The sequence below is a fragment of the Gilvimarinus sp. 1_MG-2023 genome (assembly GCF_030548285.1).
Genome location: NZ_JAUOSC010000003.1, coordinates 173015 through 230685 on the forward strand (window position 1 = coordinate 173015; position 57671 = coordinate 230685).

Annotated in this window: 61 protein-coding genes (2 of these 61 running past the window's edge); 24 read left to right on the top strand and 37 right to left on the bottom strand. The window is 51.4% G+C overall.

What is annotated here, in order from left to right; genetic code table 11:
* The 5 genes in view from mrdA to Q4563_RS06275 are tightly spaced (at most 28 nt apart) and all read right to left on the bottom strand, a layout consistent with a single transcriptional unit that may run on beyond the window.
* On the bottom strand, positions 1–1465 hold the 5' portion of the coding sequence (gene mrdA, locus Q4563_RS06255) for a penicillin-binding protein 2 (protein WP_303603986.1). It extends 377 nt beyond the left edge of the window; the window shows 1465 of its 1842 coding nt (coding positions 1–1465); the start codon lies at positions 1463–1465; the stop codon falls past the left edge of the window.
* 28 nt (positions 1466–1493) lie between these two features.
* A complete protein-coding gene (gene rlmH / locus Q4563_RS06260; RefSeq protein WP_303603987.1) occupies positions 1494–1964 on the bottom strand; it encodes a 23S rRNA (pseudouridine(1915)-N(3))-methyltransferase RlmH in 471 nt (156 codons plus the stop codon).
* A gap of 15 nt (positions 1965–1979) precedes the next feature.
* Positions 1980–2321: a ribosome silencing factor gene (gene rsfS / locus Q4563_RS06265; protein ID WP_215977933.1), complete on the bottom strand. Its 342-nt coding sequence runs from the start codon at positions 2319–2321 to the stop codon at positions 1980–1982.
* A 10-nt stretch (positions 2322–2331) separates the two neighbouring features.
* Positions 2332–2985: a nicotinate-nucleotide adenylyltransferase gene (gene nadD, locus Q4563_RS06270; protein WP_215977934.1), complete on the bottom strand. Its 654-nt coding sequence runs from the start codon at positions 2983–2985 to the stop codon at positions 2332–2334.
* Positions 2985–4274, bottom strand: coding sequence for a glutamate-5-semialdehyde dehydrogenase (locus tag Q4563_RS06275; protein WP_303603988.1), 1290 nt, complete (start codon positions 4272–4274; stop codon positions 2985–2987). Before Q4563_RS06275 ends, nadD begins: the two co-directional genes overlap by 1 nt.
* A 202-nt stretch (positions 4275–4476) precedes the next feature.
* On the opposite strand from Q4563_RS06275, the gene Q4563_RS06280 reads away from it, so the two are divergent.
* The 4 genes from Q4563_RS06280 to Q4563_RS06295 are packed head-to-tail and all read left to right on the top strand — an operon-like array spanning position 4477 to position 7360.
* A complete protein-coding gene (locus Q4563_RS06280) occupies positions 4477–4983 on the top strand; it encodes a hypothetical protein (RefSeq protein WP_303603989.1) in 507 nt (168 codons plus the stop codon).
* 39 nt (positions 4984–5022) lie between these two features.
* The gene (locus Q4563_RS06285; protein ID WP_215977936.1) at positions 5023–5307 is read left to right on the top strand and encodes a PepSY domain-containing protein; all 285 of its coding nucleotides are present in this window, start codon (positions 5023–5025) and stop codon (positions 5305–5307) included.
* A 5-nt stretch (positions 5308–5312) separates the two neighbouring features.
* Positions 5313–5993, top strand: coding sequence for a response regulator transcription factor (locus Q4563_RS06290; RefSeq protein WP_215977937.1), 681 nt, complete (start codon positions 5313–5315; stop codon positions 5991–5993).
* Entirely contained in the window at positions 5993–7360 is a 1368-nt protein-coding gene (locus Q4563_RS06295) for an ATP-binding protein (RefSeq protein WP_215977938.1), read from the top strand. Before Q4563_RS06290 ends, Q4563_RS06295 begins: the two co-directional genes overlap by 1 nt.
* Positions 7361–7381: 21 nt before the next feature.
* Here Q4563_RS06295 and Q4563_RS06300 read toward each other — a convergent pair whose 3' ends face one another.
* The 15 genes from Q4563_RS06300 to Q4563_RS06370 form a co-directional block, all read right to left on the bottom strand.
* Complete coding sequence (locus Q4563_RS06300; protein ID WP_215977939.1) at positions 7382–7936, bottom strand: thioredoxin family protein; 555 nt, start codon at positions 7934–7936, stop codon at positions 7382–7384.
* Between the two features lie 122 nt (positions 7937–8058).
* The gene (gene phoU / locus Q4563_RS06305) at positions 8059–8805 is read right to left on the bottom strand and encodes a phosphate signaling complex protein PhoU (RefSeq protein ID WP_215977940.1); all 747 of its coding nucleotides are present in this window, start codon (positions 8803–8805) and stop codon (positions 8059–8061) included.
* Between the two features lie 64 nt (positions 8806–8869).
* Complete coding sequence (gene pstB, locus Q4563_RS06310) at positions 8870–9760, bottom strand: phosphate ABC transporter ATP-binding protein PstB (RefSeq protein WP_442903729.1); 891 nt, start codon at positions 9758–9760, stop codon at positions 8870–8872.
* Positions 9761–9776: 16 nt separating this feature from the next.
* On the bottom strand, positions 9777–11444 hold the full coding sequence (gene pstA, locus Q4563_RS06315; RefSeq protein WP_303603990.1) for a phosphate ABC transporter permease PstA: 1668 nt from the start codon (positions 11442–11444) through the stop codon (positions 9777–9779).
* 17 nt (positions 11445–11461) lie between these two features.
* Entirely contained in the window at positions 11462–13666 is a 2205-nt protein-coding gene (locus tag Q4563_RS06320) for an ABC transporter permease subunit (RefSeq protein WP_303603991.1), read from the bottom strand.
* 233 nt (positions 13667–13899) lie between these two features.
* Entirely contained in the window at positions 13900–14868 is a 969-nt protein-coding gene (locus Q4563_RS06325; RefSeq protein ID WP_303603992.1) for a PstS family phosphate ABC transporter substrate-binding protein, read from the bottom strand.
* A gap of 193 nt (positions 14869–15061) precedes the next feature.
* Positions 15062–15679 carry a Yip1 family protein gene (locus tag Q4563_RS06330; RefSeq protein WP_215977944.1) on the bottom strand — a complete coding sequence of 206 codons (618 nt, stop codon included), beginning with the start codon at positions 15677–15679 and terminating at the stop codon, positions 15062–15064.
* 167 nt (positions 15680–15846) lie between these two features.
* Positions 15847–16245: a ClpXP protease specificity-enhancing factor gene (locus tag Q4563_RS06335; protein ID WP_215977945.1), complete on the bottom strand. Its 399-nt coding sequence runs from the start codon at positions 16243–16245 to the stop codon at positions 15847–15849.
* 44 nt (positions 16246–16289) lie between these two features.
* On the bottom strand, positions 16290–16928 hold the full coding sequence (locus Q4563_RS06340) for a glutathione S-transferase N-terminal domain-containing protein (protein WP_215977946.1): 639 nt from the start codon (positions 16926–16928) through the stop codon (positions 16290–16292).
* 58 nt (positions 16929–16986) lie between these two features.
* Complete coding sequence (locus Q4563_RS06345) at positions 16987–19044, bottom strand: ubiquinol-cytochrome c reductase (RefSeq protein ID WP_303603993.1); 2058 nt, start codon at positions 19042–19044, stop codon at positions 16987–16989.
* 2 nt (positions 19045–19046) lie between these two features.
* Positions 19047–19640 carry a ubiquinol-cytochrome c reductase iron-sulfur subunit gene (petA, locus tag Q4563_RS06350; protein ID WP_215977948.1) on the bottom strand — a complete coding sequence of 198 codons (594 nt, stop codon included), beginning with the start codon at positions 19638–19640 and terminating at the stop codon, positions 19047–19049.
* A 309-nt stretch (positions 19641–19949) separates the two neighbouring features.
* Positions 19950–20342, bottom strand: coding sequence for a 30S ribosomal protein S9 (gene rpsI, locus Q4563_RS06355; RefSeq protein ID WP_215977949.1), 393 nt, complete (start codon positions 20340–20342; stop codon positions 19950–19952).
* Between the two features lie 14 nt (positions 20343–20356).
* Positions 20357–20785 (bottom strand): 50S ribosomal protein L13, encoded by a 429-nt coding sequence (gene rplM / locus Q4563_RS06360; protein WP_215977950.1) that lies wholly within the window; start codon positions 20783–20785, stop codon positions 20357–20359.
* 122 nt (positions 20786–20907) lie between these two features.
* Positions 20908–22014 (bottom strand): cell division protein ZapE, encoded by a 1107-nt coding sequence (zapE, locus tag Q4563_RS06365; RefSeq protein WP_303603994.1) that lies wholly within the window; start codon positions 22012–22014, stop codon positions 20908–20910.
* Positions 22011–22679 carry an alpha/beta hydrolase gene (locus tag Q4563_RS06370; protein WP_303603995.1) on the bottom strand — a complete coding sequence of 223 codons (669 nt, stop codon included), beginning with the start codon at positions 22677–22679 and terminating at the stop codon, positions 22011–22013. Before Q4563_RS06370 ends, zapE begins: the two co-directional genes overlap by 4 nt.
* A gap of 169 nt (positions 22680–22848) precedes the next feature.
* On the opposite strand from Q4563_RS06370, the gene Q4563_RS06375 reads away from it, so the two are divergent.
* Together Q4563_RS06375 and Q4563_RS06380 are read left to right on the top strand one after the other, a co-directional pair.
* Positions 22849–23337 (top strand): YhcB family protein, encoded by a 489-nt coding sequence (locus Q4563_RS06375; protein ID WP_215977953.1) that lies wholly within the window; start codon positions 22849–22851, stop codon positions 23335–23337.
* 18 nt (positions 23338–23355) lie between these two features.
* Entirely contained in the window at positions 23356–24498 is a 1143-nt protein-coding gene (locus Q4563_RS06380; protein WP_303603996.1) for a trypsin-like peptidase domain-containing protein, read from the top strand.
* A 31-nt stretch (positions 24499–24529) separates the two neighbouring features.
* On the opposite strand, the gene Q4563_RS06385 is transcribed toward Q4563_RS06380, so the two are convergent.
* From Q4563_RS06385 to Q4563_RS06410, 6 genes are all read right to left on the bottom strand, one after another.
* Positions 24530–25111: a DUF6151 family protein gene (locus Q4563_RS06385; RefSeq protein ID WP_303603997.1), complete on the bottom strand. Its 582-nt coding sequence runs from the start codon at positions 25109–25111 to the stop codon at positions 24530–24532.
* Between the two features lie 94 nt (positions 25112–25205).
* On the bottom strand, positions 25206–26498 hold the full coding sequence (gene hisD / locus Q4563_RS06390) for a histidinol dehydrogenase (RefSeq protein ID WP_303603998.1): 1293 nt from the start codon (positions 26496–26498) through the stop codon (positions 25206–25208).
* Positions 26499–26538: 40 nt separating this feature from the next.
* Positions 26539–27174: an ATP phosphoribosyltransferase gene (gene hisG / locus Q4563_RS06395; protein WP_215975859.1), complete on the bottom strand. Its 636-nt coding sequence runs from the start codon at positions 27172–27174 to the stop codon at positions 26539–26541.
* A 28-nt stretch (positions 27175–27202) separates the two neighbouring features.
* Positions 27203–28465 (bottom strand): UDP-N-acetylglucosamine 1-carboxyvinyltransferase, encoded by a 1263-nt coding sequence (gene murA, locus Q4563_RS06400; protein ID WP_215975858.1) that lies wholly within the window; start codon positions 28463–28465, stop codon positions 27203–27205.
* A 5-nt stretch (positions 28466–28470) separates the two neighbouring features.
* Positions 28471–28701 (bottom strand): BolA family protein, encoded by a 231-nt coding sequence (locus tag Q4563_RS06405; RefSeq protein ID WP_215975857.1) that lies wholly within the window; start codon positions 28699–28701, stop codon positions 28471–28473.
* 112 nt (positions 28702–28813) lie between these two features.
* Positions 28814–29434 (bottom strand): MlaC/ttg2D family ABC transporter substrate-binding protein, encoded by a 621-nt coding sequence (locus Q4563_RS06410; protein WP_303603999.1) that lies wholly within the window; start codon positions 29432–29434, stop codon positions 28814–28816.
* Positions 29435–29614: 180 nt separating this feature from the next.
* On the opposite strand from Q4563_RS06410, the gene Q4563_RS06415 reads away from it, so the two are divergent.
* The 12 genes from Q4563_RS06415 to yjgA all read left to right on the top strand — a co-directional run bounded on the left by Q4563_RS06415 (position 29615) and on the right by yjgA (position 38126).
* Positions 29615–30577 (top strand): calcium/sodium antiporter, encoded by a 963-nt coding sequence (locus Q4563_RS06415; RefSeq protein WP_215975855.1) that lies wholly within the window; start codon positions 29615–29617, stop codon positions 30575–30577.
* Between the two features lie 45 nt (positions 30578–30622).
* Positions 30623–31588, top strand: a complete 966-nt coding sequence (locus Q4563_RS06420; protein ID WP_303604000.1) for a KpsF/GutQ family sugar-phosphate isomerase — start codon at positions 30623–30625, stop codon at positions 31586–31588.
* Between the two features lie 25 nt (positions 31589–31613).
* On the top strand, positions 31614–32156 hold the full coding sequence (locus tag Q4563_RS06425) for a KdsC family phosphatase (RefSeq protein WP_215975853.1): 543 nt from the start codon (positions 31614–31616) through the stop codon (positions 32154–32156).
* A complete protein-coding gene (lptC, locus tag Q4563_RS06430) occupies positions 32156–32734 on the top strand; it encodes an LPS export ABC transporter periplasmic protein LptC (protein WP_215975852.1) in 579 nt (192 codons plus the stop codon). Before Q4563_RS06425 ends, lptC begins: the two co-directional genes overlap by 1 nt.
* Positions 32721–33248, top strand: coding sequence for a lipopolysaccharide transport periplasmic protein LptA (lptA, locus tag Q4563_RS06435; protein WP_215975851.1), 528 nt, complete (start codon positions 32721–32723; stop codon positions 33246–33248). Before lptC ends, lptA begins: the two co-directional genes overlap by 14 nt.
* A 1-nt stretch (position 33249) precedes the next feature.
* A complete protein-coding gene (gene lptB, locus Q4563_RS06440; RefSeq protein ID WP_215975850.1) occupies positions 33250–33975 on the top strand; it encodes an LPS export ABC transporter ATP-binding protein in 726 nt (241 codons plus the stop codon).
* Between the two features lie 130 nt (positions 33976–34105).
* A complete protein-coding gene (locus Q4563_RS06445) occupies positions 34106–35611 on the top strand; it encodes an RNA polymerase factor sigma-54 (RefSeq protein ID WP_215975849.1) in 1506 nt (501 codons plus the stop codon).
* An 80-nt stretch (positions 35612–35691) separates the two neighbouring features.
* Positions 35692–35982 (top strand): ribosome hibernation-promoting factor, HPF/YfiA family, encoded by a 291-nt coding sequence (hpf, locus tag Q4563_RS06450; protein WP_215975848.1) that lies wholly within the window; start codon positions 35692–35694, stop codon positions 35980–35982.
* Between the two features lie 5 nt (positions 35983–35987).
* A complete protein-coding gene (gene ptsN / locus Q4563_RS06455) occupies positions 35988–36446 on the top strand; it encodes a PTS IIA-like nitrogen regulatory protein PtsN (protein ID WP_215975847.1) in 459 nt (152 codons plus the stop codon).
* Positions 36447–36451: 5 nt separating this feature from the next.
* Positions 36452–37318 (top strand): RNase adapter RapZ, encoded by an 867-nt coding sequence (gene rapZ / locus Q4563_RS06460; protein WP_215975846.1) that lies wholly within the window; start codon positions 36452–36454, stop codon positions 37316–37318.
* A gap of 8 nt (positions 37319–37326) precedes the next feature.
* Complete coding sequence (locus Q4563_RS06465) at positions 37327–37608, top strand: HPr family phosphocarrier protein (protein ID WP_215975845.1); 282 nt, start codon at positions 37327–37329, stop codon at positions 37606–37608.
* A complete protein-coding gene (gene yjgA, locus Q4563_RS06470; protein ID WP_303604001.1) occupies positions 37605–38126 on the top strand; it encodes a ribosome biogenesis factor YjgA in 522 nt (173 codons plus the stop codon). The genes Q4563_RS06465 and yjgA overlap by 4 nt, the downstream gene beginning before the upstream one ends.
* Positions 38127–38147: 21 nt before the next feature.
* Here the strand turns inward: yjgA and Q4563_RS06475 are convergent, their stop codons facing one another.
* The 6 genes from Q4563_RS06475 to Q4563_RS06500 form a co-directional block, all read right to left on the bottom strand.
* Positions 38148–42062 (bottom strand): YhdP family protein, encoded by a 3915-nt coding sequence (locus Q4563_RS06475; protein ID WP_303604002.1) that lies wholly within the window; start codon positions 42060–42062, stop codon positions 38148–38150.
* A 66-nt stretch (positions 42063–42128) separates the two neighbouring features.
* The gene (rng, locus tag Q4563_RS06480; protein WP_303604003.1) at positions 42129–43595 is read right to left on the bottom strand and encodes a ribonuclease G; all 1467 of its coding nucleotides are present in this window, start codon (positions 43593–43595) and stop codon (positions 42129–42131) included.
* On the bottom strand, positions 43592–44230 hold the full coding sequence (locus Q4563_RS06485) for a Maf family protein (protein WP_215975841.1): 639 nt from the start codon (positions 44228–44230) through the stop codon (positions 43592–43594). The genes rng and Q4563_RS06485 overlap by 4 nt, the downstream gene beginning before the upstream one ends.
* A 9-nt stretch (positions 44231–44239) precedes the next feature.
* Positions 44240–44737, bottom strand: a complete 498-nt coding sequence (mreD, locus tag Q4563_RS06490; protein WP_215975840.1) for a rod shape-determining protein MreD — start codon at positions 44735–44737, stop codon at positions 44240–44242.
* Between the two features lie 5 nt (positions 44738–44742).
* Complete coding sequence (mreC, locus tag Q4563_RS06495; protein ID WP_303604045.1) at positions 44743–45567, bottom strand: rod shape-determining protein MreC; 825 nt, start codon at positions 45565–45567, stop codon at positions 44743–44745.
* A 65-nt stretch (positions 45568–45632) separates the two neighbouring features.
* Positions 45633–46667, bottom strand: a complete 1035-nt coding sequence (locus tag Q4563_RS06500) for a rod shape-determining protein (protein WP_215975839.1) — start codon at positions 46665–46667, stop codon at positions 45633–45635.
* A gap of 364 nt (positions 46668–47031) precedes the next feature.
* On the opposite strand from Q4563_RS06500, the gene gatC reads away from it, so the two are divergent.
* The 5 genes from gatC (at position 47032) to cysZ (ending at position 51349) form a co-directional block, all read left to right on the top strand.
* Entirely contained in the window at positions 47032–47319 is a 288-nt protein-coding gene (gene gatC, locus Q4563_RS06505) for an Asp-tRNA(Asn)/Glu-tRNA(Gln) amidotransferase subunit GatC (protein WP_215975838.1), read from the top strand.
* 65 nt (positions 47320–47384) lie between these two features.
* The gene (gene gatA / locus Q4563_RS06510) at positions 47385–48839 is read left to right on the top strand and encodes an Asp-tRNA(Asn)/Glu-tRNA(Gln) amidotransferase subunit GatA (RefSeq protein WP_303604004.1); all 1455 of its coding nucleotides are present in this window, start codon (positions 47385–47387) and stop codon (positions 48837–48839) included.
* Between the two features lie 12 nt (positions 48840–48851).
* On the top strand, positions 48852–50300 hold the full coding sequence (gene gatB, locus Q4563_RS06515; protein ID WP_303604005.1) for an Asp-tRNA(Asn)/Glu-tRNA(Gln) amidotransferase subunit GatB: 1449 nt from the start codon (positions 48852–48854) through the stop codon (positions 50298–50300).
* Positions 50297–50593 (top strand): PA4642 family protein, encoded by a 297-nt coding sequence (locus Q4563_RS06520; RefSeq protein WP_215975835.1) that lies wholly within the window; start codon positions 50297–50299, stop codon positions 50591–50593. Before gatB ends, Q4563_RS06520 begins: the two co-directional genes overlap by 4 nt.
* Positions 50594–51349: a sulfate transporter CysZ gene (gene cysZ / locus Q4563_RS06525; protein WP_303604006.1), complete on the top strand. Its 756-nt coding sequence runs from the start codon at positions 50594–50596 to the stop codon at positions 51347–51349. It begins immediately after the preceding gene.
* Here cysZ and Q4563_RS06530 read toward each other — a convergent pair.
* From Q4563_RS06530 to Q4563_RS06545, 4 genes are all read right to left on the bottom strand, one after another.
* A complete protein-coding gene (locus Q4563_RS06530) occupies positions 51346–51828 on the bottom strand; it encodes a YajQ family cyclic di-GMP-binding protein (RefSeq protein ID WP_215975833.1) in 483 nt (160 codons plus the stop codon). The two genes, cysZ and Q4563_RS06530, sit on opposite strands and share 4 nt — an antisense overlap.
* A gap of 61 nt (positions 51829–51889) precedes the next feature.
* Positions 51890–52792 (bottom strand): regulatory signaling modulator protein AmpE, encoded by a 903-nt coding sequence (gene ampE / locus Q4563_RS06535; RefSeq protein ID WP_303604007.1) that lies wholly within the window; start codon positions 52790–52792, stop codon positions 51890–51892.
* Between the two features lie 33 nt (positions 52793–52825).
* Complete coding sequence (gene ampD / locus Q4563_RS06540) at positions 52826–53374, bottom strand: 1,6-anhydro-N-acetylmuramyl-L-alanine amidase AmpD (protein ID WP_215975831.1); 549 nt, start codon at positions 53372–53374, stop codon at positions 52826–52828.
* Positions 53375–53535: 161 nt separating this feature from the next.
* A complete protein-coding gene (locus tag Q4563_RS06545; protein WP_303604008.1) occupies positions 53536–55878 on the bottom strand; it encodes a DUF1631 domain-containing protein in 2343 nt (780 codons plus the stop codon).
* Between the two features lie 264 nt (positions 55879–56142).
* Here Q4563_RS06545 and nadC point away from each other — a divergent pair, with 264 nt between their 5' ends.
* On the top strand, positions 56143–57012 hold the full coding sequence (gene nadC, locus Q4563_RS06550) for a carboxylating nicotinate-nucleotide diphosphorylase (RefSeq protein ID WP_303604009.1): 870 nt from the start codon (positions 56143–56145) through the stop codon (positions 57010–57012).
* On the opposite strand, the gene Q4563_RS06555 is transcribed toward nadC, so the two are convergent.
* On the bottom strand, positions 57007–57671 hold the 3' portion of the coding sequence (locus Q4563_RS06555; RefSeq protein ID WP_303604010.1) for a hypothetical protein. 43 nt of this gene lie beyond the right edge of the window; the window shows 665 of its 708 coding nt (coding positions 44–708); its start codon lies off the right edge, out of view — the gene reads right to left on this strand; the stop codon is at positions 57007–57009. The two genes, nadC and Q4563_RS06555, sit on opposite strands and share 6 nt — an antisense overlap.

Consider the following 57671-nt stretch of genomic DNA (forward strand, 5'->3'; position numbering starts at 1 on the left):
CCACCTGACTCACCACTTGTGGACGAAAATGTTTGCCTTGATTCGCCAAGGTGGCCGTCATTACCGCCAGCTGCACGGGCGTCGTCAACACATCTCCTTGGCCAATAGAAACATTCAGGCTGTCACCTGGGTACCAACCCACGCCGCGAGCACCGCGCTTCCACTGTTTGGAGGGCCATAACCCGCGGCGCTCACTGGGGATATCAATCCCGGTTTTTTCCCCCAAACCAAATTGATCGCCAAAATTATGCATTCGATCGATGCCGAGGTTATGCCCTAGATCATAAAAGTACGTATCACAGGATTCGACAATCGCCTGTGTGATATCTACCTCACTGCCGTGCCCCTGACGTTTCCAGTCTCGGTACAAGCGGTTATCATTTTTGAGTCGATAGTAACCAGGATCATAAATCGTATCTTGCGGGGTAATCACTTCATGATGTAAACCCGCCAAGCCAATGACAGGTTTAATTGTGGAGCCTGCCGGATATTGCCCCTGTAAAAACCGGTTGAACAATGGCAAATCTCGCGATTGGTTTAATAAACGGTAATCTTTATAGCTAATACCGGTTACAAATAAATTGGCATCAAAACTCGGGGCGCTAATAGCGGCCAGTACACCACCGCTGTTCACATCAATGGCGACCACCGCCCCGCGCCGCCCGTCCAATGCTTGGTACGCTTCGCGTTGCAGAGCCGTATCCATATGCAACACGATATCTTGCCCGGGTTTAGGGGCTCGACTGTCCAATACACGAAGCACACGCCCCCGAGCGTTAGTTTCGACGTTTTGGTAACCTACCTGCCCAAGCAGTTGTTGCTCGTACTCGCGCTCAAGACCAATTTTACCAATGGAATGGGTGCCGATATATTGTTGATATACCTCTTCGCTGAAGCCGGCCAACTCTCTTTCATTAATTCGTCCCACATACCCCAAGGTATGTGCAAATAATTCGCCGTGGGTATAGTTGCGTACCAACTGAGCATGCACCTCGACCCCATCAAGCCGATACTCATTGACCGCCAACCGAGCAATTTCTTCTTCTGTTAAGTTATAGCGCAAAGGCACAGGGTCAAATGGGCGGCGCTTTTGCCGCAGCTGATCGTTAAACTTTTCAATATCATTGGCAGAGACATTAACCAGCCCCCCCACCACTTCAAGCGTTGCTTCCAAGTCGGATACCCGCTCGTAAACGATAGATAGGGTATAGCTGGCGCGGTTTTCGGCTAACAGTTCACCGTTGCGATCGTAGACAAGACCGCGAGTTGGGGGGATAGGCAATACATGTACGCGGTTGCGATCCGACTGGGTAACGTAATCTTGGTGATGAGTCACTTGCAGCGAATAGAAACGCGTCACCAGCAAGCCGGTTAACAATATAATGAACACAGCGGTAAAGACCGTACGAGCAATAAAAACTCTCGCTTCACGATGGTGGTCTTTAAAATGACGTGCGTCAGACATGCAATTCCAGCAGGTTCATTATAGGGTTTTATTTATGGTAGGGATGGTTATGTAAAACCGTCCAAGCTCGATACAGCTGTTCCATCAACAATACCCGCACCAAAGGGTGTGGCAAGGTTAACGCTGACAGTGACCATTTTTCATCGGCCAGTGCTAAAGCCTTGGCCGAAAGGCCGTCGGGCCCACCCACCAATAAACTGATCCCTTGCCCATCCATGCGCCAAGTGGCCAGTTTCTCTGCCAGTTTTTCAGTACTAAAACTGCGGCCCTGGACATCGAGGGCGATGACGCGATCGCCTTTACCGATGGCGGCAATCATAGCCTCCCCTTCACTTTCCATTGCCCGGGGAATATCCGCGTTTTTGCCTCGTTTAGCCAGTGGCAACTCAACCAGCTCAACACTCATATCACCGCGCGGCAAACGCTTAGCGTATTCCCCATAGCCCTCTACTACCCAGCTGGGCATGCGGGTTCCCACGGCAATCAATTTGATGCGCACGGAGCTAATCCTTATTTAGTCAGCAGAGCGACCGGCAGGTTCCACCGACCAAAGTTTTTCCAGGTCATAAAACTCTCGGGTATCGGGCTTCATCACATGCAGTACGATATCTCCAAAATCTACCAACACCCATTCACCACCTTCCAAGCCTTCCACCCCCAGAGGCTGAAAACCCGCTTGTTTGGCATCTTCTACGGCACTGGAAGCCAGTGATTTAACATGGCGATTAGAGGTGCCCGAGGCAATCATTAATACATCCGTCACGTCACTTTTACCGCGCACATCGACTTGGGTTAAATCTTTCGCTTTTAAATCGTCCAATGCACTGTGCAGAACGTTAATTAATTTGTCAGTCATACCTTACCTTTTACGAAGAATGAGCGTCGGCCGAATACAGGCCGTGCTCGGAAATATAGTGCCGAACGGCATCGGGAATTAAATACTGTGTTGAGCGCCCCTGGGCTGTGAGCTCACGCACTTCTGTGGCACTGATATCCAGTAGGCGCGCCGATAAATGCACTACACTACCCGCCGGTTTTTCTGCCAAAACGCCCACCTCTGCTCGGTGAACCCGGTCGTATTCGGCCAGCTCCGCGTCAGGTTTAAACGAATAACCTGGCCGCGCCACCACTAACAGGTGTGCCTGAGTCAAAAGTTCGCGCCAACGGTGCCAGCGAGGCAAACCCAAATAGGCATCAATCCCCATCACCATAGTCAGCGATGCATCGTCACCAAGTTCGCGCCGCAGCTGAGTCAGGGTATCGATCGAATAAGTGGCACTACCGCGCTCCAACTCACATCGGTCCAACTGCAGAACATCGCACCCGGCAATAGCCTGGGCCACCATTTGCGCCCGCCGGTCACTGCTAACGGTGGGTTGCTGGCGATGCTGCGGTAAATGGCAGGGCACTAAACGCAATTGCTCAAAGCCCACCGATTCCACCAAATCCAAGGCCAGCCGCAAATGACCGTGATGAATCGGGTTAAAAGTACCGCCTAGTAATGCGATTTTACGCCGCATTAGGTGCGAATATGGCCATCGCCCAGCACGAGCCATTTCTGCGAGGTTAACCCCTCCAGCCCCACGGGGCCACGCGCGTGAATTTTATCGGTGGAAATGCCAATTTCAGCCCCCAGACCATACTCAAAGCCATCGGCAAAGCGCGTTGAGGCGTTAATCATCACCGAGCTAGAGTCGACCTCGGTAATAAAACGGCGGCCGCGAGTGTAGTCTTCCGTCACAATTGATTCTGTATGTTGCGAGCTGTACTGTGCGATATGGTCCATCGCTTCGTCCAGCGAGGCCACCACACGGATCGCCAATACAGGCGCCAAATATTCGGTTGCCCAATCTTCTTCACTCGCCGCTTTAGCGTCAATCAAGGCGCAGGTTTTCGCACAACCGCGCAGCTCCACCCCCTTTTCCAGATAGGCGGTAGCAAGTCTGGGTAAGATCGCAGGCGCGACAGACTCATCCACCAGTAAGGTTTCCATGGCATTACAAACACCATAGCGATGAGTCTTCGAATTCAAGGCAATGCTGTAGGCTTTGTCCAGGTCGGCCTTGGCATCGATATAAACGTGGCAGATGCCATCCAAATGTTTAATGACGGGCACGCGAGCATCGCTGGCGATACGCTCGATCAAGCCTTTACCACCGCGCGGTACAATCACATCGATATAGTCGGGCATGGTGATCATTTCACCTACCGCGGCGCGATCCGTGGTTTGCACGACTTGCACGCACCCCAGCGGCAGACCTGCCTCAGCCAGGCCTTTTTCAATACACTGAGCAATGGCTTTATTGGAGTGAATCGCCTCTTTACCACCGCGCAAAATAGCCGCATTGCCGGACTTCAAACATAAACTGGCCGCATCGATGGTGACGTTGGGACGAGATTCATAAATAATCCCGACCACCCCGAGAGGCACTCGCATTTTGCCCACCTGGATACCACTGGGGCGAAAACTCATATCGGTGATTTCACCACAGGGGTCAGGCAAGGCTGCGACCTGAAGCAAGCCTTCAATCATGCCATCAATGGTTTTTGGCGTCAGCGCCAAACGATCCAGTAAGGCAGCATCCAGGCCATTATTGCGACCGGCGGCCAAATCTTTGGCATTTTCTTGTGTTAACAGCTCGCGATTGGCATCGAGGGCACGGGCCATCGCCTGTAGCGCTTCATTTTTCACCCCAGTGCTGCTTGCCGCCAGTACACGCGAAGCCGCTCGCGCCTCGACACCCAGTCGAGCCATGTATTCTTTGACAGAAACCTTATCCAACATCATCCAACCTGTAGCCGTTTTCATATAATGGTGGCAATTATACCTGCTTAAGGCCCTTTCATACTATTTGAGTATGCCCTCAAAACGACTTATTACCCCAACTGCGACACCGATGTCGCCTCTTCGTGACGTTTACTGCATTCTCAGTTCGAATTGATGCTTCAGTTTCCGTTCAGACTACTTACGTCAGACTGAGCCTGAACTGGTTAATATCTGGAGAATGACAATGAAATATCTTCCATCCTTTACCGTATTTTTGGCAGTCTCGACCCTAACCTTGAGTGGCCATACCCAAGCCCACCAGCCACGCGCAGATTACGGACTGGTGATACATAGTGAGCCTGTGTATGAGACCCGTGTGAGCCGTCAACCGGTGCAGCACTGCACATCCTCAAAAGGCTCGCGGGCACACACCGTCATCGGTGGTGCTATCGGCAGCATAGTTGGCCTGCATCAACAACGCGACCACAAAGGTGCACTGATTGGCGGTCTGATCGGGGCTGGAATCGGCCACAGTATTGATCGCCACTCAACCTCGAAGCTGCGCCACTGTAGCACCCAATTCCAAACCCAACGCCAAACGGTTGTGACCGGCTATCGAGTCACCTATCGCTACCATGGAGACACCTATAGCATGGTGACACCTCACAAGCCGGGTCACCGAATTGAGCTGCACGGTCGCCAAACCCCCAAACATGCATCGCACCACAGACCGCAAAGGCACCATCGATAGTGCTACAATAACACCACCAAAGCAGCTGAAATCGCAACCATGAAACCACTGTTACTTAGCGCTATTTTCTCTTGCCTGTTATGCATCAACGGGGCGGCCTGGGCCAGCCCAGTTACTAACACGCCCTATTTAACAGCGGCCAAGTGCGCTATTAGCGCCGCCCAAGCAAGCCAAATTGCCCGCAAGAAATACGGCGGCAAGGTGATTGATGTCAAGGCCATCAACCTGAAAGGTCGGCGCGCTTATCGGGTGAAGATTTTGCAAAAATCGGGACGAATACACTCGGTTATCATCGACGCGGCTAATGGCCGCCCAATGGGGTAACCCCTATGCGACTGCTCGTAGTCGAAGACGAAGTAACTTTAAACAACACCATCGTAGAGAAATGCCAACAAGCGGGCTTTGCCTGTGACAGTGCCACCGATGGCCGGGAAGGCCTATTTTTAGCCAGTGAAAACCCCTATGATCTGGCCATTATTGACCTCGGTCTACCCGAAATTGACGGTATAAGCCTGATTCGCCGGCTGCGCGAGCAAAACATCCTCTACCCAGTATTCATTCTCACCGCACGCGACGCCTGGCAAGATAAGGTTGAGGGGCTCGAGGCCGGCGCTGACGACTATTTAACCAAACCCTTTCACCCCGAGGAATTGATGGCGCGGGTGCAAGCGCTACTGCGCCGCGCTCACGGCTTGGCCAAAAACGTCGCTCACTTTGGTCCTTTAGCGCTAGACACCCAGGCCAAGACCGTTCGCCTGGATGGCAATATCATCGAGCTGACCAGCTACGAGTACAATACTCTGGCCTACCTAGCGCTCAACACCGGCAAAGCCATTTCCAAAACTGAACTGACAGAGCATTTATACGATCAGGATTTTGATCGCGACAGCAATGTTATTGAGGTGTTTATCGGCCGGCTGCGCAAAAAACTCGACCCCGATGGCAGCCTCAATATGATTAGCACTCAGCGCGGGCTGGGTTATCGTTTTAACCTGGAGCAAAACGGCTAGTGGCTCAAACCACGCTAAAAGCCCGCTTGCTGGTCGGCTCGTTGATAGTATTGCCGCTGGTATTGATTTTAGCGGGCCTCGCGCAAGACCGAGCCTATCGCAGCAGCTTATCAGCCGCCGAGCAAGTCCGCTTAGAGCGCTATTTTTATTTGCTATTCTCTTTGGCGGAAATGGATGGAGATTCACTGAATCTGCCCAGTGTACTGATTGAACCCGATCTGGAACAAACCAACTCCGGCGTCTATGCTTTTGTGTATAACGCACAGGGTGATTTAATCTGGCAGTCTAGCTCTAGCCGCTTGATTGAGCCGACCCCCGGAGCCGGTGTTTTTGGCGCTCAACCATCTCCGGGCGAGCTTGTTCTCTCGCACTTGCCGACCGACGCTGAAGATAGCTTCTACGCCAGCTTTGATGTTTTGTGGGAAACGGACCGAGGTGTTACAAATCCATACCGTTTTGCTCTGGTACACAGCGGCGAAAGCTACTACAGTGCCCTTAAGGCCTTCCGCCAGCAGCAGTGGCGCGGTCTTTTACTCGCCACTGCATCGGTGATATTCATACAGGCTTTACTGCTTGTCTGGGCGCTGCGACCACTCAGTTATTTAGCCCGTGCGCTGGGCCAAATGCACCGGGGCGAAACCGCTCAATTACGCGGTGAATACCCAGGTGAAATACAAGAAGTAGTCACCCGGCTTAACCGGGTTCTGCAAAGCGAAAGTCATTTGCGCCAACGCTACCGAGACAGTTTGAGCGATTTGGCTCACAGCCTTAAAACGCCGCTGGCAGTGTTAAAATCCGCACCGATACCCGACGGGGCCGGCGTGTATGGACGCCAGGTGCTTGAACAAATCGAAAGGATGGATCAAGTCGTGAAATATCAATTGCAACGCGCCGCTAATCAACACGGCTCAGGGACTCGCAGCCGTATTTTACTTACCGAGGCGGCAGAGCGTATTACCGCATCATTAAAAAAAATCTACCGCGATAAAAACATCAACTTCACGATTGATGTCCCCGCGAGGTTGGCGTTTGTCGGTGATGAACAAGACTTATTGGAAATACTCGGCAACTTGCTCGATAACGCCTGCAAATACGGCCAGGGACAAGTCACCTTAAGCGCTCAGCTACAACAAGAGCAATTGCAGATTACGGTGGACGACGACGGCGACGGTATTGCCGAAACCTTGCGCGACAATTCTCTGGAGCGGGGCCAGCGCTTGGACACCTCCAAACCCGGCCAGGGTATAGGGCTGGCTATTTGTGCCGATATCGCCGCGGGTTATCACGGCCAATTAAAAATATCTCGCTCGCCTTTGGGGGGAGCGCGCTTTACCGTCAAGCTACCCGGGAGCGAAGTGAAAGATTAACACTAAGAGATGGATACTCATTTAGAGCTTCCACTTGATACCACACCCCAGGCTAGGTACTTGCCGATCACTGACTTTCTCTTGAGCGGCAAGTGCCCGGGCTGCAGCCAAAACATCCACGCCATTGACCGGGGTGTCATTACCCGGCCGGGCAGCATCAATCTGCCCACGGTAGGCCAGATTTAAATTGCCATCAAACAAAAAGAAGTCGGGTGTGCAGGCGGCATCAAACGCTTGCGCCACGGTCTGGGCCTCATCGTACAAATAGGGGAATGGGAAATTGTGGTGGGCCGCAAAAGCCACCATTTTGTCGGGGCCATCCTCGGGGTGCTGCACCGCGTCATTGGAACTTATCGCCACCGTACCGATCTCCAGTGCTGATAATTCTCGCGCTAAGGTAGGTAGATAATCGGCAATATGCAAAACAAAGGGACAGTGATTGCAAATAAACATCACCAACAAACCATTGTTCTTGACGCTATCTCGCAATGGGTATGAGTCTCCGGCGCCGTCGGGCAGCAGCACCTCTGGTAGAGCTGTACCCAGCGGCAGCATGTTGGACGGTGTACGAGCCATATGACCTCCTCGATTATAGTGTCAGCTCATTTAACCGCCTCAGCGCACAAATGTAAATGCACCCAAACACGCAAAAGGCCGGCAAAGCCGGCCCTATGTATGCAAACCCCTACCGCAAGAGGCTAGGATTTATCTGAGTTCTTTTGCTCCTGCTGCTCCTGCTGTACTTGCTCTTCAATCTCTTCATAACTGCCGTGACGCACATCTTCACCCATAACCAGGTAAACCACATACTGAGCAATATTGCGCGCGTGATCGCCAATACGCTCCAACGAGCGCAGAGACCACATGATATTGAGCACACGAGTAATACTGCGCGGGTCTTCGATCATATAGGTGATCATTTCGCGCATGGCGGTACTGTATTCCATGTCTACCGTTTTGTCGGTTTGCACCACCTTAAGCGCCACATCCAGATCCAGACGCGCGAAGGCATCGAGCGAGTCGTGCAACATACGCGATACATGCTGGCCGATATGGCGCATCTCTACGTAGCCACGCGGTGCCGCGCCATCGCGCCCCAGTGCCATAGCCTGGCGGGCTATCTTGGCTGCTTCATCACCGATACGCTCTAAATCTGTGATCGCCTTAGTCACCGTGATTACCAACCGCAAATCGCCCGCAGCCGGCTGACGTTTGGCCAGGATACGCGCACACTCTTCGTCAATAGACACTTCCATCGAGTTTACTTTGCGGTCACCGCGCACAACTTGCTCAGCCTTCTCGATATCCACTTCGATCATAGCCGTAATCGCGTCGTTTACCTGACGCTCGGCCATGCCGCCCATTTCCGACAGATGAGTTTTGATGTCATCCAGCTCAATGTTAAACTGTTGAGAAATATGATGAGTATGACTGGTAATTTCCATAGCGACCTTCGCTTGTTTCAAAGGGTCATAATGACCGGGTGTTCATTCCTGTCAAGGCAAGCAATTAGCCGTAACGCCCTGTAATATAATCTTCTGTTTTCTTCTTGCTCGGGTTGGTAAACAGGGTGTCTGTATCACCAAACTCAATCAGATCCCCCATATACATAAAGGCCGTGTAGTCCGATACCCGCGCAGCTTGCTGCATGTTGTGCGTCACAATCACGATGGTGTACTTATCTTTTAACTCGTAAATCAACTCTTCAATCTTAAGGGTTGAAATTGGGTCCAATGCCGAGGCCGGCTCATCCAACAGAATGACTTCGGGCTCGATGGCGATTGCGCGGGCAATCACCAAACGCTGCTGTTGACCGCCGGACAAACCAAATGCATTGTCGTGCAAACGATCTTTAACCTCATCCCACAAGGCCGCGCCGCGCAGAGAGTTTTCAACGACGGTGTCGAGCACTCGCTTTGATTTTACCCCCTGCAATCGCAACCCATAGGCCACATTTTCATAAATAGATTTGGGGAAGGGGTTGGGCTTTTGAAACACCATTCCCACCTGGCGGCGCAACTCGGCAACATCCACACCCGGCGCGTAAATATCACTGCCATCGAGCACTATTTCACCCTCGATACGGCAGCTATCCACCAAATCATTCATTCGGTTGAAACAGCGCAGCAAAGTAGACTTACCACAGCCCGACGGACCAATAAAAGCCGTAACCTTCTTCTCAGGAATCTGTAAGCTAATATTTTTCAATGCTTTATCAGAGCCGTAGTACAAGTTGAGGTCTTTCACCTCGAGCTTCACTGTTTCATTATCCATAGGGTAAGTATCTGTAGTTGCAAAAGTCTGTTGGCTGCCTAGTTGTTCACCGGCGGCCTGCTCAGTGGCTTGACCGCTATCGGTACTTATGTCGCTGCGTTCGACAACATCTGTGGTTTCTAACATGATTTAGTCCCCGTGATCAATCGGATGCACTGCGATATTTTTCCCGCAAGCTGTTGCGGATGCGAATCGCGGTCAGGTTTAACACAATAATTAACAACACCAGAGTCAGTGCCGTGGCATATACCAGCGGGCGCGCGGCCTCAACGTTGGGGCTTTGAAAACCCACATCGTAAATATGAAAACCCAGATGCATAATTTTCTGGTCGAGGTGAAGATATGGGTAATTGCCATCAATCGGAAGCGATGGAGCCAACTTGACCACACCTACCAACATCAATGGCGCCACCTCACCCGCTGCGCGGGCAATCGCGAGAATTAAGCCGGTCATCATAGCCGGTGTCGCCAGGGGCACTACCACTTTCCACAGAGTTTCCGCCTTAGTCGCACCCAGCGCTAAAGAGCCTTGACGGATAGTGGTCGGTATACGGGACAAACCCTCTTCGGTGGAGACAATAACCACCGGCAGGGTCAGCAGGGCCAGGGTTAATGAGGCCCAAAACAAGCCGGGGGTACCAAACGTCGGCGCCGGTAGAGACTCGGGATAGAACAACTCATCCAAACTGCCACCGAGAAAGTACACAAAAAAGCCCAAACCAAACACACCGTACACAATGGACGGGACACCGGCGAGGTTGTACACCGAAATTCGTATCAGGCGAAGAATAGGCCCTTGTTTCGCGTATTCACGCAGGTAAATCGCCGCCAGAACACCAAAGGGCGTCACAATGATGGACATCACCATTACCATGGTGACAGTACCAAAGATCGCGGGGAAGATACCCCCTTCGGTATTCGCTTCGCGCGGCTCGTCGGTTAAGAACTCCCAAAAACGCTCCACGTATTGGCCCATTTTGCCAAACACACCCATGGCGTTAGGCCGGGTCACACGCACAATGTTTTGCAGTGCAATACTGGTCTCTTTGCCACTGGCTATGGTGGCCAAAAGGCTGTCTCGCTCGAGCAATTTGTACAAAGCATCGCGCTCTGCCTTCACTTCCAGATACTGAGCATCCAACTCCGCCCGTTGAGCGCTAAACTCTGCCTCGGCTTCGGCCATGGTGGCCGAATCTGCGTTTTGTAGCTCCAGACGGCGCTTGTCCAAACGCATACGCTCTAGCTTATGGTTGATTCGCCCAATATCGACTTTTTCAATATGGTTGATGTCAGAGTGAAGATCGACACTACGCTCCACTCGCTGGGAAAGCTCCTGCCAAAAGTTTTCATCATCGATAGTGGCAATCACTTTACCGTTTTCTGTCAATGCCTGAGGAAAACCGTAAAAGTTGCCCCACTCCCGACGTTCAATTGATACTGCGTTCTCGGGGTAATTCAGCTCGCCCATACCTGTTTCAAGGTACCAATTAAAATCGCGCGGGCTGACATCGCGATTACCCTCTTTAATCAAAAAGCGGGTAATCAATTCAACATCGCTCGCGACTTCATAACCGCCATCGCGCGCAACAGCCGCCGGAATGACCTCCGAGCGCACCCGCTCACCCAGGATGGTTTTCTCTTGGCCCGCTTTATTAATAATGGTGGTTTGCATAATATCGGCCGGCCAAAAATGACCGAAACCGCGAATGGCAATCAACCCGAGCAGGCCGACCACCATCACAATACACAAAGCCACCGCACCGCCATTAAGCCAAATCCAGGGGGCACCACTTTTCATCCAATTTTTCATTTCGTGATCGCCTCTACTTACAGGTTGCTATAGCGCTTGCGTAAGCGCTGGCGAATAATTTCGGCACAGGTGTTAACAACAAAGGTCAACGCCAAGAGCACCAGCGAGGCCAAAAACAGCACCCTAAAGTGTGTACTGTCAACGGCAGTTTCTGGCAGCTCTACGGCGACATTAGCCGACAGAGTGCGCATCCCTTCAAAGATATTGAAGTTAACCACCGGGCTGTTACCCGTCGCCATCAGTACAATCATGGTTTCACCCACGGCGCGACCAAAACCCATCATAACGGCGGAAAAAATACCCGGGCTCGCGGTCGGTAAAACAACCCCAATAACGGTTTGCCAACGGGTCGCGCCCAGCGCCAGTGAACCTTGAGTGAGGTGACGCGGCACGTTAAAAACGGCATCCTCAGCGATTGAGAAAATGGTTGGAATAACAGCAAAGCCCATGGCAATCCCCACCACCAGAGCGTTGCGCTGGTCGTAGTTGATGCCGTTGTTGGTAAACCACTGGCGCATACTGCCGTCGAAGAACCACACCTCGATGTGCGGCGATATGGCCACGCAGAACCAACCGGTAAGCAAAATGGGAACAATCAAGATGGCTGCTTCCCAACCGTCGGAGACGCGGTGACGAATCGATTGGGGCAAATGCGACCAACCGTAGCCAACCATCACCATCATCAGCGGCATTAGGATCAGCACACTGAACACAGCCGGTAAATGATTTTCCAAAAATGGCGCCAACCACAGACCGGCCAAGAAACCCAAAATAACCGTAGGCAGGGCTTCCATAATTTCAATGGTCGGTTTAACCAAGCCACGCATTTTCGGCGTCATAAAATATGCGGTGTATAGTGCACCCATAATGCCTAGCGGAATGGCGAACAGCATGGCAAACAGTGCGGCTTTTAATGTGCCAATGGACAAGGGCACCAAACTCATTTTGGGTTCGAACTCATCGCCACCCGACGATGCCTGCCAAACATACTCGGGCTCGGACCGACCCTCGTACCACACTTTTTGCCAGAGCGAACTGAAAGATATTTCTGGGTGCTCGTTCCACAGCTCGGTCACTTGAACCAACCCCGCTTGATCGAGAATCAGCATTTTGCCGTTAATAGGCGAAATCGCTAACTGCTCAATCGGCGCATCGGCCACCTGTTCAACTAACAGGGTGCGCGCAGCCGTGCCGTGGTAAATACCCAGGTAGCCCTCACTGTCACCCACCAAAAACCCGCGGCGTGTATATTCCGGCGCTATGGTAGTGATCGCGCCGGGCAAGCTGTCAAAGTCGCGAGTAGGTAGTAAGTGATAAATATTGTTCGGGTTGCGCACCAAAAGCCACTGACTGACACTGCCCTCTTCGGTGCCAATCACGACCGAACCTGTGCCCACCAAAAACTCCATTGCCGTTATCTGACCACGCTCGGTTGCCACCGACCCGGTAAGCGTCGCTACAGCAGGCTTTTCCACAGAAAACAAATGTACTTGCGCGCTGTCATCGGCCACCAACAGATGGCGCGCAGTCTTATCGACCTGAATTATTTGGGCCTGAGCACCATTGGGGAGTCTGGGCAGCGTATAGACTTTACCGCTAGTACTTACTTTGCCTGTGATCATATTCGTTCGGCTGGTGTAGACCCCCAGTTGAATACGATTATCTGCCGTAATACCGGCCAGCACATGTCCGCGTCCGGTGGCTTGCACGGCCACAGCGCGCAAACTCTGCCCTTGCGGGTCCAGTGCGATAGGCGCCTCTCCTAGAGGGAACACCACTTCTGGGGTAATTTTGCGCTGATCGTTGGGATAGGACAGTGAGTAGTCAATGCGCGTTACGAGCATTTCACCGCTGGATAAGCCGTAAGCCGCCAGGCGTTCATTGGGTGTACTGGTACCCACACTGGTAACCTTCGCACCCGCCGGCAGAGGTAACTGCGTGCGGGACATGGTCTTACCTTGGTCGGCGGCAAAAAACTCGACGCTGCCAGCGCTGGTTAGAGAGGCGCCAATCTGCTCGTAGCGCTCCAACACCATATGGCGATTGTCGGCGCTGCTCACCTGACTGACCGGATAACTCTCAATCACGTTCACATCGGCGTCTTTCATCAGGGGAAAGACTTCGGAAAATAAGTAGAAAAAGATTAGGCCGAGAGCACCTACAACCGCCAAGCCCGCTGTCGTGATGCCCCATTTGGATATACTATCCTTAAGGCGCCTCACGTTTCGCAGCCTAGCCCTTTCACTGGCACTTGGCATCAGACTCTCTGTCCCGTTCACAGCGGGAGATGTCTCGCTCATAGTCTGGTTCCTGATTATGTTGACCGGATGTTTAGACGTGGTACGCCGCGTTTACTTTGCCATCGGCGGCGATCGTAGCAACGATTTATGACATTTTTGTTACAAAGTAATAATGCGCCCGGAGGCGCATTATTAGACGTCTGGCAAGCTGTAAATTACAGGCCTAACTCTTTGTGAACACGCTCTGCAACAGCGGCTGGTAATGGGATATAACCGTCGCGTACAACAACCTCTTGCCCTTGCTTAGAAGTCACCATTTTCAGGAACTCCGCTTGCATAGGGTCGAGATCGCGGTTGGGGTGCTTGTTAATGTAAACGTAGAGGAAGCGCGCCATTGGGTAGCTGCCATCGGCCGAGTGCTCGGCGTCCGCTGGCGCATAAGGCATGCCTTCTTCGGCGGCCAGAGGCAAGGCACGTACACTAGAAGTCACATAACCAATACCCGAGTAACCAATGCCGTTAATCGATTCACTCACGCCCTGAACGACAGAGGCCGAGCCCGGTTGCTCGTTGATGCTGGCCTTAAAGTCTCCACCACACAGGGCGATATCTTTAAAGTAGCCGTAAGTACCTGACACCGCGTTGCGGCTGTAAATTGTAAAATCGCGGTTCTCCCAATTGCCTTCCAGGCCAACCTGCCCCCAGCGGGTAATATCCTCATTGTGACCACAGCTGCGCGTCGCAGAAAAAATGGCATCCACCTGAGCCATGGTCAACCCTTCAATCGGGTTGTCTTTGTTTACGTAAACCGCAACCACATCGATTGCAACGGGCACAGCGGTGGGCTTGTAACCGAAGTGCGCCTCAAAGGACTGAATCTCTGAGCTTTTCATTTCGCGGCTCATCGGGCCAAAGTTGGCAGTGCCTTCGGTCAGTGCGGGGGGAGCGGTCGATGAACCAGCACCTTGAATTTGAATATTGACGTTAGGGTAAAATTTGGCGAACTCTTCCGCCCACAGGGTCATCAGGTTATTCAGGGTATCGGAACCGATACTGCTGATGTTGCCCGAGATACCGGAGGTGGTTTGGTAATCTTCTAAGTTGGGGTCTACATCGGCAAACACTGGCGCACAGGTCAGCGAAGCGGCTACCGTCAAGCTCTTGATGAATGTTTTTACGTTCATGGATGATTCCTCGGTTGAGTCCACTTGGTCATTGGGCGCACTCTATCGAGGGTTTATGACAGTTATGTGACAGCCGGTAAAGAAACTGTCACATTCCGGTAACCCTAACCAGCAGTTACTATTGCAGGGTCAACAAAAAAGCGGCCGGAGCCGCTTTTAAGTCGCATATAGAATTTGTCGTTCTAAAAATGCATCAACTTACATAGATTGGTCCCATGCCTGAAGCCCAGACAATAACGGTGGCTACCATCACCACGATAGCCAGCACCAAGCCAACGGTAATAACAGAGCTGGCGTAGATAAAGCCGCGCTCCTGGGGGATATTCATCAAGATAGGAATACCCTCATAAATCAAATAAATGGAGTAACATGCTGCCGCAATGAAAACGCCCGCTACCAGCCACAGTTCCGGCCATAGCAGAACCACGCCCGCCAGCATCATCGGAGCGGCGGAATACACTGCCAGTGCGGTGCCCTCATAGTGACGCTTATTGGGCTCATCCGATACGCCAAAGCTCTGACTCATCCAGTTGATGTACTCTCCCAGAATATAGACGGCAGCCAATTGGGCAAGATACGCAAAGCCACACAGGATCAGCGCACTGTCAGAGGTCAGCTTGACCACACCGCCATTGCCAATACTCCACCCCTGTTGAGTCACACCAAAATAGGCGCAAATAACCGGTATTAGAGCTAACAGAGGTACGTGGGTCCAATAGACACGAAAGAAGCTCTGCTCTTCACTGCGAATACGTTGCCACTCGCGGTCAGGGTTGGTGAAAATACCCAAGGTGTGTTGGAACATTGCCATAATTACTACTCCTACTTCGGTCGTTCTTATTATTCGAAACACTGTCTGTAGGTCAAAGATAACAAGGGCTGTGCAACAGCAACAAATAAGAAATCGCTATATAACTGTCGCTTTTAAATAGAGAAAAATATATATCACAAACAAAAAAGGCGCCTAAGCGCCTTTTGTTACTTCACTACCCGTAAGCTGGGTCGTTTCGCATCACTATCACCTTCCGGCTGGGTAGGTTCAGGTGGTGTGGGTGGTTCGGGCTCGGCCTCAAAAACTATTCCTTGGCCATTTTCTCGGGCATAAATTCCCAAAACCGCGTAAATAGGAATAAATAAATCGCGAGGCACACCGCCAAAGCGCGCCGAGAACGACACACTCTCCAAACCTAAATCCAAATCCACTACCGAGGTAGGCGATATATTGAGTACAATTTGCCCATCTTTATTCACATGCTCCAGAGGCACCTCCACCCCGGTGGCTTTGGCATTGACCAAAACATAGGGTGTACAACTGTTATCCACGATCCACTCGTAAAGTGCACGAAGCATATACGGGCGTCTGGAACTCATGGACATATCAATACCTCTGTTTACAAAGGGCAGGGTTAGCTGCCACGAATTTAAGCCGCTGCGCGCATCTCTCGCTCGGCTTCGGTTAGGCTCTGCTGGAAAGAGTCGCGACTGAACAAGCGCTCCATATACTGCGTTAAAGGCTGACTTTGGCGGGTATTCGGTATAGCGACCCCGAGCATTTCCAAGCGCCACAAGATAGGCCCCAAACAGCAGTCGACAATAGTGAATTCGTCACTCATAAAGAATGGCATTTCACTAAAGATCGGCGCAATACTTAACAGGCTATCCAGCAGGTCCTTACGAACTTTGTCGGAGTTAGTACCGTTAGGGTCTTGCAATATTGCATCGACTTTGGGCGCCCAATCGCGCTCTAACCGATACATCCAAAGACGGCTCTGCGCCCGTGCAACCGGATAAACAGGTAGCAATGGCGGGTGCGGAAAGCGCTCGTCCAAGTATTCCATGATAACTTTCGACTCATAGAGCGATAAGTCTCGATCCACCAATGTAGGCAGTGAATTATAGGGGTTTAAATCCGCCAACTCACGGGGCTTACTATCGGTATCCACTTCCACTGTATCTACTGAAACACCTTTTTCAGCCAGTACAATGCGTACTCGATGACTGTAATGATCACTTGGGCCAGAAAATAAAGTCATGGATGAGCGCTTAGTCACAACACCCATTAGGTCACCTCAACAATTAAATGTAAAACGAAGGGCGAGCTTAAACTCGCCCATGTAATCAATGAATACCTTTCCAGTATTCACGATTGAGCAGGTAGGTAAATATAAACAATACACAAATAAACAGCAGTACAAACACGCCAATACGTTTGCGATCTAACTGCGATGGCTCGGCCACATACTCAAGAAAGTTGACCAGATCAAACATAGCCCGATCAAACTCTTCACCAGTCATACTGCCTTTGGTCTCACCTTCAACCAGTGCACCGCAGTGTTCTTCTATGACAGGATTACCTAGGTCATCGCGCTCGGTATGACCGTGTGAATCCAATTTAGGACCGGCGCCACACTCCAATAGCCCTTGCAGCTCCATCATTACATGGGGCATACCCACGTTAGCAAAGACTCGGTTATTAACACCCAGTGGGCGCTCCTCATCTTTATAGAAGTTGCGCAGATAGGTATACAGCCACTCAGGTGAACGAGCGCGAGCCACCAAGGTTAAGTCCGGTGGGGCTGCACCAAACCACTGCTTTCCCAAGTCGGCGCTCATGGCATTTTTCATCAAATCACCCACACGCTTATCATCGGCGCCAAACACCATGTTATCCATCATCAAGTCGTGTGGAATATCCAGATCATCGGCCACTCGCTGATAGCGAGAGAACTTGGCCGAGTGACACCCCATACAATAGTTGACGAAATACTTGGCACCGCGCTGTAGCGATGCCTTGTTTTCCAAATCGGGCTCCATGGTATCGCACGGGACAGCACCGCAGGCAAAGCTGCCTTCGGCACCAACCGCTTTAATGGGTACAACAACCAGGAAGACAAACAGGGCAAAACCACCGAGCACCAAGTGCAGAGGTAAACCTTTCATCTGCACACGCTTAGGCTCCGGCAAGGTTTTTTCCCGTCGGGTCCAAAATGGCATACCGATAAAATAGGCGAAGTACAGGAAGGTACACGCCTGTGCTAAGTAAGTACGGCCTGGAGTCGGTGATTTCACACCAAGGTAACCCAGAATCACAAAAGCGGCCGCAAACACAATCAGCGCAATACGGCTAAAGTTGCCTTTGTAGCGCATTGACTTAACCGGGCTGCGATCCAGCCATGGCAGCACAAATAAGATCGCGATAGCAGCACCCATGGCAACCAGACCGAGGAACTTGGCATCCAAAGGACCAATCGGAAAGTTAATCGCCCGCAAAATTGCGTAGAAAGGCGTGAAGTACCACACCGGAGCAATATGCGCAGGAGTCTTTAAGTTGTTCGCTTCTTCAAAGTTGGCGTATTCCAGGAAGAACCCGCCCATCTCTGGCATAAAGAACATGACAAAGCAGAACACAAACAGGAAGACCGAAACGCCCACAAGATCGTGCACAGTGTAGAAGGGGTGGAAAGCCACGCCGTCTTTAGGAATGCCGTTTTCGTCTTTGTTTTTCTTAATTTCGATGCCGTCGGGGTTGTTAGAGCCCACTTCGTGCAGAGCCAGCAAGTGCAGTACCACTAAGCCCAATAGCACAATCGGCAAGGCCACTACGTGCAAGGCGAAGAATCGGTTCAGGGTAATGCCCGAGATCAGGTAGTCACCGCGAATCCACTCCACCAGAGACTCACCCACAACCGGGATAGCCCCCACCAGAGATACGATTACTTGCGCACCCCAATAGGACATCTGCCCCCAGGGGAGAACGTAACCCATAAACGCTTCGGCCATCAGCACCAGGTAGATGGTCATACCAAAAATCCAAACGAGCTCGCGTGGCGCTTTGTAAGAGCCGTACATCAAACCGCGGAACATGTGCAGGTAGACCACAACAAAGAAGGCAGAGGCGCCCGTGGAGTGCATATAGCGCAGAATCCAGCCGTAATCGACATCGCGCATAATGTACTCGACCGAGGCAAAGGCTTCTTCGGCACTCGGGGTGTAGTTCATGGTCAGCCAGATACCGGTGATCAGCTGATTAACCAGCACCAGAATCGACAGCACACCAAAGAAATACCAAAAGTTAAAGTTTTTCGGCGCATAGTATTTACCCATATGGGTATCCCAAGCGCGCTGCACGGGCAGACGGGCGTCAACCCAAGTCCACAATCCTTTCATCCAATTCATGTTTAGGCCTCCTGATCCACGCCAATCGTTACCCAATCATCGCCATCGTAGGCGTGGGGGGGAACTTCCAGATTAATCGGAGCAGGTACACCTTTGAACACACGACCCGCCAAGTCGAATTTAGAACCGTGACACGGGCAGAAGAAGCCACCCTGCCACTTGTCGCCACCCAAATCTTGAGCGCCAACATCGGGGCGGAACATCGGAGCACACCCCAAATGGGTACAGAGCCCCAATAGAATCAATAACTCGGGCTTAATCGACCGGGTCTCATTCTGAGCGTATTCGGGCTGCTGAGGCTCTTCAGAGCTGGGGTCACTGACGAGATCGGCTGTTTTTTCTAAGCCAGTCAGGGCCTCTTGGGTGCGGCGCACGATGTACACCGGCTTGCCACGCCACTCTACAGTGATCATGGCACCGGGTTCTATTTTACTGATATTCACTTTGACCGGTGCCCCGGCCGCTTTGGCTTTTGCGCTCGGATTCCAAGATCCGACAAAAGGAACCGCTGCGCCTACTGCACCAATAGCACCCACAACTGTGGTGGCACCGGTAAGTACGCGACGGCGTGTTTTGTTGACAACGTCATTACTCATGACGACTTCTCCCCTAACAGCATCGACGGCTAAAATTCACTGATTTTCAAATATTTAGATAGATTTTATTGTCTTTAAAAATTTGCCAATATTAATGAAATTACTCAGCCGTTACAAGGTAAAGCCTACCACCCCGCGCCACATAAGGGCTGCAAAGACGTGGCACGCATTTCAATCAGCCTCAAATCAACCCAATCTCACCCCTGCAGGCATTTATTTAGGTTAAACCCAAAACAAAAAAGCGCCCAGGGTTTCCCCTGAGCGCTTTTTTTTGATCGAACACGCTGTAACAGCTGTCGAAGAGCCAAATTAACGCTTGGAAAATTGTGGCTTCTTACGTGCTTTACGCAGACCGATTTTCTTACGTTCAACTTCACGAGAATCGCGAGTCACGTAACCGGCGCCGCGCAGAGGCTGACGTAAAGTCTCGTCATACTCCATTAGCGCGCGAGTCAAACCGTGGCGAATCGCACCGGCCTGACCAAAGCTACCGCCGCCAGCGACGGTGGCTTTAACGTCAAATTTCTCGAGCAGCTCGACCTTCTCCAGCGGCTGACGCACGACCATGCGTGCAACATCGCGACCGAAGTACTGATCAAGCGAACGACCATTGATGGTGATTGTACCGTTACCTGGAGTAATGAACACTCGAGCGGTCGAGGTCTTACGACGGCCGGTACCGTAATATTGAGTAACTGCCATAATCAGCTTTCCGTTTAGATGTTGAGTTCTTGCGGCTGCTGAGCAGTGTGCGGATGCTCACTACCTGCGTACACTTTTAGCTTGTTGAACATAGCTCGACCAAGAGGACCGCGCGGCAGCATGCCTTTTACAGCACTCTGAATAACACGCTCTGGGGCCTTATCGATCAGCTTTTCAAAGCTTATTGACTTGATGCCACCAATATAGCCGGTGTGACGATAATACATCTTGTCAGTCGCTTTTTTACCGGTCACAGCTACTTTCTCTGCGTTAATAACTACAATGTAGTCACCGGTGTCAACATGCGGGGTGTACTCAGGTTTGTGCTTTCCGCGCAGACGAGTAGCAATCTCAGACGCCATGCGGCCAAGAGTTTTACCTTCTGCATCAATCACGAACCAATCGCGTACGACTGATTCTGCTTTAGCACTATATGTCTTCATGTTATACCTGCCTACTAGGTGGTGCTTCCCACAAAAGAGCGCGAATACTACATAAGGAGCTGCAGCTTTTCAAGCACTTTTTAGGAATTATTTACAGCCCACACCAAGCCGCATCATTAAGCTTACGGGCGGTGTGGGCGGGCCAGATAGTCGTGGCTGCGCATCTCCAACAGCCGGCTCTGGGTGCGCTCAATCTCGAAGGTTAAACGCCCGCCAGCGTACAGCTCGGTCAAGGGTACCGCCACTGACAGTACCAGCTTTACATTGCGATCGTAAAATTCATCAACCAAGTTAATAAACCGGCGCGTCTGATCGTCGCGCTCGCGCCCCAGCTGCGGCACATCGGAGACGATTACCGCGTGAAACTCACGAGCCAGCTCAATGTAATCGTTTTGCGAACGCGGCCCATCGCACAATTGCCCGAAGTTAAACCAGGCGACATCGTCTGCCACCCGCTCCGCCAGCAAGTGGCGCCCTTCCACCTCTAGGCGCTGCCGATAACGAACTTCGGCCCCCGGCGGACACAGGCGCGCAAACGCGCCATCCAGCCCGACCTCGGCATTCGCATCCAGCGGCGTGTAATAAAGCTCAGCCTGCTCTAGCGCTCTGAGCCGATAGTCCACCCCGCCATCCACATTCACCACTTGCGTATGCCGCTCCAGCAAAGCAATGGCCGGCAAAAATCGGGCGCGCTGCAACCCATCTTTATAGAGGCCCTCCGGCTCAATATTCGAAGTTGCCACCAAGGTCACGCCGCGACGAAAAAGCCCATCCAGCAGTCCGGCTAACATCATGGCATCGGTGATGTCACTGACAAAAAACTCATCAAAACAAATCACCTTCGCCTCGGCGGCTATATTCTCCGCCACCTGCTCCAATGGATTTTTTTGCCCTGCCAACGATTTTAACTCGCGATGAATCCGACGCATAAACCGATGAAAATGAACACGCATTTTCTGCTCAAAGGGCAAGCTCTCGTAAAAGTTGTCCATCAAGTAGGTTTTGCCTCGGCCGACTCCACCCCAAAAATACAGCCCTTTTTCAGGCTCCAATTTGGCTTTACCCGTTAATTTTGCCCAAAAACCAGGACCTACCCGCGGCCTCTGTAAACGCTCGTACAGTCGCTGCAAGTGAAGCACGGCCTGCTCTTGTGCAGCATCATACTGAAAGCCCTCAGACTTCAGGTCGTGTTGATAGCGCCCTACAGGGCTTAACTGATTGTGACTCACAATAACGCCTCGCTCGGCAATTGCTCTAATAGCGCCTCGGTCATCGATTGCTTCAATTCGGTCAAACGCCCGTGAAAAAAATGGCCGGCCTCATCAAAGCAGCGGTAAACCACACTGCCCGCCAACTGCCCCGCCCAGGCCTCCACTGTCGGCTCATCGACGCGCTCATCCCGATCCCCCTGCAACACCGTAACCGGCGCGGCAAATCGGCCACCCTGTTCAAACGCATAGCGCGGCACAGGCGGCGCAACCAGCGTCAGGTGCCGACAGGGCAACCGGTAACTGGCCTGAGCGGCGACCGACGCGCCAAAAGAAAAACCGGCCAACAATAAAGGCGCCTTAGGGCGCTCTTGCAGCAAAGCACTGGCCACCACGACGGCGTCATCCACCTCGCCACGGGCGTGGTCATGCTCACCGCCGCTGCGCCCCACACCGCGAAAATTAAAACGCAGAACACCCACCCCTAAATCGCGATAGGTTCTGGCCAGCGTGGTTACCACCTTGTTGTTCATGGTGCCACCATGTAAAGGGTGCGGGTGGCATACCACAGCCAGCGCACCACTTTGATAGTAAGGGCCCGTCTCGCGCCCCAGCGAACCGGCCACCTCTAGCGAGCCTGCGGGGCCAGCTATTAATGTTGATGATTGAGTCAGTAATTCAGACATGAAAGACCACTTTAAAGCGACTACCCTGTAAAAGAATTGGTCCAGCTGCGACTCTGGCCTCTCTTTACAAGTGAAAACGCCGTATAATACCGTTTCATTAGGAGGTTGAACACGCACGAATGAAATTGCGGCGTGTTACAACGTTAGGCATTCAGTCAGGAGATGTTTTGTGTACTCATTGATCACCCTTATAGTCACCGCATTAATAGCCACCTTTGTGGGCTGCCTTGTGGGTTATCTACTGTCGCGCAACAGCAACGGCAGCAATCGCTCCAGCGATTTGCAAAATCGCCTACAAGAGGCCGAGCAGGCACTGGACAGCTACCAACACGATGTAACCGATCACTTCGCCCGCACCACTGAGCTGGTCAACAGCCTCAATGCCAGCTACCGAGACATGCACGAGCATTTAGCGTCCAGCGCCCTCAAACTCAGCACTCCTGAAATCGGTCGCCAATTGCTGGACGAGTCCCAGCACCACCTGCCCGGCCACAAAGGCCACGATTTAGAACACACAGATGTTGAAGCGCCCCGCGACTGGGCCCCCAAACGCGCCGGTAGCAAAGGCACACTGAGTGAAGATTACGGCATGGAAGAACCCGCCCCAGCAACCGGTGACAACCTCCCTGAGGATGGCGTAACCGATGCCCATAAATAGCGGGCAGGCCAACTCCCTATGACTGCTCGCGCCCTGCAATTTGTTTTTTGGCCCGCCTTGGCGGGCCTGTGTATCGCACTGGTTATTTTTATTGCGTTTCCAGGTTTGATGCCCTGGCAGCCGCCCAACCCCGCAAGTCAAAAAGCTGAGCCTACACAAGCAACCTCTTACGCCGATGCAGTAGATCGCGCCGCCAGCTCGGTGGTCAACATCTATTCGCGCAAAGTGATTGCCACCCGCCGCCATCCATTGGCCGACCACCCCTTGTTTGAGCAGCTGTACCGCAACCCCAAACAACAAAAGCGCGTGCAATCGGCACTAGGCTCCGGCGTTATCGTCAGTGCTGAGGGTTATTTGCTCACCAACAATCACGTTATCGACGGTGCCGATGAAATATTAGTACTGCTACACGATGGTCGTCGGGCAGGTGCTACCTTTATCGGCAACGACCCGGAAAGCGACCTCGCGGTGCTAAAAATTGAACTGGACAACCTCACCCCCATCTCCATTGGTGACCCAACCAAAACCCGCGTGGGTGATGTGGTACTCGCCATTGGTAACCCCTTCGGTGTCGGCCAAACCGTCACCCAAGGCATTGTCAGTGCCTTAAGTCGTTACGGGCTTGGGCTTAGCACCTACGAGAATTACATTCAGACCGATGCGGCGATTAATCCCGGCAACTCCGGCGGCGCTCTTATCGACACCCAAGGCAATTTACTGGGCATTAACGCCGCCATTATTTTCGACACAGTCGGCATTGGCTTTGCGGTACCCGCCGACGACGCTTTCGACTCACTGAAAGACATTATTAAATACGGGCGTGCTGTGCGCGGCTGGCTCGGATTAACCGTTGAACGATTAACCCCGGCACTGGTGCACGAACTAAAACTCGGCAGCACTGCCGGGGTACTGGTGACCGAGACCCCCATCAACGACCCGGCTTATGTAGCTGGCATTCGCCCCGGGGATGTGCTCACTCACATTGATGGCCAACCGATAGGCACTGAACGACAGGGACTAAATGAGGTGGCGGATATCGACCCCGGCACCAAGGTCACTGTGCAAGTATTGCGACCTCGTCAAGACAATGAACCAGAACAATTAGTGTTTGAGGTAATGGTGGCAGAACGCACGTTAGGCCCAGATGTGAGCCGAACTTAAGTATTAAGAATTAATACTAAAATGTTGACGCTTACACGCCAGCGCGCAGCACCTTAGCCACTGGCCGGCCATCGGCAAAAAATGGAGAGGGTTTGGCTTTACCCGACAGCGCACCTTTAAGCATAAACCAAAGAATTCTAGGCATAAAACTGACCGGAAACCGCGGATGTACATCGACAGGCATTGCCTCGCCCACCGCGTACTTACCAAACGCTTTCAGGCAGATCGGGCCAAGCGCTCTGCGCTTTTCGTCTTCACCGGCAAACTGCATTAATTTTACCGACACTCCCACAAACGGCACCGACGCCTTACCCATGGTGTTAGCTAAAGGCGCGTTGCAACAGGATGCATACCAGCGATAGATACCCTTGGGCTCAAGCTGCACACAACTAATGTGCTCATGGCCTTGGGTAATTTTGAGAAAGGCAGGATAGGTTTGGAATAATTCCGAGCCACCGTGCTCATCGAGAATGCGCTCTTTATTACCCAAAACCTCGGCGTACTTCTGACAATCGCAACACAGACAGTGAACATGAAAACTGGAACTCGGCACCACCTGCAACGAGCCGCGCAACTGCCCACAAAAACATTTAAGCTCCACCGTACTCGCCATACAAACACCCATCAACCGCCACGGTTTTCATTAAAATAAATGCTATGACTATAGCGTTCAGCGTTCAGACAAGTCTAAACCACCCACCCAGCATTTACCGCTTGCGATACTCCGCCGATAGGGCGTGTGCCTCAAGGTCTTCACTGCGCGCCAAAATAGAGGCCGTTTGCGCTAGGGTCGAAGCGCCCTGAGGCGAGGCAAAGATAATTGAACTGCGCTTTTGGAAATCGTACACCCCCAAAGGTGACGAGAAGCGCGCGGTACCTGAAGTCGGCAAAACGTGATTGGGGCCGGCGCAGTAATCACCCAATGCTTCGGGGGTGTGGCGACCCATAAAGATCGCACCGGCGTGGCGAATACTGGGCAGCAATGCCTCGGGGTCTTCCACCGACACCTCAAGGTGTTCGGGGGCAATTCGGTTAGACAGCGCAATCGCTTCATCCATATCCGCCACTTTAATCAGCGCGCCGCGACCGGCGAGCGATTCGGCAATAATCGCCTGGCGCGACATAGCGGGCAGTAAACGTTGCATTGCCGCTTCGACTTTATCGAGGAAATTGGCATCGGGGCTGACCAAAATAGATTGCGCCTGCTCGTCGTGCTCGGCCTGACTAAACAAGTCCATGGCAATCCAGTCCGGGTCGGTTTGCCCGTCACACAGCACTAAGATTTCGGACGGGCCGGCAATCATATCGATCGCCACCTGGCCAAACACAGCGCGTTTAGCGGTGGCGACAAAGATATTACCGGGGCCGACAATTTTATCGACCTTGGTGATGGTCTCGGTGCCATAGGCCAACGCTGCCACCGCTTGCGCACCTCCGATAGTAATCACCCGATCCACACCGGCAATTTTAGCTGCCGCTAGTACCATATCGTTCAGTTCACCGTCGGGCGCGGGCACCACCATGGTCAACTCATCCACCCCGGCAACTTTGGCCGGAATAGCGTTCATTAATACCGAAGACGGGTAGGAGGCTTTGCCACCGGGAACATACAGTCCCACTCGCTCCATCGGAGTAATTTTTTGCCCCAACACCGTGCCATCCGCCTCGGTGTACTGCCACGATTCTTGCCGCTGGTGTTCGTGGTAAGCGCGCACTCGGCGGGCAGCCTCCTCTAAGGCCTGTCGCTGTTCCGGGGCAATGGCGGCCAAGGCGCTGTTCAACGTATCGGCCGCTACCACAAACTCTGCCATGGAGCCGGCATTGCGGCGGTCAAAGCGATTGGTGTATTCCACCACAGCCGCATCGCCGCGCGCTTTGACCTCGGCAATAATATCGTCAACAACCTGAGCCACGTTATGATCAGACACCGAATCCCACGCCAGCAAGGCGTCCAGCTTGGCACTGAAATCGGGAGTTTGGCTATCGAGTCGGGTGATCATAAGTTAACGCTCTTGTAAAAGGTCTATGGCTGGCGCAATCTCAGTCGCGCTGTACGGCAGTCGCAATGCCATCAATAATGGCCTGAATACCTACGTGCTTCATTTTCATCGAGGCTTTATTGACGATCAAGCGTGAACTGATGTCGGCAATGTGCTCGCGCGACTCCAGACCATTGGCTTTGAGGGTGTTCCCGGTATCGACAATATCGACGATTTCATCGGCCAAGTTCATAATCGGCGCCAGCTCCATACCGCCGTAGAGTTTGATGATATCACTCTGGCGACCCTGCGCGGCGTAGTATTGCTTGGCAATATTGACATACTTTGTGGCGACGCGAATGCGCCCACTTTTGCGCGGCACACCTTTAATGGCCGCGGTCATCAGCTGGCATTTGGCGATGTGTAAATCAAGCGGCTCATACAAGCCCTCGGCACCATTTTCCATTAGGGTGTCTTTGCCCGAAATACCCATATCCGCCGCACCAAACTGCACATAAGTGGGCACATCGGCGCCGCGCAACACTAACAGCTGCACGTCATCGCGATTGGTGGGAAATACCAGCTTGCGGCTTTTATCGATATCCTCTTGCGGGGTAATACCGGCCGCTGCAAACAGAGGTAAAGTCTCTTTTAAAATACGCCCTTTGGTCAGGGCGATGGTAATCATTTGGCTCATGTCAGACTCATTGTTGCCTGTCGCAACATCAGTTGGGCACGCGGCGAATATTCGCCCCGAGCGCTTGCAGTTTCTCTTCGATGCATTCGTAACCGCGATCGATATGATAAATGCGATCCACTAAGGTGGTGCCATCGGCCACCATGCCCGCAATCACTAAGCTGGCTGAGGCACGCAAGTCCGTCGCCATAACCGGCGCGCCTTTTAGTGACTCGACGCCCTCGATTATGGCGGTATTACCCTGCAGGTTGATTTTGGCACCCATACGGTTTAGTTCGTGCACCTGAATCAATCGATTTTCAAAAATCGTTTCGATCACCGAGCTTGAACCTTCGGCTACCGCATTCATGGCGGTGAACTGGGCCTGCATATCGGTTGGGAAAGCCGGATAAGGCGCTGTTTTCAAGTTAACCGCTTTAGGGCGATTACCCTTCATATCAATACTGATCCAGTCCAGACCAGTTTCGATATGCGCGCCGGCCTCTTCTAGTTTCAGCAGCACGCCTTCGAGTATATCCTCGCGCGTGTCTTTTAATCGTACTTTGCCACGGCTGGCAGCGGCCGCCACCAAATAGGTTCCAGTCTCAATGCGGTCAGGCATAATCTTATAATGACAGCCGGCAAGTGATTTCACCCCGTCAATAATCATGGTTTGAGTGCCAATACCTTCGATATTGGCCCCCATAGCCACCAGACAGTTGGCCAGGTCGACTACTTCCGGCTCGCGAGCGGCGTTTTCCAGTACGGTGCGGCCCTCGGCCAACACAGCGGCCATCAGCAGGTTTTCGGTGCCGCCCACGGTTACAGTATCCATCAGGATATGAGCGCCTTTTAAGCGACCGTCACTGCGGGCACGGATATAACCCTCGTCCACTTCAATAACCGCTCCCATCGCCTCCAGACCGCGCAGGTGAATATCCACCGGACGCGAGCCAATGGCGCAACCGCCGGGAAAGGAGACGTTGGCGACGCCGTAGCGGGACAACATTGGCCCCAACACCAAAATCGAGGCGCGCATGGTTTTCACCAGCTCGTAGGGCGCGGTAAAGTCATTGATGCTGTTGGCATCAATCTCAACCGACATGCGCTCATCCACCGTGACACCCACTCCCATACAGCGCAGCAGAGCCAACATGGTGGTAATGTCATTCAGATGCGGCAAGTTCGAGATATGCATCGGGCTGTCGGCCAACAAACTGGCCGCAAGAATGGGCAGGGCCGAATTTTTCGAACCCGAGATGCGAATTTCACCGTTCAGCGGGCCGCTGCGGTTAATTAATAGTTTATCCATGATTGCTATTGTGCCTGCTCTGGGGTCAAGGTCTGCATGTGCACGGCGTGAATTTCTCCACTGGCAATCATGTCATTCAATACAGCGTATACCATCTGTTGTTTTTTTACCGGACTCTGGCCGGCAAACGCTGGGCTAACCACTCGCAAATGGACGTGATTACCCTCAATTCGGACTTCGGCCTGGCTGTCAGGCACGGCGTTTTCGATCATCGCCTTGATTTGCTCAGCTTGCATTGCAATCCCCATAGGGCAAGGCCGGCACCAAGGGCACCGGCAGGTTGTCTTAGGGCGGGAATATTACCGGATTAAGCCACCAGAATCACGCCCAGCGGCTAGATTGGAGAGTTTAGGCTTCGCTGGCATCCCAGTTGGCCACGACCTTGGCGACATCGCCGTCGTATTTATTGGCCAATTGCTCGAACTGGCTGGCAAAGGATGAACCTAAATTGGCCCCGTTAAGAACCACGTTAATCAACTTCCACTCGCCACTTTTGCTTTTCCCCATAGTGTAAGACAACTTATGCACCGACCCCTGATGCTTGACCTGTTGCTTAACCGTCACTCGGCGTTGCTCGCCAACCGGCTCATCGGGTTTCAACACTTGGATGTCACTGTCGGCGTAAGTGGCAATACCTTTAGCGTAAGAGGCTACTAGCCCGGTTTTGAACTTTTCGGCGAATTCCTTTCTCAACTCAGCACTGGCAGATTTGTAGTAATCCCCCATTACGACACGAGCTATATAGTCAAAAGCCACAACGGGGTCCAGCGCCGCGAGAACTTCCGCGTCGTAGCTGGCCTTATCGCCACCGTCATTCTTGGCCTTGGCCGCAGCGACCAGTTCATCGGTCACATTTTCGACGACTTGGTACGGGTCAGCCGCCTGTGCATTGACCGATACCGCCAACATTAGAGCTGTTGCCCACAAGCCGAGACGACCGATAATGGATTTCAAGCCTTCTGTGCTCATTACACGCTTCCTTTATCTGATAAAAATTCAAAAAAAATGGCGACGACGACAATTGCCGCGCAAGGCGTAACACTATACCATCTCACCTCGCTGCCACCCACTTATAAAGCGGTATGCAACTGCGCCTTTTGGCGCCACCCAGTATAAACTGAGATTCAACCCACACCCTGAGAGCCCTCTATGACCGACCTCTGGCTACCCGCGCTACTCGTACTGGTAGGCTTCGCCGGCCTGATTTGGAGCGCCGATAAATTTGTTGGCGGTGCCGCCGCGTTAGCGAATAACTACGGTGTTTCAAAGCTAATCATTGGCCTAACCATTGTGGCTCTGGGCACCTCTGCACCGGAAGTACTAGTCTCCTTAAATGCATCTTTGCAAGGTCAAGGCGACTTGGCTATTGGCAACGCCTTGGGGTCCAACCTCGCCAATATAGGCTTGGTACTGGGTGCGACTGCGTTAATCGCCGCACTGCCGGTACAAAATCATTTACTTAAAACCGAAATGCCGGTTTTACTATTGATCACCGCGCTGGCAGGTTGGTTCCTTTGGGATGCGCACTTATCCCGAGGTGAAGGCGTTGCACTTCTCCTTGCCCTACCCTGTGCTATGGCGCTGATTATCTGGAGTAAACGTCACCACCCGGAAGAGATCGACGACGACATCCCCAACATGAGCCGGGGACGGGCTCTGTTCTGGTTTGTGTTTGGCCTGGCCGCTCTGGTGGTGAGCTCGGATATTCTCGTGCGCGGCGCCAGCGACCTTGCTCTTCACTTTGGAGTTAGCCCCCTGGTCATTGGGCTGACCGTCGTCGCGGTGGGCACCAGCCTGCCCGAACTTGCCGCCTCGGTAACCAGCGCTCTCAAAGGCCATCACGATATCGCCATTGGCAATGTTATCGGCTCCAACCTATTTAATTTATTGGCAGTTATGTCGCTGCCCGGTGTGATTGCCCCTCTGGCTATGGAGCCGGCGGTATTTCACCGAGATTATCTCGCCATGGCGGCATTAACGGCCCTGCTCGCCCTAGCTTTACTGGTCAGCGCTTTTGTTTACCGCCGCCGCGGAGGCCCCCGACTGGGCAAGCTGATGGGTGTTGTGTTTCTTGCGATATACGCAGGCTACTACTTTATTCTTCTCGGCTGATAGAATAGGAACAGAACCGCTGACTAAGAGTAACGAAAAGCACTTATGACCGACTTTGACTTTATCGCTTCGGCTAAACGCACCATTGAGCAGGAGGCCCTTTCGGTCGCAGCCTTGGGCCAGCGCGTCAACGGTAACTTCGCCCGAGCCTGTCAACTTATGCTCGGCTGTAAGGGGCGCGTTATCGTTTCCGGCATGGGGAAATCCGGCCATATGGGCAAAAAAATTGCCGCGACACTGGCCAGCACCGGCACCCCAGCCTTCTTTATGCATCCCGGCGAGGCCAGCCACGGCGACCTCGGCATGCTAACTCGCGATGATATTTTGCTGCCCATTTCTTACTCGGGCAACTCCAGCGAGCTGATTACTCTTCTGCCCCTGATCAAGCGCCTAGGGGTTCCCATGATTGCCCTAACCGCCAACCCCGACTCCACCTTAGCCAAGAGCTGCGACATTCATCTATCAATTGAAGTTGAGCGCGAGGCTTGTCCATTGGCACTAGCCCCCACGTCCAGCGCCACAGTCACCACCGTCCTGGGCGACGCGCTGGCCATCGCCTTGCTGGAAGCGCGTGGTTTCACGGCCGAAGATTTTGCCTTCTCACACCCGGGCGGCACCTTGGGGCGCAAGCTACTGCTCAAGATCGAAGACCTGATGCACACCGGCCCCCAGCTACCCATCTCCAGCCCCGAGGACTGCCTGTCAAAAGCTCTGCTAGAGATGAGCAGCAAAGGCTTCGGTATGACCACCATCCTTGAAGGCGAGAAGCTTATTGGCATTTTTACCGACGGTGATCTGCGCCGCCAAATAGATAAGGGCATTGATATTCACTCTGCCATCATGCGTGACATCATGACCCCCAACCCCACGACCATCGCCCGTGACACCTTAGCGGCTGAAGCCTTAAAAGTGATGGAAGAAGCCAAGATTACCGCACTGGTGGTCACCGAAGGCGACCGGGCCTGTGGCATCTTACATATGCACGACCTTTTGCGGGCGGGTGTGGTCTAATGCCCTCAGATACAAGTACTTACTTATGACTCAACAAACACTGGCACTGGCCAAACAGATAAAATTGCTGATTCTCGATGTCGACGGCATTCTGTCCGATGGCAAGCTTTACTATGACAATCACGGCAACGAGATGAAAAGTTTTTGCACCCAAGACGGACAAGGCATTAGGAGCCTGCAAAAGTACAGTGATGTCCGAGTTGCCATTATCACAGGGCGCAAGAGCGAGATCGTCGCCCGGCGCGCTAAAGAGCTGGGGGTAGATTTGGTGATACAAGGCCGCGAAGATAAATGGCAAGCGCTGCAAGAGGTGTTTGACCAGCTTAATTTAAAACCCGAAGAAATTGCCCACATGGGTGATGACTGGCCCGATTTATCCATCATGACACGCGTGGGCCTGGCCCTAACCGTTCCCAACGCGCACGCTTCGGTAGCTGAATACGCGCACTGGGTCAGTCACCGTAACGGCGGCGATGGCGCCGTACGCGAAGCATGCGATTTACTCCTGCAAGCGCAGGGGCACTATCGCGCGGCCATTGGCCAGCACTTACCGCCAGAGCAAGCTTAATGCGACCTCGTCAACCGCGATCCTGGATTATTACCATTGCGCTGGTCAGCGGTTTGCTGTACAGCGCCTTGCAATACTCACCCAACGATTTAGTAAAAGGCGCCGGCGAGACGAGCACCCCAGATTTTCCCGAGGTTTATCTAGTAGAAATGACCGATCGCTCATTCGATGACAGCGGCCGACTGACCCACACCCTTAAAGCGCGCCAAGTCACCTACTTTAAAACCGCTGATACCACCGAGGGTTATATTGAGCAACCGGAACTCACTTTTCTGAGTGAGAATTCCAGTCACCCCTGGCACCTAGTCGCCAACCAGGGAATAGCGGATATTGAACAACAGACTCTTCAGCTAAGCGGCACCGTCAACGCTTATAGCGAGCATCCACGCTACGGCCGACTGGATGTCACTACCGAAGATCTCTTAGTAAACACTCACGAGCAAATTGCCACAACAGATAAACCTGTTACCATGCAAAGCGCTCGCGGCACTACCAGCGCCGTCGGCTTATCCGCCGATCTCGACTCAGGTCGTGTGGCACTGCTGTCTGAGGTAAAAGGTATTTATGCTCCCGACTAAAAGGCTTCCCGCTAAACTGAAGCACTGCGTACTCACTGTGCTATTGGCAATCGTCAGCACAACTGCTTTTGGCCTACCCAGTGATCGCGAGCAAAATTTTGAGCTGCAAGCGAACCAGCAAACGTTCGATCAGAAAAATGGTCGTGTTACATACACTGGCGAGGCCCGCCTACAGCAGGGCTCACTGATCATCCGCGCCAACACCATTGTGGTTCAATTCGATCAAGACAATAGCGTTGAACAAATCACTGCCGAGGGCTCACCCGCCCACTTTGAGCAGCAACCGAGCATTGATCGCGGCGTGGTTAGCGCTAAGGCGGGCATTATTACCTACAACAGTGCCAACAATACCGTATCGCTAAGTAAAGGCGCTTTACTGGAGCAAGACGGCGCGGTTATGCAAGGTCATGAGATTCGCTACGACATCAACCGCGAACTGGTCAGCGCCGAAGGCGATCATGAATCTGACCAACCCATTCAAATGACCATCCCCCCGGCACTGATAGAGCAGTAATATGTCGACACTACGCGCAGATAATCTGGCCAAAAGCTATAAAGGGCGCCAAGTCGTCATTGATGTTTCCCTAAGCGTATCAAGCGGCGAAATAGTCGGCCTACTCGGCCCCAACGGGGCGGGGAAAACGACTTGCTTTTACATGATTGCCGGCCTGGTTCGCGCCGATAAAGGCAAAGTGGCCATCGACGATCAATCCCTGACACATATGCCCATCCACGGGCGTGCCCAAGCGGGTATTGGCTATCTACCACAAGAGGCTTCAGTATTTCGTAAATTATCTGTCGCGGATAATATTCTCGCCATATTGCAAACTCGCAAGGAGCTTTCTAAGGCCGAACGCGAAGAGCAGTTAGAGTCACTACTGCAAGAGTTCCACATCACCCACATTCGCGACAGCCTGGGCATGGCTCTGTCAGGCGGTGAAAGACGGCGGGTAGAAATAGCGCGAGCCCTTGCCACCGACCCTAAGTTTATCCTCTTAGATGAACCCTTTGCCGGGGTCGACCCTATCTCCGTCAGCGATATCCAACAGATTGTCCTCCACTTAAAAGACCGCAATATCGGTATACTGATTACCGACCACAATGTCCGTGAAACCTTAGGTGTATGCGAAAAAGCGTATATCGTCAGCGAAGGGCATATCATCGCCGAAGGCAGTTCAGAACAAGTACTGAACAATGCGAAAGTGCGCAAAGTTTACCTTGGCGAGCATTTTATGCTCTAAAAGCCGGTTCGCCACCTTGACATATACTTAATTCTCCTTGTTAGGCATAAAGATTGCTAGGAGCTATTGCTTGGGGGCGACATGCTGACTAAACTCAAACCATAGTCTGCAAGATCGTACTGAAGAAGCCATGAAACAATCGTTACAATTAAAACTGGGCCAACAGCTCACTATGACCCCCCAACTGCAACAGGCGATTCGTCTGCTGCAGTTGTCGACCTTGGACCTCCAGCAGGAGATCCAAGAGGCGCTGGATTCCAATCCCATGCTGGAAACCGAAGAGAACAACGAGCCTAGCACCGAGGCGGAAAAAAAATCCGAACAAGAAGCTGCTATTAATGAGACCAGCAGCCTCACTCAAGAATCCGCCAAAGCCACTGAAACCGAACCTGAAAACAATGCTGAAGGCGATTGGAACGAAGAAATCCCTCAGGACCTCCCGGTGGACACCAGCTGGGATGATGTTTACGAGAGCTCTGCGCCGGCACTACCGGCCAGCAACTACGAGGGCGACGACTCAGATTTCGAAAGCCGTCGTGGCAGTACTGAAACACTGTACGACCACTTAATGTGGCAACTCAATTTAACACCGATGTCTGAGCGCGATGAAATCATCGCTCTGGCCATTATTGACGCTGTAGAGCCCAGCGGGCTGCTGAGCGTTACTCTGGAAGAAATTTTTGAAGGCTTAGCACCCAACTTCGAAGAGCTTGAACTGGATGAGGTGCAAGCTGTACAGCACCGATTGCAACAATTCGATCCATCGGGAATCTGCAGCGAGAATTTAGAGCAGTGTCTGTTGGTTCAGCTGACCCAATTTGCCGCCGACACACCTTTTTTGGATGCCGCCAAGCAAATCGTTCAACAATATCTCCCCATGCTCGCCAGCCGCGATTACCGGCAATTAATGCGCAAAACACGCTTAAAAGAGCCAGAGTTAGCGCAGGCGGTTGCCCTAATCAAAACCCTCAACCCCCACCCGGGTGACGCTATTGACACTCGCGAAACCGAGTATGTCGTGCCCGACGTATTTGTCGATAAACGTGAAGGGCGCTGGACCGTTGAGCTTAATCCGGATATAGCTCCCCGGTTACGAATCAACTCCGATTACGCATCACTGGTTAAAAGAGCCGATTCCAGCAGCGAAAACACCTTTTTGAAAAACAATTTACAAGAGGCCCGCTGGTTTCTAAAAAGCTTACAAAGTCGTAACGAAACCCTGTTGAAAGTCGCCACCTGTATTGTGGAAAAGCAACGAGGATTTCTGGAGTATGGCGCAGAAGCCATGAAACCCTTGGTGTTACACGATATCGCCGAGTTGGTAGAAATGCATGAGTCGACTATTTCGCGGGTGACTACGCAGAAATATATGCACACCCCCCAGGGTATTTTTGAGCTGAAATACTTTTTTTCATCTCACGTCAGCACCGATTCAGGCGGTGAGTGTTCGTCTACTGCAATCCGCGCTATCATTAAGAAATTGGTGGCAGCTGAAAACTCGAAAAAACCACTCAGCGACAGCAAAATTACCGACATGCTGGCCGAGCAGGGAATAAGGGTCGCACGGCGAACGATTGCCAAGTATCGAGAGTCGCTCAATATTCCACCATCAAATGAACGTAAAAGCATTGTCTGATACAGTCTGTTTATGCACCGGTGGCACTATTGCGGCCGGCTGGGTGGGATAGGCCCACCCTGATTCAGGAGGATAGCTATATGCAAATAAACATCAGCGGTCATCACATTGAGGTAACCGAAGCAATTGAAGAGTATGTTCATAATAAATTTGCAAAGTTAACGCACCATAATGACCTCATCACCAGCATTAATGTTTTTCTCACTGTGGAAAAACTAACCCAAAAAGCTGAAGCGAGCATACATGTCAGCGGCAAAGACATTTTTGCTAATGCAGACTCCGAAGATCTCTACACCGCCATTGACGCCCTTACCGACAAGCTTGACCGTCAAGTGATCAAACACAAAGAAAAGCTGAAAAGCCACAGATAATACTCATGGAAATCTCTCAAATATTATCCCCAGAACGCACCCTATGCCATATCGAAGGGGTCAGTAAAAAGCGCGCACTAGAGATCCTCGCCAATACCATTGCCGAGAACTCACCCATGCTCGACGCCGATGACGTATTTCGGCGTTTAATCGCGCGGGAGAAGCTCGGTTCTACCGGTATTGGCCATGGCATCGCCATCCCCCACTCACGCATACCAGGTTGCGACTGTACATTGGGCGCACTAATCACCTTAAAAGACCCCATTGACTTCGATGCAATGGATGGTGAACCGGTCGATGTATTATTTGCCATGCTGGTTCCCGAGGAGTCATGTGACGAACACTTAAAAACGCTGGCCGCGCTGGCCAGCGCGCTTAATGACAATCAGTTTCGCCAGGCATTGCGGTCTGCGCAAAACCCGCAAGCGCTTTTTGCCGCTGCCACCCAGTCACCAGCAGGCTAACCACTATGCATTTGGTGATTGTCAGTGGTTTGTCGGGCTCGGGGAAAAGTACCGCGCTAAACGCGCTGGAAGATGCCGGTTATAACTGTATCGATAACTTACCGGTAAGCCTGCTGCCTGCGCTAATCACTCAAATTCAACTGCACAAAGACGCGGACAATCAAAATTTTGCCATTGGCATCGATATTCGCGACGCTTGGCAAGACTTAGAAATTTTCCCCTCAATGGTAGGACATCATAAAGATGCTCACCTACCCTTTACCGTTGTCTTTCTAGACGCTGAAACCAAAAAAATTGTGCAGCGGTTCAGTGAAACTCGACGTAAACACCCACTGAGTGACAAACATCGCCACTTGACCGCAGCAATTGAAACCGAACACCAGTTACTTGAGCCCATGCGAGATGCGGCAGATCTTGTCATCAACACTACGGATCTAAACCTGCATCAGTTGCGCGAGCTGATTAAATCTCGTATTGCCGAACCTCACTCAGATGGCATGGCAGTATTATTTGAGTCATTTGGCTTTAAACACGGCCCGCCCAACAATGCCGACATCGTGTTTGATGCACGCTGCCTACCCAATCCGCACTGGAAGCAAAGTCTACGCAGCCAAACTGGACGCGACGTCGATGTTATTGATTTTCTAGATTCAGAACCGCTAGTACAAGACATGCTACAAGATATAACCCACTTCTTAGGTCGCTGGTGGCAACACTACCAAGCTAATAATCGCAGCTATATTACTGTCGCTATTGGCTGTACCGGCGGTCAGCATCGTTCGGTCTATTTATGCGACAAGCTACAACAACAATTCTCAGGTGAACTGGACAATGTGCAGGTTCGTCACAGAGAATTAGACGCGCCACAATAGAGCCTCCCATGCCAACCCGAGTTGTGACCATAATTAACCGCAAGGGCTTACACGCCAGATCCGCCGCCAAATTGGTGGCCGTGGCCAATCAATACGACTGCCAAATCGAACTGACCTGTGAAGGTAAAAATGCCAATTGCCACAGTGTTATGGCGCTGATGATGCTCGCGGCCGGATTGGGCAAAGAATTACACATCGCCACTTGTGGCGACAATGCCGATCAGGCGCTGGAAGCCATCTGCTCATTAATTGAGTCGGGCTTTGAAGAATTGGACGAAGACACACCATGAACGATCAAGATCAAGAGCACGACCTAGAGTTTGATGACCTACCGAGCAAGTCTCAACGCAAACGCGAGATGCACGCTCTGCAAGCACTGGGGCAGGAGCTGACGGAATTAAGTGATAGCCAACTGCTAAGCCTCGACCTTCCCAGCGAAGTGCTGGAGGCCATTCAAGAGATGCACCGCATCAGGCAGCGGGAGGCTCGCCGTCGACACCTTCAGTTTATCGGCAAGGTCATGCGTAAGGTAGACGGCGAACAGGTTAGACAACAACTGGACAATCTAAACGCCAAGCATTCACTCAACACTCAGCGTCAACATCAAGTGGAGAATTGGCGCGACCAGCTTATCGACGGCAACCCGGACACATTGCAACAATTTATTAGCAATCATCCCGATGTCGACATCCAGCATTTAAGACAATTGGTTCGAATGGCGCAAAAAGAGAAAAGCCAAGCGAAAGCTCCTGCTCATGCCCGCAAATTATTCCGCTACTTGCGTGATACTGTGCTGGCACACCAATAATTTAGAAACTCAAAAACGGTATCAATCATTCGCAGCACTATCAGCCACGCCTAAAAATTCCGTTTGCGGATCATCCCAGTCACCGGTAATTGCGTAGCGAACACTGGTGACCTTATTCATTTGCTCCTCAAACAGTTTACTGATAACAAACACACCAGCTGCAGCCGGCAAACCTGCAGCAAGAGCTGCAATAACTGTCAGATTACCGGTCATCGGCAAAGTGGCGACCAGCCGGGTATCCAAAGTTTGCGCCACCATGTCCACACTGCCTGTCAACTCCATTCGGCTTGAAGGGCTCTGCAACTGAAAGGCTTTTGTAATATTAAGCTGCCCCTCATCAAACGCCACTTGCCCGGTAATACTGTCAAACGCCAAACCACTTTTATACAGGTCAGAAAAATCCAACCTTGCCCGGCGCGCTAAAGAATCGAAATTAAATAATCCTAAGAATTTCAGCAGCCCATCACTGGCACCGGCACTGTCACGTAAATAACGTCCCTGCCCCAATTTCACATCGAGTTGGCCCGATACTGTTTCTAAATCGACATCCGTCGGCAATGCCGGCCAAGTAAAGTCCATTCTGTACAAAGCATCTTGGCTCTCCAGGCTGGGAGGAGCACCCCACGCCTGCAAAGTTTTCGACATATTGGCGACCTTAAGCTCGGCGGCCAATGCAGTCTGAGGAGCTTCACCCAACGTCCAATCTAGGGTAGCACCAGCACCGTTGATACCCTTCACTTCCATACCACGGATTTCGCCTTTAATATCAGTGAAAGCCAATTTATCCTTACTGGGTTGAAGGTTAAAAGACCACTGGCCATAATCCTTATCGGCCAGCCGTAACGAGTCGATACTCACCTCTGCATCCGGCCAAGTGTGTGTGTTGGTCAACTCCAGTGATTTGTCGCCCCCCTCACCTTCCAGTAATTCAGCGGGAACATTCAAACTATTTATGACAATACGCATCGGCTCAGACGCTAGTATTGGCCAATAGAGTTCGCCATTTATCGCGTTATTATTAATAAGAAAGTCCCAGCCACTTTCAAGCTGTCTCGCCCTTAAACGTAAGTCAGTCAGAGCAATTGCACCAAGAGGCTGTCGATGTATTAGCAAGTCTGTAGAGATTGGTATCTGGCTAGAGGCTACTTGCGGCTCATTTAACTCACCGAGCATTCGCTGTTCGTAGCCTCTATACTGACTTAAAACATTCTGCCAGGTAGCAATATCTATTTGCTCTACCCTGCCCGATATATGTAAGCCAGGGGTCGATGGAAACTCAGGCTCAGCGGCAAGCCCAACCGCACCACTAATCAATGCTTTTTCGTCCTGTTCAAAGTGCAACATCGCTCGAACTTGATCTAAATAGTGAACATCGACAAAGGTAGTCTCACTGCCCATTATATAATTGACCACCGCCGTGCCAGGTTCACCACGCTCTTTACCCAAAGGAGTGGGCAAGTTAACCGCCGCTTCGGTCAAATCTGCATGTACTGAAATAGCCGCCAGGCGTTGATCCTCTCTCGACTCAGCGGTTTCATCACCATGATTGAGCTCCACCGATAAACGCAAAGGCATGGTTCCATCGGCAAACAAGAGTCCCGGCTGTTCACTCCAGTGCGCCAACTGATCTGCGCTGGCGCTGCCTTGCGCCTCTATAATCGTCAGCAGCCCGCTCTCATTCGTAGCGCTGCGCATTGCAACTTGTAGCGGATGACCAAAAAGTTGAGCGGTTAAATCTTGCGTTTGAATGCCAGCTTTATCATCGTATCGAATACGGCCTTTAACATCATCCAGCTCGAGGGCTAAATTATCGAGGTCAAAACTGGAAGCTTGAACATTGACATCAACGGCGTAGTGTCCACCTGCTGCTTGCTCCTGCAAGGGTATCGCAATATCAATAGCCGCCTGTATTTCCCCGTGCAAGTACCAGCTATCCATTTGATCGCCCACGTACTCGCGCAATACACTTTGGCGTAATATGCGCAAACCATCACTAGCAATACCATCCACGTGCCCGGCGATGGTTAACAATGCCCCCTCGCCCGCAGGGTTATCATTCAATATCACTTCGGCATCGATTACTTCACTATTATAAATCCGGCCCGATGCGATCCGCACGTAGACATCATCATTGTCGACCAACAGACTACCCTGTGTGTCATGCACTTCAGGCCAGTTATCTTGATAATGAAACGAGGCCTGATCTATATTCAGGCTGAGTGCAACATTGTGCGCCTCTGGAGCACCATCATTAAGCACGCCGCGATAAATAAATTGCGCCTGCTTCGCAATACCTGCATTCGTTTTGCCAACTCCTTGCTCAATATACTCACGTAAAGATTCAGGTAAGACAATTGGAATGTATTTTTTATACTGCTGAGCTGCTACCTGCTGCGCTGTCGCACTGATGGTAAGCTCAATCGGTCCTGAGTTTCGCTGATAAGGTAAGTGCAAGTGAAACTGCCCCTGCAACTGCTCAGTACCATCCGAGGCGGTGATTTCGCTAGAGTACACATCTATGACATTTTGCTCCGGACGCAATAGCCAACTCACTTGGCCCTGAGCACGATTAAACTGCATGGGTTGCTCATAGACCCCCTCAAACAACACAGAAAAATTATCTCGAGCATCGAGATGTACCACGCCCTGCCGAGCATTAGCTGTAATGTAACCCGACACACCCGTTGCCCCAGGAGCTCCATTCCAGCTACCCACGTCAATATTGTCACTGAACGCTGTCAGCTGCCATAAAGCGGGCTGGCCTGCGGGCATTACAAACTGTAAATTGTGTAATCGACCATGAGGGTCAAGTGATAAAGCTAAATTTTCTAACTGGCCATCGGGCTCAAAAAAATTACCCCCCAATAGCACCTGGGTCAGCCACTGGGGATTAAGCTCATTTATGCGCAGGGTTGTGGGGGAGCGTGCACCGCTTTTAATCGCTAATAGTGCCAAATCCGTTTGGGCTTTGCCCTGGGCGGTCACTTCCAGAGATGAAACCCCAAGCTGCCAGTGATTCAAATCACTGACGTAACCGGAAAGATCAGCGTTAACCGCTTGTAAATCCAACTCCCCGTTAGCCACAGGAATCACAGTGTTCGACAAACTCAACTCCCCAACCACTTCAAAGGCAGAGTTGCTCTCGGTTTTATTAAGCCAAATACCGGCATTCAAGGTGCCTTGTAAATCGCCCCGACCTAGGTGTTTATTTACGAATTGCGCAGTGAGCACATCGGCGGGTGTACTTAAGGGGAAGTCTCGAAATTGTATATAACTGGCCACGGTTGAATCAGGCTGGCGAGGATCACCTGAAGACTCCATGACAATAAAGAGTGCATTTTTGTTTTGCTCAACATCGACACTGATTAATAGCCGATGAAAATCATTGCGGTTCTCCACCAATACTCTGGGGGACTGCAAAGTGATGGTATCACCGTTTTGAAATTTAAAATGCAGTTGAGTATGATCAAAATTAATTCGACGAGCGGCTAGCAACATATCCATTAATTTTTGATTGTCACCGCTGTTGGTTTTTGAGGCCTCTTCGCTAACGGCTTGCTCGCTCAACATCCAATGTCCAGCTTCACTTTGATTAACGGTCAGTGAGCCACCACTAAAAGCCACGTTGCTCCACACCGGCTGAAAATTCAGCAGGGAAGCAATTAAATCTAATCTTAACTGTGCTCGCGCAATTTCCCCCAACAATGTACCGTCGTCATCCTCCAGCCGGATGCCCTGGACAATGACCGATGGTTGAAGTCCATCCCACTGAGCCTCTAGAGAACTCAATGTCACCTGGGCCTTGGCTTGCACTGAAAGAGCAGTTGCGATTTCATCGCGATAGTCGGATATTAGGTATGAAAAGTTTCGACCCAGCTGCACAACGACGGCCAACACAATCACTAAGATTGCCAGCAGAAGGTAGAATTTACGCAATATAAATCTTAGCGCATGAAACATGAGTAAATACCGTCCGTCCTCATTGCCATGTCACCGTCGGCATTAAACCAGCACAATGTCATACTGTTCCTGATTAAACAGAGGCTCGACTTGAAACTCGATCGTGCGCTTAATAAAAGACTCCAAATCAGCAACGTAAGCCGCCTCTTCATCCAGCAGCCGATCCACTACATTTGACGCAGCCATCACCAAAAACTTCTCATTATCGTAAGCACGGGCCTCACGCAGTATTTCGCGAAAAATTTCATAACAGATGGTTTCTGCTGACTTCAACTCACCTCTCCCCTGACAGACGGGACAGGTCTCACACAGCATTTGCCCTAGGGATTCACGAGTTCGCTTGCGCGTCATCTCAACCAAACCGAGCTCTGACACACCTGTAATTTTGGTTTTGGCGTGATCTTTTTCGAGAGACTTTTCTAAAGCTCGAATAACCTGGCGCTGATGCTCAACATCTTGCATATCGATAAAGTCGAGAACAATAATACCACCAATATTGCGTACCCTAAGCTGCCGGGCAATTGCAGTAGCCGCTTCCATATTGGTTTTAAAAATAGTTTCTTCTAGGTTGCGACGCCCCACAAAAGCTCCGGTATTAACATCAACCGTAGTCATCGCTTCAGTTTGCTCTACAATTAAATAGCCGCTGGATTTAAGTTGCACATGGGTGTTTAAAGCTCGTGCAATTTCATCCTCAATGCCGTACAAGTCCATTAGAGGGCGTTCACCCTGATAGCATTCAATACTGTTGATCAATTGCGGGCAGTATTCATTAGCAAACTCTCGCATCTGCGACCAACTTTGACGTGAATCCACCCGAATCTTTTCAATCGGACGCCGTGCCAAATCGCGCAGTGAACGCAAAGCGAGATGCATATCTTCGTATACCACAGACGGTACGTTGCAAGCGCCCATTTTGGTCTGAAGCCCTTGCCATAATTTTTTTAAGAACGGAATATCAGCGATAACCGAATCACTGCTAATACCCTCCGCGACCGTTCGAACGATAAATCCACCTTTACTGTCATCGTCTTTAACCACCTGCTCAACCGCATTTTTCAGACGGGCTCGCTCCGCTTCATCGTCGATACGGATGGATACACCTATATGATAACTATTGGGCATATACACTAAATAGCGTGAGGACAAGGTGATATGGCTGGTTAAACGCGCACCTTTAGTACCAATAGGGTCTTTACTGACTTGAACCAGTACGGCTTGCCCCTCTCGCACTAAGGTGCGAATATCGGGCAAATCGGAATGCCTATCGCCATCGGCAGATTCCGGTATTAACTCTTGCGCGTGAATAAAGCCGGTACGTTCTAAACCTATATCAACGAAAGCGGCCTGCATACCGGGTAAGACCCTAACCACCTTTCCTTTATAGATATTCCCAACAAAGCCTTTGTTGTGCGTTCGCTCAACGTGTAGCTCTTGTAGTACACCGTTTTCCACCAGCGCTACACGAGTCTCAACCGGCGATACATTGATCAGAATTTCTTCGCTCACGAGTCGCTCTCATTCACGTTGGCTGCGCTAGCAGCATTACCCCATACGGGAATATTGTACTGAGCTAACAGGTTCTGAGTCAGCTCTAGAGGTAAGCCTACGACTGACGAGTAACTGCCCTCGATTGCCGTGACAAATACCGCCCCCAGCCCCTGAATGGCATAACCACCCGCTTTATCCTGTGGCTCTCCTGTGTACCAGTAGCGCTCGATCTCGGCTGCAGTTATTTCCCTAAAGGTAACCCAAGTAGTCGATAGCGCCAGTCGCTGCTTAACGCCATCGGTCAGGGCCACAGCGGATAACACTTGGTGCCTTACACCAGACATAGAGGTTAACATTTGCGCGGCATGGGACTGATTATGAGGTTTTTCCAACACCTGACCATTAAGCACCCCCAGTGTATCAGCCCCTAAAACTACCGCCTGTTCTTTTGGGTTCAGGTTGGCCAGCCCAGCTTGAGCTTTTTCCAGAGCTAAACGCTGTACATAAGCTTCGGGGGACTCCTCCGACCGGCGCTGCTCTTCCACATCAATAGACACCGAAGTGAATGCCACTCCGATTTGACGCAACAATTCGCGCCGACGTGGTGAGCCTGACGCCAGCACTAAGGCAGGTGGTGTGTCGTGCTCAGGCATAATGTGGTCCTAAATTTGTCGTGCAATACGATAATAACGACGTAAAACATCCATGACCAGCGATAGCAGGGGCCAAACACTGGCGCTGGCCAATGCTGGCAACAAAAATTGCCACCCAGTGATTTCGCGCCCCGCCAAAGATTGCACCCAGCCGGAAATCGCTTGACCCAAAGCGACTAAACAAAGTATCCACAAAGCCTCTTGCCAGCGGGCAAAGTGCCGAACGCGCCGACATGAACGTAAGCACAGATAGGCAACTACCACAAATATCAGTGCATGCTGACCGAGCGGAACTCCAACCACAATATCCTGCATAAGACCCAGCAGGAACAATAGCGTCATAGAGGCGCTCTGCGGTAAAACAAATACCCAGTAGATTGCCACTAGCAGCACAAACTGCGGGCGCAATACACGGTACTCCAGAGCGAGCGGGTAAATATCCAATAAAAAAGCGAGTAGCAAAGAGCTAAACAGTAATAGATAGGTTGGAAAACGTTCGCGAACCATAGCGGTTAACGCTCCGCTTGCTTAGTATCAAACACCAACAATACGTTGCGCGCTCGATCCATTTGCGCCATAGGTTTGGCATAAATATCGGCAAAGGGCTGGCCAGGGTCACGGCTCACCCGATTGACTGTCGCCACAGGGTATCCTGCAGGAAAACGCTGCCCTAGGCCTGAGCTGACAAGTAAGTCGCCCTCTTGAATATCAGTAGTGTTCGATACATGACGCAACTTCAGCATCCCCAAATCACCCGTGCCCTCAGCGATAGTACGCACACCATTGCGATTCACTTGCACAGGCAACGCATGGGCTGGATCAGTCAACAGTAACACCCTGGCGCTGTGGGGGCTGACCTCAACCACTTGCCCCAACAAGCCGTTGGCATCGAGTACAGGTTGGCCAGAAAAGACCCCATCTAAAGTGCCGCGGTTAAGTATTAGGGTATGACTTAACGGATTGGGCGACACCCCAATAAGCTCGGCCACCAAGACATCATCTTTAAGTAGCTCGGTGGCGTTAAGCAATTGCCGCAGGCGCACATTCTCAGCCGACAGGGATGCCAACTGCTGTAGCTTGCGCTTATGTATGAGGAGTTCGGTTTGTAAACGTTTATTTTCTTGCAGCAACTCACCGCGCGCGACAAATGTCTCTTGCCGCCAATGATTAATCCGACGGGGCCAGTCAGTTACTTGGTAGAGAGGCTTGGCGAAATCAATTAATTGACTTCGCGGCTTATCGAGGACGTCTGTATACAGACCGAGCAAAATCAATACGATGGCCAAAAGACCAAACAGCACAAATCGCGAACTGACCGCTGGGCCTTTGGTAAACAGCGTTTTAATGGCTATTGCTCCAAGGTTTTAGCCTGCATCACAAAGACACAGGCTCGGTGGTAACATTAGGAGGACAGCAGGTCGATATTGCGCTTGTCGTTCATTTCCATTGCGACACCGCCGCCTCGAGCCACACAGGTTAGCGGATCTTCGGCCACCACAAACGGTAAGCCGGTTTCGTTGGCCAACAAACGGTCGATATCACGCAGTAAAGCGCCACCACCGGTGAGCACAACACCACTTTCGGCAATATCGGAGGCCAACTCTGGTGGCGACTGCTCAAGAGCACTCTTCACAGCCTGCACTATTCCAGCCAGCGGCTCTTGTAATGCTTCCAATACCTCATCGCTATTGAGAGTAAAGCTGCGCGGCACACCTTCGGCCAGGTTGCGACCACGCACATCGATTTCTCGCACCTCAGAGCTAGCGTAAGCACAACCCACTTCTTGCTTGATGCGCTCAGCCGTGGCATCGCCAATAATACTGCCATAGTGGCGTCTTACGTAATTGACAATAGCCTCGTCAAAACGATCCCCACCGATGCGCACAGAGTCAGAATAAACCACGCCATTGAGGCTGATTACGGCAATTTCCGTGGTGCCACCGCCAATATCCACCACCATGGAGCCACTTGCCTCGGCTACTTTTAAGCCAGCACCTATTGCGGCGGCCATTGGCTCCTCGATCAAGCGAACCTCCAATGCACCCGCACCTAACGCCGATTCGCGAATGGCTCGCTTCTCCACCTCTGTTGAAAGACAGGGCACACTGATCAGTACTCTGGGGCTAGGGGCAAACCAGCTGTTTTCATGCACCTTGCGAATAAAATGCTGAAGCATTTTCTCGGTGACCTGAAAATCGGCAATTACACCGTCTTTTAAAGGACGAATTGCGGTAATATTACCCGGTGTACGCCCCAACATGCGCTTAGCTTCTGTGCCCACGGCCTCCACTATTTTTTGACCATTGTGATGTCGAATGGCCACAACGGAGGGCTCGTCCAGTACTATGCCTCTGCCCCTGACATAAATAAGAGTGTTAGCTGTACCGAGATCGATGGATAAATCGTTGGAAAATGCGCCGCGAAGATATTTGAACATGAGAGTAGCTGGCCTTGGATACTAAGCGAGCCCGAGGCTTAACTTAAGCCCCGAGCCGACAATTATGTGTCTGTCCGATGACCCCATAGGGGCCCCATTTAACGTGTTACACGAATAATCTGTGATTAATAGCCACTACCTTATTAAGAGATACTAACCACAGACAGCTCGCTAATGCTGGCACTCTATCAACGGCAGGGATTTAGAGCAAGGCGCAAATGTGATAACTTTAGCGCCTTTTTGGGGTTTATCGACATTTTCGCCGAATTTAACCTCGGCAGGCGGTAGATTCGACCGTAAAATGACCAACAGAGCGGTAAAATACAAGTTTTGCCGCCACAACTGGATTTTGGAGCAGACACCCATGGCTGTAGATCAGTCCGATATAGAAAAGCTGGCCGAACTTGCGCGCCTGCAAATCTCAGAAGAAGCGGCGGCCGAAACCGCGCAAAGCATTTCCCAAGTGCTGGAGCTGGTGGATCAACTGCAAGCGGCAGACACCCAAAACGTTAAGCCCATGGCCCACCCGCTGGATGCCGTACAGCGCTTGCGCGCTGACGTAGTCACCGAAACCGATCAGCGAGAATCACTACAAGCCATGGCGCCAGCCACGCAAGATGGCCTTTACTTGGTACCTAAAGTGATCGAGTGATCATGCGCTCAAATTGACGACCAAAACGACACACACTTACAGCCCTTAAACCAAGGACACTGTTCATGCACAGCAAAACTATTGCCCAGCTGATAAGCGGCCTGCGCAACAAAGAATTTTCCAGTGTAGAGCTCACGCAACACTTTTTAGATCGTATTGCGGCACACGATGATCGCTACAACAGCTTTATCACCCTAACCAGCGATATCGCCTTGGCGCAGGCTCAGGTTGCCGACCAGCGACTGGCGGCAGGCGACGCCCCAGCCCTGTGCGGCGTTCCCATTGCTCATAAAGACATCTTTTGCACCAAGGGTGTACGCACTAGTTGCGCCTCTAAGATGCTCGACAATTTTATTGCCCCTTACGATGCCACCATTGTCGAGAATTATCAGCAAGCCGGTGCCGTTATGCTCGGCAAAACCAATATGGATGAGTTCGCCATGGGCTCATCGAATGAAACCAGTTATTACGGGCCGGTGAAAAACCCCTGGAACACCAACTGTGTCCCTGGGGGCTCCTCTGGCGGCTCTGCGGCGGCGGTAGCGGCGCTTCTCGCACCGGGTGCCACCGCCAGCGACACCGGCGGCTCGATTCGCCAACCAGCAGCACTGTGCGGCCTTACCGGGATTAAACCCACCTATGGCCGGGTATCGCGTTACGGCATGATTGCATTTGCTTCCAGCCTAGATCAGGCCGGCGTACTCACCCGCTCTGCGGAAGATGCGGCCATTATGCTTAACACCATGGCAAGCTTTGACGCTAAAGACTCCACCTGTGTCGATCAACCACTGGAAGATTACACTCAAGGCCTCGCTGCCAGTTTAAACGGTTTAACCATTGGCATTCCCGATGAGTACTTCGGCGAAGGCCTAAACCCCAAAACCGCCGAAGCTGTGCAAGCTGCCATTAAAACCTACCAATCACTAGGTGCAACCATCAAACCCATCAGTCTGCCGCACACCCATCTAGCGGTGCCGGCTTACTATGTGATTGCACCGGCCGAGTGTTCTGCCAACTTATCACGCTTTGACGGGGTGCGTTATGGACACCGTTGCGAGGACCCCAAAGATCTTGCCGACCTGTACAAACGTTCGCGCGGCGAAGGCTTTGGCAATGAGGTCAAACGCCGTATTTTAGTCGGCGCCTACGCCTTATCTGCCGGTTATTACGACGCCTATTACAACAAAGCCCAGCAAGTGCGACGCCTGATCAAACAAGACTTTGTCGAGGCTTTTGCTGATGTCGATGTCATTCTCGGCCCCACCGCGCCCAACCCCGCGTTTGAATTTGGCGCCAAGGGCGGCGACCCGGTGGCCATGTACCTGGAAGACATCTACACCATTGCCACCAACTTGGCGGGGCTACCCGGCCTATCCATTCCCTGCGGCCTAATCGATGGCAAACCCATCGGCCTGCAGCTCATTGGCAATTATTTTGCCGAGGGCAAACTGCTTAACGTCGCACATCAATTCCAGCAGGCCACTGACTTTCATCAGCAAACGGCCCCCGCAACAGCGTAAGAGGTAGATAATATGGAATGGGAAACGGTTATCGGGCTGGAAATTCATGTACAGCTTTCCACCCAATCGAAAATTTTTTCTGGCGCCAGTACGGCATTCGGGGCAGCGCCTAACTCTCAGGCCTGCGCGGTCGATTTGGCCATGCCCGGCACTTTGCCGGTGGCCAACGAGCAGGCATTCAAATTTGCCGTTATGTTTGGCTTGGCAATGAACGCCGATATTGGTAAACGTTCAGTGTTTGAGCGCAAAAACTACTTTTACCCAGACTTGCCCAAAGGCTATCAAACCACACAATTGGAGGAACCCATTGTTGGCCCTGGCGTCATAGAGGTCGAACTGGCCAGCGGTGAAACTAAATCGATTCGATTGCACCACGCGCACCTAGAAGAAGATGCGGGAAAATCCCTGCACGAAGATTATCACGGCATGAGCGGTATCGACCTCAACCGGGCCGGCACCCCATTGATTGAAATCGTCTCGGAACCCGACATGCGCACGGCCGAAGAAGCCGTGGCTTACTTAAAGAAAATTCACTCTATTATTACCTATCTGGGAATTTCTGACGGCGATATGTCGCAGGGGTCTATGCGCTGCGATGCCAATGTGTCCGTGCGCTTAAAAGGCGAGGAAAAACTCGGCACTCGCTGCGAGATTAAAAACATTAACTCGTTTAAATTTGTGGAAAAAGCCATCAATATTGAGGCTGCCCGGCAAATTGACCTTATTGAAGACGGCGGCACCGTGGTTCAAGAAACCCGTTTATTCGACGTCGACAAAAGCGAAACACGCTCTATGCGCAGCAAAGAAGTGGCCAACGACTACCGTTACTTCCCCTGCCCAGATTTGCTTCCCGTTATACTCGACGACGACTATATCGAGACAATTCGAAACACCCTACCTGAACTGCCCGATGCCAAACGCGACCGCTTTGTGAGCGAATATGGTCTATCTAAATACGACGCGGCAGTACTCACTACAGATCGCCCCACGGCAGATTTTTTTGAAGCCGTCGCCAAAGGCTCGGGCGAAGCTAAGCTTGCCGCCAACTGGGTAATGGTGGATTTAGCGGCCTACTTAAACAAGTCAGAGACGACACTGGCCACCTGCCCGGTTAATGCCGAACAATTAGCCGGCTTAATCAGTCGTATCAAAGATGGCACTATTTCGGGCAAAATTGCCAAACAAGTGTTCGAAGCCATGACCAATGGCGAAGGCGATGCCGATACGATTATTGACAAGCACGGTCTAAAACAAGTCTCTGATACCGGCGCCATTGAAAAAATGGTGGATGAAGTCATTGCCAACAACCCCGCACAGGTGGATAACTACAAAAATGCCGACGATAAAAAACGCCCCAAAATGCTGGGCTTTTTTGTCGGACAAATCATGAAGGCCAGTAAAGGCCAAGCCAACCCACAAGCCGTTAACGAAATACTACTGAAGAAGCTGGGCGAACAATGACATTGAAAAAAGACAAACAAAAAGTACTGGGTGAAGTGTTTGATGACGAACGCATTAAAGGCTTTTTAAACTACCCCGCCCCGGCGGGCATCAGCCACGACTATCACTTGCTAGAAAAAGCCTACCGCGGCATGAAGGCGGAAAATTTTGCCACCTTTGTCGATTTTTTCCTGGCGGCAGGCTACAGCTTAAACACACTGGGACCAGAGGGGAAAACCCTTTTGCAAACAGTCAAGCAACACCGCCACGGTGAGCCATATGTGGCCATACTAGAAAAGGCTGGCGCCCAGTAAGTGCAAGGCAACCCATCACACGCACTGGATCACTTAAGCCGCGGGGCGAGGTTAATGCTCGCCCCGGGGTTAAAGCGGTTTATTATCGTACCGCTGCTGACCAACCTACTGGTCTTTATCGGTACAACGCTAGCGCTTATGTCGGTTTTTAGCGATTTTTTGTCGCTACTGATGGGGTGGCTGCCGGGGTGGCTGGAGTTTCTGGCCTGGCTACTTTGGGCGATTTTTGCTGTGGCAGTTTTGTTTATTTATGGCTATAGCTTTAATGTTATTACTAATTTAATAGCGGCCCCTTTTTACGGTATTTTAGCGGAAAAAATTGAGCAAAAGCTAACCGGCATTGCACCGCCCGACGAAAGTTGGGCTGCGTTAATACCTCGCACACTGGGACGCGAGCTGATAAAACTTTGGTATTTTTTCACCCGCGGGTTATTGATTTTATTATTGATTTTCGTCAGCTGGTTTATCCCTGGGGTAAATCTTATCGTACTGGTCGTTTCAGCCTTATGGGCCGCTTGGTGCATGGCCGTGCAATATGTCGACTACCCCGCTGACAATCATCAAACCCCCTTCCCTGAGTTGCGCCGACGACTGCGCCACCCCACCTTAACCAGCTATTCATTCGGCGGCCTGATCATGCTTGCCAGCATGGTTCCTGTAATTAACATCTTTGCCATGCCCATTGCGGTGGCTGGTGCCACCGTTTTTTGGGTGACTGAATTAGAAGCTGGTGGCAAACAATCCAACACTGACTAATCGCGGAAATTATTGTACTGCAAGGGCTGCTCAATATCGGAGCTGCGTAAAAAGGCAATGGCCGATTGTAAGTCATCGCGTTTTTTGCCAGTTACCCGCAGCTGATCGCCCTGTATTTGTGTTTGCACTTTGAGCTTTTGCTCTTTAATCATTTTGACGATTTTCTTCGCCAAATCGGTTTCGATACCAGTTTTAACCACCACCTCCTGAATCACCAACTTGCCACTGGGGCGCGCCGGCTGACTGTCAAGGCAGGCAATGTCGATGCTATTTTTCATCGCTGCGCTTTGCAAAATATCCAGCATTTGCTTGAGCTGAAAGTCACCTTCGGCGGTCATGGTGACGGTATATTCTTTCAGCTCAAACTTTGCCTCCACGCCTTTAAAGTCGTAGCGGCCTGTCACCACTCTATTGGCTTGATCAACCGCATTGGTCAGGTTATGTTTATCGACTTCTGAAACCACATCAAACGATGGCATAACAACCCTCTCTCCTCTAACAGCCCAAAGCTGGGCCCATCAATAAAATTAGTACTTCGACCTATAGCGTTAAGCTGATCACCGCCACAACGACCACCCAAAAAAGCAATGCCCGCGAAAACATGCCCTCTAGATTTTTCACGAGACTCAATGAGTAGGCAGGCTCTATACGGGTTGCAGCGGTGGCGCTTAGCGTATTACTGCCACAGGCCTGATCGTCCCCTAAAGCACCGCGAATAATGCTCGATAGAAACCGCTGGGTAGGAACGGCCTTGAAACAGTTTTCACGCCAAGGCTGCATACAAACCTCAAAATTACCGACCAATGCCCAGGCAACCCCCATCAGTCGGGCGGCAGGCCACTCCAACCAGAGCAACACTCGCCCCAAACAAGCCGAGCGCGCATCATTTACGGCCAGCCAGCGACTCCAAGCTAGCACCACTAGCCGATACCCTAATGCCCCCGCGGCCCCACACACCATAAACCAAAAAATAACGGCAAACATACGCTCAAACCCGCGGTAGCCAAATACCCGCAAGGCCTCATTGTGCAAGTCCATCCAGCTGGAGGACGTTCGCTCTTGGCGCAGTTGCGGGTCTAGGTTATTCTCATCCAGAACTTGTGCGGCTCTAACAGAATCATCCGCTTGCGCCGCCTCTAGATAACGGCCAATACTCGCACTAAAATCACCTCGCCCCAAACTGAACAACAACACTAATACATTGAGCAGTAACAACCAAAACCATCCATCGGCCCGATACAACCCAATTTGTAATGCGAGCAATAGAGCAACAGGTAGCCCCAAGGCCAAAACAATAGGGGTATAGCGCTTAAAGGGAAGCCTATCTGCTGACCGCTCAATGACTAGCCACAACTGGTAGAACCACTGATCGCGCTGCAAGGGCTTACCTGAGCCCCACCACTGCACCAACAACAGAACAATAATTAAACTTAAAAATGCCATACCCACCTCTGCGGCAAATATTCATTGCCTTTTTTATAATGCGATTTTATATCTCGACCAATCAAAACTCGGCCCTGGGTCAGTTTTTCGGCCGGGAGCAATATCACTATGACCAAGGATTCGGCTTTTGTCTATGGCTGGATAGCAGGTAAGAATCGCCTGCGTCACCGCTATTAATGTTTGGTATTGTGCGTCTGTATACGGGGTATCATCTGTCCCCTCCAACTCAATTCCAATGCTAAAATCGTTACATTCCTCCCGGCCATTAAACTCAGATCGGCCCGCGTGCCAGGCCCGCTGCTCAAGATTCACAAATTGTTTAATGACGCCTGTGCGCTCGATTAATAAATGAGAGGACACCTGCAGATTGGCAATGTCGCTAAAATAGGGATGAGCGGCCGGATCGAGCTTATTGGCAAAAAAGCGGTCAATCCAACCGCCGCCATACTCACCAGGAGGTAGGCTAATGTTGTGAATAACAAGCAAACTGATGTCTTGAGGGTTAGGGCGCTCGCCAAAATTCGGGCAACTGCACCGTTCGGCCTGATCAATCCACCCACCCACAATTGAATATTGCGCCATACACTTATACTGCCAGAAAAATAGTGTGTCAGTATAACGAATGTGGCGGGGCTTTATTAGCAGAGAAAAAATACTAGAGAGGAGACGCAAAGCTGTAATTTCAATTGTAACGGTAGGCTTGCCTACCTCAAAAGCATTGAGGCAGACTCCGAGCATAAGTCCTAAGAGCGTGACTGACGCAAATTGCCGATCACAGACTCTAACGCCCGATCAAATAACATACCGTCATCCAATAAGCGGATTTTGCCGTCACGCATGGATATGGCCAATTCTTCTTTGGATTTTTCAGCGACTTTCATGCCGGTGCGGTTTACAAAAATGTACTTACCGGTAGGTTTTATAATAGCGGCCAAACGACAACGATAACTCTCACCAGTAGCAGCTGTCATCTCAAACCAAGCACCTTGCGATAAATTAGATACCAGCGCCAAGGTTTGACCGTCGATGGTTTCTTGCGCAGCTTCCCCCACGGGAGCATCCGCTGAAACAGACTGCTGCGAAGTAGGTTCGGTTTGTACTGGTTTTACAGCCGGAGTAGTCGATCGCTCTTGGATGGCCTCACGGTGCACTCTTTCCGCTACCGTCGGTTCAGCTTGTGCTGCACTGGAAGCGGGAGCGGGCACTAGCGGCGCCTCAGCTTGCGGCTCGGGATGACTGGCAGCCTGAGCCGGCTCGACAGGTGCCTGACCCCGTAATACCTGCAGGTGGAGCTTTTCCAGCGATTTAAACAGTTTCCCCATTTGGTAGGGATTAAAGGCAATTTCTTCCAAACCAGTACGCAACTTAGTTAGCAATCGCGGCACTAGTTTTAGTAACTTTTGTCGCTTTTCCGGTGTCATATCGACCGTGACACTCCAGATAAGCTGTCGGGCCGTTTGAATTTGCTGATTGAAATTTTCGCTATCAGCACCTTCTTTGAGGCAGGTCACAAACAATACATTCGCCCAAGCCGTACTTAATAGTTCAGCGGCAGCTTGCGGCACACTGTGCCCAGCGGAAATTTCTTCCAGTGCGGCGTCCACTTCGGCCCGAGCTCGCTGCGAGCGGGCCTTACCATCTTCGGCATCGATAGTGCGTTGTTCAAGAATCTTCGCCCGGCGCTTATCGCGCTCCTGAAAGCCCCTGAAATCCAGTAGCAATTCATCAAAGATATCGACATTTTTTTCATACTCGGCCAATACACGATCAACCGTGACGGATACCTTTTGGTAAAGCGCATCTTTTTCGCGCTTCTCCTCAGTCAGCTCTTGCCAACCCAGAGCCGCTGTCGCCATTTCATTCAGCAAACGCCTAGCTGGATGCCCGCCTTTACCAAAAAATGTTTTATCGGCAATGGCTACCTTAACCAACGGAATTTGTAATTTGCCCAGCAATACTTTCATGCTGGAGGCCAAGTTGCGATCATCGAGAATAAACTCGAACATCATGCTAACCAAGTTGATAACATCGGCGTCAACTTGATTGATGGCATTATCACCTTTGCCACTCTCTTGCAGCAACTCGGTCAACATAGTGCTTATTTGGGCCGGTGTGGCAGGCGTAGCGACAGCCGCAGTCTGATCCGGAGCCGCCTGTCTTTGCGCCAAAGTTAATAAGCCCAGCAAATCTTCCGAACACAAGGTGTTGGCGCCGGCCGTGCCCGTCTGGCCTACCTGTGGGCGTGTTTCATCAGATACTTGTGCCGATCCCATCAACTCTCTGAGCGAGTTCAACACTTGCTCTGCACCTTCATCCAGCTCGACGCCACGGGACGCGGATGCACCACCCGCCCTGCTGGGCCGAGGCTTTTTCTTAGCGGTCGGCGAAGAAAGAGAGGGGAGTATATTGGCCTCAACAAACATCTCGTTGAGTTGATCGTAGACACCACCCAAGGCTTGCATAATGGTGCGATCAAACAATTTATATAAAACCAGCCGCGCTTTAATCTCAAGGTCATTGTGCGCTGCGGTACCGAAAAAAGCGTTGCAAATCGCGGCCGGACCTACGGGGTTATTTTCATTGTAAACTTTTACCGGCACCAACTGATCAATGCGCAAATTCAAGTGTTGGATTTTTTCGGCAAATTCTTCATTGGCACGCTTCATCATTGACTCGCCTGCCACAAGATCTTCCAGCTCTTCTTTCCCCACGAGAGACAGTGAATCAATGGATTCATCCACTTCCTCACTCTCTTGCTCAAGCGCAGGGTCTAACAATTGTGCCAAACCCTTATCTATAGTCGCAAAAAATGTGTCTTCGGTGGACTTTCTCGATAACCTCAATGCCCGCATTGAGTCAAAATATGCATTTTGCTCATGATTATTGGATGCTTGATCCGCCAAAGAAAACAGAGCATCATCCGCCTGCTCAAAAAAACGTCCGAGCAAAGGAGCCAGTTTGCTTTTTGCCTTTTCTCGCATCTGGTGCAGGGCAGCAGGCATTCTGGTCAGTACGCCAGAGGCGGACCTATTGCGATTACCGCCGATTTTGACAACCTTATCGCTTGAGTTAGATGATTCTGTCATGAGTCACTCATTTCTGAGGGTATCTGTTACTGTTTAGTATAGGTATATAGATCGGCAAGCCCAACCTTAAGTTTAGACATTGGGTGCTATATCACACTTCCAACACTTTACATCACCAGCTAATAACAAATAGTTATCTTTGCCTCCTACTGATAACTAACTGGCATATACAGGACCGCTTAAAGTAACATTGGCGCTAAAGGCCGCTTTAGTGAGGCCATGTGCTGTAAAATACTCTGACTATCCAATTCTCTGAGACTTTATATGCACAATCAAGCCCCTGAACTCACTTCCAGCCTGCAAGCTGAGATCATAAGAAGCGTCGCTATCGCACTGGATGAAGATATCGGCACTGGCGACATTACCGCCCAGTTGGTACCAGAGGGTGAGCTGGCAACCGCGGAGGTTATTACCCGTGAAGACTGTGTCTTTTGCGGTAAAGCTTGGGTAGAGGAGACCTTTCACCAACTAGACGAAAATGTAGAAATTACTTGGAATATCAGCGATGGTGAGATCGCCCACGCCAACCAAATACTCTTCACTTTGCAGGGCAACGCTCGCTCACTGCTAACCGGCGAACGCACTGCACTGAACTTTGTGCAGTTATTATCTGGCACCGCCACGGTCGCCGCACAATACGCCAAACTGGTCGCAGGCACAGACATCAAAATACTCGACACCCGCAAAACCATACCCGGCCTGCGCTTGGCACAAAAATACGCTGTCACCTGCGGTGGCTGCCACAATCATCGCATCGGGCTATTTGACGCCTTTTTAATTAAAGAGAACCATATTGCTGCCGCAGGCGGCATTGAAAAAGCCATTACCAAAGCACGCGAAATTGCCCCGAACAAGCCCATTGAAGTAGAGGTGGAAACACTAGAAGAGCTGGACCAGGCTTTGGCTGCCAACGCAGACATCGTCATGCTCGATGAAATGGACCTGAACCAAGTACAATCTCACCTTGAAAGGCGTCAATTCAAAGCTGAATTAGAGGCCTCCGGCAATATCCACTTGCAATCGTCGGCTATGTTAAATCATTATAAAAGTATTCTTTCCAGAGTCTCGATTGGCGCACTTACGAAGCACATTACCTGTATCGATTTATCGATGCGCATCACCCCTGACTCATGAGTCAAGGGTGGCCTCATCCTTATATTGAACCAATTGTTTAACCCCATATTGTGGCGCAAAACAAGCTTCACCATCGACATACTTATCTTCTATATCAACCCAATAACACTGCTCATCAATATTATAGCGCAAGCGATCGAGCCGCCACTGCAAACGCTTATTAATAGTTTCGTCGTTCAACGCATTATGCATGGGAATATAATTGTCAACTTGAAGTTGAGGCTGCCCTTTAAAAGTAGCCATAATTTGCAACTCGACTTTTGCTGCCGTGGTATCTTCAGGCAAGTCATAAAAAGCCAACACGGGCAAACCACCTCCAAGATGGCGTAGATCGCTCACCTCAACACCGGCTCGCTCCAGGTCCATTTTGTGCACAATAGATAACTGATCAGCCATTAAAACCACAGAGACTATGCGCTGCTGCTCCAACTGCATTAAGCCGTATACAAGACAGGCTATTTGCAACAGCCCCACCGCAGCAAGATCCCACTTAAGACTTTTTTTCTTAGTATTAAAAACGACAAATGTCAGCACAGGCCCCAGTACCAGATCCACAAAGGCAATGATTTTTAAACCTTGCCACGCCCCGGCATGGAAGAGTACTCCCGGAAACCATACAAAATATACCAGTGCAAGAATCGCTAAAAATATAACGACAC

Bases quoted from the DNA above. Each gene is read 5' to 3' on its own strand.
- rsfS (WP_215977933.1), bottom strand. From the start codon at position 2,321: ATGACTGACAAATTAATTAACGTTCTGCACAGTGCATTGGACGATTTA.
- nadD (WP_215977934.1), bottom strand. From the start codon at position 2,985: ATGCGGCGTAAAATCGCATTACTAGGCGGTACTTTTAACCCGATTCAT.
- Q4563_RS06275 (WP_303603988.1), bottom strand. From the start codon at position 4,274: ATGAAAACGGCTACAGGTTGGATGATGTTGGATAAGGTTTCTGTCAAA.
- Q4563_RS06280 (WP_303603989.1), top strand. From the start codon at position 4,477: ATGAAATATCTTCCATCCTTTACCGTATTTTTGGCAGTCTCGACCCTA.
- Q4563_RS06285 (WP_215977936.1), top strand. From the start codon at position 5,023: ATGAAACCACTGTTACTTAGCGCTATTTTCTCTTGCCTGTTATGCATC.
- Q4563_RS06290 (WP_215977937.1), top strand. From the start codon at position 5,313: ATGCGACTGCTCGTAGTCGAAGACGAAGTAACTTTAAACAACACCATC.
- Q4563_RS06300 (WP_215977939.1), bottom strand. From the start codon at position 7,936: ATGGCTCGTACACCGTCCAACATGCTGCCGCTGGGTACAGCTCTACCA.
- phoU (WP_215977940.1), bottom strand. From the start codon at position 8,805: ATGGAAATTACCAGTCATACTCATCATATTTCTCAACAGTTTAACATT.
- pstB (WP_442903729.1), bottom strand. From the start codon at position 9,760: ATGTTAGAAACCACAGATGTTGTCGAACGCAGCGACATAAGTACCGAT.
- pstA (WP_303603990.1), bottom strand. From the start codon at position 11,444: ATGAAAAATTGGATGAAAAGTGGTGCCCCCTGGATTTGGCTTAATGGC.
- Q4563_RS06325 (WP_303603992.1), bottom strand. From the start codon at position 14,868: ATGAACGTAAAAACATTCATCAAGAGCTTGACGGTAGCCGCTTCGCTG.
- Q4563_RS06330 (WP_215977944.1), bottom strand. From the start codon at position 15,679: ATGGCAATGTTCCAACACACCTTGGGTATTTTCACCAACCCTGACCGC.
- Q4563_RS06335 (WP_215977945.1), bottom strand. From the start codon at position 16,245: ATGTCCATGAGTTCCAGACGCCCGTATATGCTTCGTGCACTTTACGAG.
- Q4563_RS06340 (WP_215977946.1), bottom strand. From the start codon at position 16,928: ATGGGTGTTGTGACTAAGCGCTCATCCATGACTTTATTTTCTGGCCCA.
- Q4563_RS06345 (WP_303603993.1), bottom strand. From the start codon at position 19,044: ATGAATTGGATGAAAGGATTGTGGACTTGGGTTGACGCCCGTCTGCCC.
- petA (WP_215977948.1), bottom strand. From the start codon at position 19,640: ATGAGTAATGACGTTGTCAACAAAACACGCCGTCGCGTACTTACCGGT.
- rpsI (WP_215977949.1), bottom strand. From the start codon at position 20,342: ATGGCAGTTACTCAATATTACGGTACCGGCCGTCGTAAGACCTCGACC.
- rplM (WP_215977950.1), bottom strand. From the start codon at position 20,785: ATGAAGACATATAGTGCTAAAGCAGAATCAGTCGTACGCGATTGGTTC.
- Q4563_RS06370 (WP_303603995.1), bottom strand. From the start codon at position 22,679: ATGTCTGAATTACTGACTCAATCATCAACATTAATAGCTGGCCCCGCA.
- Q4563_RS06380 (WP_303603996.1), top strand. From the start codon at position 23,356: ATGACTGCTCGCGCCCTGCAATTTGTTTTTTGGCCCGCCTTGGCGGGC.
- Q4563_RS06385 (WP_303603997.1), bottom strand. From the start codon at position 25,111: ATGGCGAGTACGGTGGAGCTTAAATGTTTTTGTGGGCAGTTGCGCGGC.
- hisD (WP_303603998.1), bottom strand. From the start codon at position 26,498: ATGATCACCCGACTCGATAGCCAAACTCCCGATTTCAGTGCCAAGCTG.
- hisG (WP_215975859.1), bottom strand. From the start codon at position 27,174: ATGAGCCAAATGATTACCATCGCCCTGACCAAAGGGCGTATTTTAAAA.
- murA (WP_215975858.1), bottom strand. From the start codon at position 28,465: ATGGATAAACTATTAATTAACCGCAGCGGCCCGCTGAACGGTGAAATT.
- Q4563_RS06405 (WP_215975857.1), bottom strand. From the start codon at position 28,701: ATGCAAGCTGAGCAAATCAAGGCGATGATCGAAAACGCCGTGCCTGAC.
- Q4563_RS06410 (WP_303603999.1), bottom strand. From the start codon at position 29,434: ATGAGCACAGAAGGCTTGAAATCCATTATCGGTCGTCTCGGCTTGTGG.
- Q4563_RS06415 (WP_215975855.1), top strand. From the start codon at position 29,615: ATGACCGACCTCTGGCTACCCGCGCTACTCGTACTGGTAGGCTTCGCC.
- Q4563_RS06420 (WP_303604000.1), top strand. From the start codon at position 30,623: ATGACCGACTTTGACTTTATCGCTTCGGCTAAACGCACCATTGAGCAG.
- Q4563_RS06425 (WP_215975853.1), top strand. From the start codon at position 31,614: ATGACTCAACAAACACTGGCACTGGCCAAACAGATAAAATTGCTGATT.
- lptC (WP_215975852.1), top strand. From the start codon at position 32,156: ATGCGACCTCGTCAACCGCGATCCTGGATTATTACCATTGCGCTGGTC.
- lptA (WP_215975851.1), top strand. From the start codon at position 32,721: ATGCTCCCGACTAAAAGGCTTCCCGCTAAACTGAAGCACTGCGTACTC.
- lptB (WP_215975850.1), top strand. From the start codon at position 33,250: ATGTCGACACTACGCGCAGATAATCTGGCCAAAAGCTATAAAGGGCGC.
- Q4563_RS06445 (WP_215975849.1), top strand. From the start codon at position 34,106: ATGAAACAATCGTTACAATTAAAACTGGGCCAACAGCTCACTATGACC.
- hpf (WP_215975848.1), top strand. From the start codon at position 35,692: ATGCAAATAAACATCAGCGGTCATCACATTGAGGTAACCGAAGCAATT.
- ptsN (WP_215975847.1), top strand. From the start codon at position 35,988: ATGGAAATCTCTCAAATATTATCCCCAGAACGCACCCTATGCCATATC.
- rapZ (WP_215975846.1), top strand. From the start codon at position 36,452: ATGCATTTGGTGATTGTCAGTGGTTTGTCGGGCTCGGGGAAAAGTACC.
- Q4563_RS06465 (WP_215975845.1), top strand. From the start codon at position 37,327: ATGCCAACCCGAGTTGTGACCATAATTAACCGCAAGGGCTTACACGCC.
- yjgA (WP_303604001.1), top strand. From the start codon at position 37,605: ATGAACGATCAAGATCAAGAGCACGACCTAGAGTTTGATGACCTACCG.
- Q4563_RS06485 (WP_215975841.1), bottom strand. From the start codon at position 44,230: ATGCCTGAGCACGACACACCACCTGCCTTAGTGCTGGCGTCAGGCTCA.
- mreD (WP_215975840.1), bottom strand. From the start codon at position 44,737: ATGGTTCGCGAACGTTTTCCAACCTATCTATTACTGTTTAGCTCTTTG.
- Q4563_RS06500 (WP_215975839.1), bottom strand. From the start codon at position 46,667: ATGTTCAAATATCTTCGCGGCGCATTTTCCAACGATTTATCCATCGAT.
- gatC (WP_215975838.1), top strand. From the start codon at position 47,032: ATGGCTGTAGATCAGTCCGATATAGAAAAGCTGGCCGAACTTGCGCGC.
- gatA (WP_303604004.1), top strand. From the start codon at position 47,385: ATGCACAGCAAAACTATTGCCCAGCTGATAAGCGGCCTGCGCAACAAA.
- gatB (WP_303604005.1), top strand. From the start codon at position 48,852: ATGGAATGGGAAACGGTTATCGGGCTGGAAATTCATGTACAGCTTTCC.
- Q4563_RS06520 (WP_215975835.1), top strand. From the start codon at position 50,297: ATGACATTGAAAAAAGACAAACAAAAAGTACTGGGTGAAGTGTTTGAT.
- Q4563_RS06530 (WP_215975833.1), bottom strand. From the start codon at position 51,828: ATGCCATCGTTTGATGTGGTTTCAGAAGTCGATAAACATAACCTGACC.
- ampE (WP_303604007.1), bottom strand. From the start codon at position 52,792: ATGGCATTTTTAAGTTTAATTATTGTTCTGTTGTTGGTGCAGTGGTGG.
- ampD (WP_215975831.1), bottom strand. From the start codon at position 53,374: ATGGCGCAATATTCAATTGTGGGTGGGTGGATTGATCAGGCCGAACGG.
- Q4563_RS06545 (WP_303604008.1), bottom strand. From the start codon at position 55,878: ATGACAGAATCATCTAACTCAAGCGATAAGGTTGTCAAAATCGGCGGT.
- nadC (WP_303604009.1), top strand. From the start codon at position 56,143: ATGCACAATCAAGCCCCTGAACTCACTTCCAGCCTGCAAGCTGAGATC.